Origin of the sequence: Pseudomonas sp. UBA6562 (assembly GCF_002434265.1) — a bacterium.
Taxonomy (GTDB): domain Bacteria; phylum Pseudomonadota; class Gammaproteobacteria; order Pseudomonadales; family Pseudomonadaceae; genus Aquipseudomonas.
The window spans coordinates 199,875-243,851 of the sequence record NZ_DJJS01000007.1; the positions used below are offsets into that span (position 1 = coordinate 199,875).

Annotated in this window: 42 protein-coding genes (1 of these 42 cut by a window edge); 30 read left to right on the forward strand and 12 right to left on the reverse strand. The window is 64.7% G+C overall.

Features of this window, described 5'->3' with window-relative positions:
* The 7 genes from B4M43_RS13125 to B4M43_RS13155 form a co-directional block, all read left to right on the forward strand.
* Positions 1 to 1,092 carry the end of an AAA domain-containing protein gene (locus B4M43_RS13125; protein WP_296267732.1) on the forward strand. 2,505 nt of this gene lie to the left of the window's left edge, so the window shows 1,092 of its 3,597 coding nt (coding positions 2,506-3,597); the start codon falls outside the window, past its left edge; its stop codon occupies positions 1,090 to 1,092.
* 264 nt (positions 1,093 to 1,356) lie between these two features.
* The gene (locus tag B4M43_RS13130; protein ID WP_296267734.1) at positions 1,357 to 3,612 is read left to right on the forward strand and encodes a TonB-dependent receptor; all 2,256 of its coding nucleotides are present in this window, start codon (positions 1,357 to 1,359) and stop codon (positions 3,610 to 3,612) included.
* 184 nt (positions 3,613 to 3,796) lie between these two features.
* Positions 3,797 to 5,395 carry a histidine kinase famiy protein gene (locus B4M43_RS13135; RefSeq protein WP_296268396.1) on the forward strand — a complete coding sequence of 533 codons (1,599 nt, stop codon included), beginning with the start codon at positions 3,797 to 3,799 and terminating at the stop codon, positions 5,393 to 5,395.
* Between the two features lie 179 nt (positions 5,396 to 5,574).
* Entirely contained in the window at positions 5,575 to 6,084 is a 510-nt protein-coding gene (locus B4M43_RS13140) for an acyloxyacyl hydrolase (protein WP_296267736.1), read from the forward strand.
* Between the two features lie 155 nt (positions 6,085 to 6,239).
* A complete protein-coding gene (locus B4M43_RS13145) occupies positions 6,240 to 6,605 on the forward strand; it encodes a hypothetical protein (protein WP_296267738.1) in 366 nt (121 codons plus the stop codon).
* 153 nt (positions 6,606 to 6,758) lie between these two features.
* Positions 6,759 to 7,145, forward strand: a complete 387-nt coding sequence (locus B4M43_RS13150; RefSeq protein WP_296267740.1) for a hypothetical protein — start codon at positions 6,759 to 6,761, stop codon at positions 7,143 to 7,145.
* A gap of 35 nt (positions 7,146 to 7,180) precedes the next feature.
* Positions 7,181 to 7,423, forward strand: a complete 243-nt coding sequence (locus B4M43_RS13155) for an Imm32 family immunity protein (protein WP_296267742.1) — start codon at positions 7,181 to 7,183, stop codon at positions 7,421 to 7,423.
* Between the two features lie 228 nt (positions 7,424 to 7,651).
* On the opposite strand, the gene B4M43_RS13160 is transcribed toward B4M43_RS13155, so the two are convergent.
* The gene (locus tag B4M43_RS13160) at positions 7,652 to 8,599 is read right to left on the reverse strand and encodes a 5'-nucleotidase (RefSeq protein ID WP_296267745.1); all 948 of its coding nucleotides are present in this window, start codon (positions 8,597 to 8,599) and stop codon (positions 7,652 to 7,654) included.
* A gap of 30 nt (positions 8,600 to 8,629) precedes the next feature.
* Entirely contained in the window at positions 8,630 to 9,127 is a 498-nt protein-coding gene (locus B4M43_RS13165) for a GNAT family N-acetyltransferase (RefSeq protein ID WP_296267746.1), read from the reverse strand.
* 131 nt (positions 9,128 to 9,258) lie between these two features.
* Between B4M43_RS13165 and B4M43_RS13170 the strand changes: the two genes are divergently transcribed.
* From B4M43_RS13170 to B4M43_RS13185, 4 genes are all read left to right on the forward strand, one after another.
* Positions 9,259 to 9,633, forward strand: coding sequence for a hypothetical protein (locus tag B4M43_RS13170; RefSeq protein ID WP_296267748.1), 375 nt, complete (start codon positions 9,259 to 9,261; stop codon positions 9,631 to 9,633).
* The gene (locus B4M43_RS13175) at positions 9,630 to 9,821 is read left to right on the forward strand and encodes a helix-turn-helix transcriptional regulator (RefSeq protein ID WP_296267750.1); all 192 of its coding nucleotides are present in this window, start codon (positions 9,630 to 9,632) and stop codon (positions 9,819 to 9,821) included. Before B4M43_RS13170 ends, B4M43_RS13175 begins: the two co-directional genes overlap by 4 nt.
* Before the next feature lie 109 nt (positions 9,822 to 9,930).
* Complete coding sequence (locus B4M43_RS13180) at positions 9,931 to 10,551, forward strand: LysE family translocator (RefSeq protein WP_296267752.1); 621 nt, start codon at positions 9,931 to 9,933, stop codon at positions 10,549 to 10,551.
* 19 nt (positions 10,552 to 10,570) lie between these two features.
* Positions 10,571 to 11,455, forward strand: a complete 885-nt coding sequence (locus B4M43_RS13185) for an alpha/beta fold hydrolase (RefSeq protein ID WP_296267754.1) — start codon at positions 10,571 to 10,573, stop codon at positions 11,453 to 11,455.
* 340 nt (positions 11,456 to 11,795) lie between these two features.
* Here the strand turns inward: B4M43_RS13185 and treS are convergent, their stop codons facing one another.
* A complete protein-coding gene (gene treS / locus B4M43_RS13190; RefSeq protein ID WP_296267756.1) occupies positions 11,796 to 13,862 on the reverse strand; it encodes a maltose alpha-D-glucosyltransferase in 2,067 nt (688 codons plus the stop codon).
* 207 nt (positions 13,863 to 14,069) lie between these two features.
* Here treS and B4M43_RS13195 point away from each other — a divergent pair, with 207 nt between their 5' ends.
* The 8 genes from B4M43_RS13195 (at position 14,070) to B4M43_RS13230 (ending at position 23,131) form a co-directional block, all read left to right on the forward strand.
* Positions 14,070 to 14,831: a hypothetical protein gene (locus B4M43_RS13195; protein WP_296267758.1), complete on the forward strand. Its 762-nt coding sequence runs from the start codon at positions 14,070 to 14,072 to the stop codon at positions 14,829 to 14,831.
* 100 nt (positions 14,832 to 14,931) lie between these two features.
* Complete coding sequence (locus tag B4M43_RS13200; protein ID WP_296267760.1) at positions 14,932 to 17,346, forward strand: TonB-dependent receptor; 2,415 nt, start codon at positions 14,932 to 14,934, stop codon at positions 17,344 to 17,346.
* Between the two features lie 370 nt (positions 17,347 to 17,716).
* Positions 17,717 to 18,559, forward strand: a complete 843-nt coding sequence (locus B4M43_RS13205; protein ID WP_296267762.1) for an STAS domain-containing protein — start codon at positions 17,717 to 17,719, stop codon at positions 18,557 to 18,559.
* Between the two features lie 3 nt (positions 18,560 to 18,562).
* Complete coding sequence (locus tag B4M43_RS13210) at positions 18,563 to 18,925, forward strand: STAS domain-containing protein (RefSeq protein ID WP_296267764.1); 363 nt, start codon at positions 18,563 to 18,565, stop codon at positions 18,923 to 18,925.
* Positions 18,922 to 19,326 (forward strand): anti-sigma regulatory factor, encoded by a 405-nt coding sequence (locus B4M43_RS13215; protein WP_296267766.1) that lies wholly within the window; start codon positions 18,922 to 18,924, stop codon positions 19,324 to 19,326. The genes B4M43_RS13210 and B4M43_RS13215 overlap by 4 nt, the downstream gene beginning before the upstream one ends.
* Complete coding sequence (locus B4M43_RS13220; protein WP_296268397.1) at positions 19,323 to 20,336, forward strand: ATP-binding protein; 1,014 nt, start codon at positions 19,323 to 19,325, stop codon at positions 20,334 to 20,336. Before B4M43_RS13215 ends, B4M43_RS13220 begins: the two co-directional genes overlap by 4 nt.
* On the forward strand, positions 20,329 to 21,204 hold the full coding sequence (locus B4M43_RS13225) for a sensor histidine kinase (RefSeq protein WP_296267768.1): 876 nt from the start codon (positions 20,329 to 20,331) through the stop codon (positions 21,202 to 21,204). Before B4M43_RS13220 ends, B4M43_RS13225 begins: the two co-directional genes overlap by 8 nt.
* Positions 21,194 to 23,131 carry a response regulator gene (locus B4M43_RS13230; protein WP_296267770.1) on the forward strand — a complete coding sequence of 646 codons (1,938 nt, stop codon included), beginning with the start codon at positions 21,194 to 21,196 and terminating at the stop codon, positions 23,129 to 23,131. Before B4M43_RS13225 ends, B4M43_RS13230 begins: the two co-directional genes overlap by 11 nt.
* Positions 23,132 to 23,232: 101 nt before the next feature.
* Here the strand turns inward: B4M43_RS13230 and B4M43_RS13235 are convergent, their stop codons facing one another.
* From B4M43_RS13235 to B4M43_RS13250, 4 genes are all read right to left on the reverse strand, one after another.
* Positions 23,233 to 24,627 carry a sensor histidine kinase gene (locus B4M43_RS13235; protein WP_296267772.1) on the reverse strand — a complete coding sequence of 465 codons (1,395 nt, stop codon included), beginning with the start codon at positions 24,625 to 24,627 and terminating at the stop codon, positions 23,233 to 23,235.
* Positions 24,605 to 25,285, reverse strand: a complete 681-nt coding sequence (locus tag B4M43_RS13240; RefSeq protein WP_296267773.1) for a response regulator transcription factor — start codon at positions 25,283 to 25,285, stop codon at positions 24,605 to 24,607. The genes B4M43_RS13235 and B4M43_RS13240 overlap by 23 nt, the downstream gene beginning before the upstream one ends.
* Positions 25,286 to 25,446: 161 nt before the next feature.
* A complete protein-coding gene (locus B4M43_RS13245; protein ID WP_296267775.1) occupies positions 25,447 to 26,466 on the reverse strand; it encodes a branched-chain amino acid aminotransferase in 1,020 nt (339 codons plus the stop codon).
* 111 nt (positions 26,467 to 26,577) lie between these two features.
* Positions 26,578 to 27,189 (reverse strand): nucleotidyltransferase family protein, encoded by a 612-nt coding sequence (locus B4M43_RS13250; protein ID WP_296267777.1) that lies wholly within the window; start codon positions 27,187 to 27,189, stop codon positions 26,578 to 26,580.
* A gap of 89 nt (positions 27,190 to 27,278) precedes the next feature.
* Here B4M43_RS13250 and B4M43_RS13255 point away from each other — a divergent pair, with 89 nt between their 5' ends.
* The 4 genes from B4M43_RS13255 (at position 27,279) to B4M43_RS13270 (ending at position 31,979) form a co-directional block, all read left to right on the forward strand.
* The gene (locus tag B4M43_RS13255) at positions 27,279 to 27,797 is read left to right on the forward strand and encodes a (2Fe-2S)-binding protein (protein WP_296267779.1); all 519 of its coding nucleotides are present in this window, start codon (positions 27,279 to 27,281) and stop codon (positions 27,795 to 27,797) included.
* Positions 27,794 to 28,786 (forward strand): FAD binding domain-containing protein, encoded by a 993-nt coding sequence (locus B4M43_RS13260; protein WP_296267781.1) that lies wholly within the window; start codon positions 27,794 to 27,796, stop codon positions 28,784 to 28,786. Before B4M43_RS13255 ends, B4M43_RS13260 begins: the two co-directional genes overlap by 4 nt.
* Positions 28,783 to 30,990: a xanthine dehydrogenase family protein molybdopterin-binding subunit gene (locus B4M43_RS13265; protein WP_296267783.1), complete on the forward strand. Its 2,208-nt coding sequence runs from the start codon at positions 28,783 to 28,785 to the stop codon at positions 30,988 to 30,990. The genes B4M43_RS13260 and B4M43_RS13265 overlap by 4 nt, the downstream gene beginning before the upstream one ends.
* A gap of 485 nt (positions 30,991 to 31,475) precedes the next feature.
* A complete protein-coding gene (locus B4M43_RS13270; RefSeq protein WP_296267785.1) occupies positions 31,476 to 31,979 on the forward strand; it encodes a methylated-DNA--[protein]-cysteine S-methyltransferase in 504 nt (167 codons plus the stop codon).
* A 440-nt stretch (positions 31,980 to 32,419) separates the two neighbouring features.
* On the opposite strand, the gene B4M43_RS13275 is transcribed toward B4M43_RS13270, so the two are convergent.
* The 3 genes from B4M43_RS13275 to B4M43_RS13285 all read right to left on the reverse strand — a co-directional run bounded on the left by B4M43_RS13275 (position 32,420) and on the right by B4M43_RS13285 (position 34,553).
* Positions 32,420 to 33,037 carry a LysE family translocator gene (locus tag B4M43_RS13275; RefSeq protein ID WP_296267787.1) on the reverse strand — a complete coding sequence of 206 codons (618 nt, stop codon included), beginning with the start codon at positions 33,035 to 33,037 and terminating at the stop codon, positions 32,420 to 32,422.
* A 256-nt stretch (positions 33,038 to 33,293) separates the two neighbouring features.
* Positions 33,294 to 34,106, reverse strand: coding sequence for an AraC family transcriptional regulator (locus tag B4M43_RS13280; protein ID WP_296267790.1), 813 nt, complete (start codon positions 34,104 to 34,106; stop codon positions 33,294 to 33,296).
* Positions 34,107 to 34,277: 171 nt separating this feature from the next.
* Positions 34,278 to 34,553, reverse strand: coding sequence for a peptidylprolyl isomerase (locus B4M43_RS13285; RefSeq protein ID WP_296267792.1), 276 nt, complete (start codon positions 34,551 to 34,553; stop codon positions 34,278 to 34,280).
* A 195-nt stretch (positions 34,554 to 34,748) separates the two neighbouring features.
* Between B4M43_RS13285 and B4M43_RS13290 the strand changes: the two genes are divergently transcribed.
* Positions 34,749 to 35,549, forward strand: coding sequence for a substrate-binding periplasmic protein (locus B4M43_RS13290; RefSeq protein WP_296267794.1), 801 nt, complete (start codon positions 34,749 to 34,751; stop codon positions 35,547 to 35,549).
* Between the two features lie 3 nt (positions 35,550 to 35,552).
* On the opposite strand, the gene B4M43_RS13295 is transcribed toward B4M43_RS13290, so the two are convergent.
* Positions 35,553 to 36,452 carry an AraC family transcriptional regulator gene (locus tag B4M43_RS13295; RefSeq protein WP_296267796.1) on the reverse strand — a complete coding sequence of 300 codons (900 nt, stop codon included), beginning with the start codon at positions 36,450 to 36,452 and terminating at the stop codon, positions 35,553 to 35,555.
* 209 nt (positions 36,453 to 36,661) lie between these two features.
* On the opposite strand from B4M43_RS13295, the gene B4M43_RS13300 reads away from it, so the two are divergent.
* Positions 36,662 to 37,714, forward strand: a complete 1,053-nt coding sequence (locus tag B4M43_RS13300) for an NAD(P)-dependent alcohol dehydrogenase (RefSeq protein ID WP_296267798.1) — start codon at positions 36,662 to 36,664, stop codon at positions 37,712 to 37,714.
* Between the two features lie 65 nt (positions 37,715 to 37,779).
* On the opposite strand, the gene B4M43_RS13305 is transcribed toward B4M43_RS13300, so the two are convergent.
* Positions 37,780 to 38,097 (reverse strand): DUF2388 domain-containing protein, encoded by a 318-nt coding sequence (locus B4M43_RS13305; RefSeq protein WP_296267801.1) that lies wholly within the window; start codon positions 38,095 to 38,097, stop codon positions 37,780 to 37,782.
* A gap of 142 nt (positions 38,098 to 38,239) precedes the next feature.
* Between B4M43_RS13305 and B4M43_RS13310 the strand changes: the two genes are divergently transcribed.
* From B4M43_RS13310 to B4M43_RS13330, 5 genes are all read left to right on the forward strand, one after another.
* A complete protein-coding gene (locus B4M43_RS13310) occupies positions 38,240 to 39,121 on the forward strand; it encodes a LysR substrate-binding domain-containing protein (RefSeq protein WP_296267803.1) in 882 nt (293 codons plus the stop codon).
* 228 nt (positions 39,122 to 39,349) lie between these two features.
* Entirely contained in the window at positions 39,350 to 40,018 is a 669-nt protein-coding gene (locus B4M43_RS13315) for an ABC transporter ATP-binding protein (RefSeq protein WP_296267805.1), read from the forward strand.
* A complete protein-coding gene (locus B4M43_RS13320; protein ID WP_296267807.1) occupies positions 40,015 to 42,486 on the forward strand; it encodes an ABC transporter permease in 2,472 nt (823 codons plus the stop codon). The genes B4M43_RS13315 and B4M43_RS13320 overlap by 4 nt, the downstream gene beginning before the upstream one ends.
* Positions 42,476 to 43,549, forward strand: coding sequence for a lipocalin-like domain-containing protein (locus tag B4M43_RS13325; RefSeq protein ID WP_296267809.1), 1,074 nt, complete (start codon positions 42,476 to 42,478; stop codon positions 43,547 to 43,549). The genes B4M43_RS13320 and B4M43_RS13325 overlap by 11 nt, the downstream gene beginning before the upstream one ends.
* Before the next feature lie 144 nt (positions 43,550 to 43,693).
* Positions 43,694 to 43,891: a hypothetical protein gene (locus B4M43_RS13330; RefSeq protein WP_296267810.1), complete on the forward strand. Its 198-nt coding sequence runs from the start codon at positions 43,694 to 43,696 to the stop codon at positions 43,889 to 43,891.
* Positions 43,892 to 43,977 lie beyond the last annotated feature (86 nt).

The following is a 43,977-nucleotide window of genomic DNA, read 5'->3' on the forward strand; positions in this document are numbered from 1 at the left end:
CGCTGCCAACCCGCCATTGCCGAGCTGTTCATGCGCATCGCCGAGTACCGCGGGGTGCAGGTGCGCACCGCAGCCCCCGACGCCAGAATCGCCGCCGCCTGCACCGGCATGGGAGGGTTCAACCTTATGTTCTATGGCGTGCCGGGGCGGCGTGGCGCGCTGCCCAATACCAACGAAGACGAAGTGGACGCCATCGGCCTGCTGCTGGACAAGCTGGAGGCGGCCGGTTACGACCTGACCCAGGACGTGGGCATCATCACGCCCTATGCCAATCAGAAGAACCTGTTGATCAAGCGCTATGGCGAGCGGCTCAAGCACCGCCAGGCCTTGAAGATCGGCTCGGTCCATCAGTTCCAGGGCGTCGGCTTCGAGGTGATCGTCTATTCGCCGGTCATCTTCCAGCGCACTGACCGCGACGCGTTCCAGAACGGCAAGCCGAACCTGCTCAACGTGGCCGTATCGCGGGCCAAGCAGCAGTTCATCGTGGTGGGCAACCAGCAGCGCCTGCTTGCGGCCGGCAAGTCCCTGGCGCGCATGGCCGAGCGGTGCGCCGCTTCGTTCTTCGTCGAGATGGAACATCAGAGCCCTTCCTTCGAAGGGGCCGACAGGCATGGGGTCAAGCACTATTTCGACTGTGACCATATCGCTGCCTTCGAAGCGCTCGCGGCCTCCAGCCAACGCTCGTTCACCGTGGTCGTGCCGTGGATTCGGCAAGGCTCGAGCCCCAACCACCCACCGCTGAAGATCCTGCGCGCGACCCAGCAGCGGGGCGTCGCGGTCACGGTCTATTACGGCCATGATCGCGTCGACAAGGCCGACGCGGACGACGGCGACGCCGGGCTGATCGAGGCTTACCGTCGCTACCTGGGGGAGGCCAATGTGGTGCGGATGCCGGAAGGCACCCATGAAAAGATTCTTCTGGTCGACGACTGCGCGGCGACCGTAGGCAGTTGGAACTGGTTGTCCCACGGTTATTACCGCTACTGCGAGTCGCCCGAGTGGCAAAGCTTGGCGTTGCGCCGAGAGACCAGTGTGGAGTTGCGGGATCCCGAGATCATCGCCCGCTTGAAAGCGCGTCTCATCGCAGGGTGAAACGCGCTTTGTGGAGGTGCCGAGGCGTTACCACGCCTGGCAGTGCCGGGGGCATTCGGGGACTTTGTGGCCTTGGCTACGTTCGGGATTCGCTGCGGATCGGTAGGTGGGGTGAGCGCTATACGGCATTGATGCGAATCAAATACGCAAGGTATTGGTAAACAATACACAACAAAGAATCATTCCTGTTTGCTATATTCCGGCCGCTTGTTCATCTGCCTTCTGGCTATTCGTATCCGGCCGTTTCGCTCAACAGGTCCATTCATGCCCGTCCCACACTTTCCCCGCAAGAACACGTTGACTTCCCTCTGGCTGCCTATGGGTTTGCTCGTCGGTTTTGCCTCACCCCAGGTACTGGCGCAGACCGCACTGGAACTGCCCGCAGTCGACGGGCCGGCTGCCCAGGCCACTGACGCCCAGGCGCCCGTGTTGGAGCTGGAGGAAACGGCCGTATCTGCCAGTGCCGATGCGTCGCGCGAAGGGCTGGTGCCCGAATACGAAGGCGGGCAGGTTGCCCGTGGTGGGCGAGTCGGGATCTTGGGCAACAAGGACTACATGGAGACGCCGTTCACCTCCACGTCCTACACCAACCAGCTGATTCAGGACCAGCAGGCGCACAGTGTCGCCGACATCCTGCAGAACGATCCGTCGGTGCGCATCGCCCGTGGTTTCGGCAACTTCCAGGAACTGTACATGGTGCGCGGCTTCCCGCTGTACTCCGATGACATCGCCTACAACGGCCTGTACGGGCTGCTGCCCCGGCAGTACGTGGCGTCGGAGTTCATCGAGCGGGTCGAGGTGTTCCGCGGGGCCAGCGCGTTTCTCAACGGGGCGGCGCCGGGTGGCACGGGGATCGGCGGCGCGATCAACATCCTGCCCAAGCGCGCGCCGAACGCGCCGCTGACCCGGCTCACCGCCGGTGTGGAGAACCGTGGCTTCGGCACGGTGGCGGCCGATGTGGCACGGCGCTTCGGCGAGGGCGACCAGTTCGGGGTGCGGGTGAACGTCGCCAAGCGGGCAGGGGAGACGGCCGTCGAGGATCAGGACCGCAGCTTGGACATGTTCGCGCTGGGGCTGGATTACCAGGGGGAGCGGCTGCGGTTGTCGTCGGATATTGGGCATCAGTATCACTTCATCGATAATCCGTTGCCGAGCGTGAGGTTTGGCAACGAGGTGCCCAGCCCACCGAGCGCAGACAAGAACTTCGGTCAGTCTTGGACCTATGCAAAAGAGAAACAGACGTTTGGTACTTTCCGCGCCGAATATGACCTGACCGATGCCGTGACTACTTGGGCAGCTGTCGGCATGCGTAAAGGCGAGGAAAAGAACGTATTGGCCAACCCGATCTATAGAGGGGCAGGCGTTATCTCGGCCAGTCGCTTCGACAACTACCGCGAAGAGACCGTGACTACCGGCGAAGTGGGTGCGCGCATGAGTTTGCAGACAGGGCCGGTGTCGCATCAGTGGGTCATATCGGGGGCGATGTTCGATACTAAGGATCGCAATGCTTTCGCCACAGGCGGGGTCTTGAGCAGCGGTCTGTACGACCCTGTCGACGTCGCGAGGCCGGAAGATCCGAAAGTTACAGGCTCCATGTCCAGCCCGCACATCACAGCGCGTACTCATACACAAAGCTTGGCAATCGCTGATACGCTGGGGTTCTTCGATGATCAGCTACAAGTCACGCTCGGCGCTCGTCGCCAAGGGTTGGACGTCACGGGCTACGACTACACAACCGGCGACAAGACGTCGAAATACAATCGGTATGAAACGACGCCTGTTGCCGGGGTGGTGTATCAGCTCAACGAGCAATTTTCGATATACGCCAACTACATTGAAGGTTTGACCAAAGGCGACACGGCTGGCACCACGACGACATTACCGGATGGGTCGTCGGTGCCGATCATCAATGCTGGCGAGTCGTTGGCTCCATACGTGGCTAAGCAAACCGAACTGGGCGTGAAGTACGACGGCGGTGGCCTGGGAGGGAGCGTCGCCGTTTTCGAAACACGCAAGCCGGTCGGCATCATTGAGAATCAGGTATTCAAAGACGGTGGCGAGCAGCGCAACAGAGGCATTGAACTGTCTATGTTCGGCGAGCCTATGCAGGGCGTTCGGCTACTGGGGGGCGTGACACTGCTAGATGCCGAGCTGAGCAAAACCCAAAACGGTACGGATGATGGCAATGACGCCATCGGCGTGCCTAAAACCCAGGCCAACATTGGCGGCGAATGGGATGTGCCCGGGTTGCAGGGCGTCACGCTCACCAGCCGGGTCACCTATACCAGTCGCCAATACGTCAATACGGGCAACACGATGGAAATTCCATCTTGGACCCGCCTGGACCTCGGCGCCCGCTACGGCTTCAAGGTCGACGACAAGGACGTGACGCTCCGCGCTCGCCTTGACAACGTCGCCGGCCGTGACTATTGGGCATCGACCGGGGGCTACCCGGGTTCGAATTACCTGGTGCTGGGCGCCCCACGTACCTTCTCGGTCAGCGCCTCGGTCGACTTCTAACCCACCATCTTACCCAACCCCACCTGTGGTGGGGTTGATCCAACCCAGCCCCATCGCATTCACTTGTACGGCGCTTCCAAAGTTGTACAACCCGCGCGGAACGATTGCCATCGCCGCCACTCCGAACTCTATCTGCGGAGCGATACCGCCACTGCGACGCAGTGAATCAACAGGAGTTTGGGCAGTGTCCAACAGTGATCTTCGTGTCGACAACCGCTTCACTGCCGACGTGCTGGGGCACCCGAAAGACATCTTCTTCGCCGCCGTGGAAAGTACGCGGATGCCGATGATCGTCACCGACCCGAATCGGGCCGACAATCCGATCATTTTCGCCAACCAGGCGTTTTTGGAAATGACCGGCTATGAAGCTGCCGAAATCATCGGGCGCAATTGCCGTTTTTTGCAGGGCGAAGACACCGATCCCGAAGTGATCAACTCGATTCGCCAAGCCGTGGAGCAACGCCACGACTTTTCCACCGAAGTGCTGAACTACAAAAAAGACGGCAGCTCGTTCTGGAATGCGCTGTTCATCTCGCCGATCTACAACGAAGCCGGCAAGCTGACCTACTTCTTCGCCTCGCAATTGGACGTCAGCCGTCGCCGCGACGCGGAAGAGGCCTTGCGCCAATCGCAGAAGATGGAAGCGCTGGGGCAATTGACCGGTGGCATCGCCCATGACTTCAACAACCTGTTGCAGGTCATCGGTGGCTACATTTCCTTGTCCAAAGCCGTCGCCGGCAAGTCGTCACCAGATCTGGCGAAGATTCTCGGGAATCTCACTTACGCCAATGATGCGGTGGACAAGGCCAATACCCTGACCAAGCAGCTACTGGCGTTCTCGCGCAAGCAAAAACTCCAGGGACGGGTCATCAGCCTCAATCAGCTGGTCAAGGATGCGCAAGTGCTGATGAATCGCACCCTGGGGGAAGGCATCGAGATCCAGCTCGACCTTGACCCGCACCTGGCCAACTGCCGCATCGATCCGGCGCAAGCGGAAATCGCCTTGTTGAACGTCGTGATCAATGCCCGCGATGCCATGATCGGCAGCGTCCGCCAGGAGCTCCACATCGAAACCCGCAATGTGGTCATCACCGAAGAAGTGCGGGCGGCCTACGAAGGTCTGCTACCGGGCACCTACGCCTGCGTGGCGATCACCGACACCGGCGAGGGCATGTCCGAAGAGGTGCTGGCGCGTGCCATGGATCCGTTCTTCACCACCAAAGAGGAAGGCAAGGGCACCGGCCTCGGGTTGTCCATGGTCTACGGTTTCGCCAAACAATCCCGTGGCGGCGCGCGCATCTACTCCGAACAAGGCGTCGGGACCACATTGCGGTTGTATTTCCCGTCCGATGAAAGCGACGTACAGGCCGTCGACAAACGCCAAGCCCATTTGCCCAAGCCCGGCGATGAGCGTGTGCTGGTCGTGGAAGACCGAGACGATGTCGCGCAACTTGCCTGTACCATTCTCGAAGAGTACGGCTATGTCACTACGGTCGCGGCTGATGCGCGGCAGGCGCTGGCGCTGATTAATGACGGGCATGAATTCGATTTATTGTTCACCGACCTGATCATGCCTGGCGGCATGAACGGCGTGACCCTGGCGCGCAAGGTACAGGCGCTAAAGTCCGAGACCAAAGTGTTATTGACGACAGGCTATGCGGAGAACTCCATCGAACGCACCGATGTGGGCGGTTCGGAGTTCGAAGTCATTTCCAAACCCTATCTGCCGCATGACTTGGCGCGTAAAGTACGCCAAGTGCTGGACTCGCCGGGCGGTGTCTAAGGGCGACTCTTTCACACCCCATACAGCGAACAGCCTGTTTGGTCTGGAAAATGGCCGGATAGCCGTTAACCTGATCACGAATTTTCCAACGCTTCGAGCATCTACTTGCATTGACCGACCAGTGTGATATCACTGTGCTCAGATAGCTTGCTAAGTAATAACTCAGGAAAACCGTGATCATGAAAACAGTCATCGCCGCTGCGGTGCTTTCTCTCTTTGCCGTCTCTGCTCAGGCGACCGAATTGTCAGGTGCTATTGGTGCCACTAGCCAAGGTGGCCTCACTGCTCGCGTAGGCGTGGGCTTCGCTTGGGACAAGTCGTGGCTGGAGTCCGACGTTGGCCGTCTGACCGGCTACTGGGACGCAGGCTACACCTATTGGGAAGCCGGCAAAGCTGCAGGCGGCACGCACTCGCTGTCGTTCGCGCCCGTGTTCGTCTACGAGTTCGGCAATGGCGACATCAAGCCTTTCATCGAGGCAGGCATCGGTGTGGCGGTGTTCTCGGGTACTTCGGCCGGCGACCAGGAATTCGGTAGCGCCTTCAACTTCGAAGACCGTATCGGTGCGGGCCTGAAGTTTGGCGACAACCAGCGCGTGGGCATCCGTGCCACGCATTATTCCAACGCCAGCATCAAACAACCCAACGACGGCATCGAATCCTACGCGCTGTTCTACAGCCATCCGATCTGATCGAACCCTACGAAACGAGCCCGCGCATGCGGGCTTTTTTCGTCGTGGGCGCAGCGCAGGGCGGCTGCATTTCGAACGCCGTGCTATTGCCCGCTTGTCCTGAGCGAGGGCACTCAGGATAAAATGCGGCCTTTCCCACGTTCGAGATGGATCTTATGCGGCAAGTTCTTGCGATGACTTTTGGTGGCCTGACCCCTAGCTACTATGCGCGGCAGCTCTTCTTTGGCGTATTGTTCGCCGCGTTCTTCATCTACTTGAAGGCCAACGCGCCGAGCGGAATCAGCGCAGGCAGCATCGTCATGGCCATCGCCTGTGCCTTGCTCTATCCTTACTCGCGTTTCGTCTATGAGCGCATCATCGGCTTCATCATGGGCAACAATGTGTTCTTCGTGAACGCATTGCTGATGCTGTTCGTGAAGTTCATCACCATGTTGATGTGCTGGTTCCTGGCGATTTTCATCGCGCCGTTGGGCTTGGCGTACCTGTATTGGTACAACAGTCGGCAACTGACCGATCGATAATCACTGCGTCCGTTGCAATGCGTTAGTTGCACGGCCCAAGCCCCGGTCATTCATCTGCCGGGGCTTTGATCTTTACGGTACCCCGATTCACAACGACGCCTCGCGCCTCACCTTCGATACTCCCTGTCCCTGCCATACTCCGGAGACCTCGCCATGGCTGATGCCGACACACCGTCCAGCCCTTTGCCCACCACCACCCTACAAGCGGTCTGTGCCGAGCTGGGCTTGCCTTCGGATACTTGGCTAATGGATTTTTGGCGGCAACATGCCGGTGCATGGCTCGTGGACCAGGTTGTGGTCTACGCGATCGACGATGTCCAGGAGCGTAACCACACGTTCGAAGTCGCCCAGTATTTTCCGCGACAGATTGCCGTAGGCGACGACTCGGGTGGGCGCCTGATTCTGGTCGACCGCCTGGCCGATTCCGGGCTGTGGCTGGTAGACGCAGGTTCGCCTTCGCTGGAGGGTGCCGAGCACTTCGATACCTTGGAGCAACTGGCTGCCGCCGTCGGACGCGAACATCGAGAACCGACACAGTAGTGTGCGAAATGTCCTGACGACTGCGGAGTGATCCCATGAAAATATATGGATATGGGCGTGAGCATGCTGAACTCTTAGAGCTGTCGGAAGCCTCGATTGTTGCAAGTGCCGGAGAGTTGCGTGCCCTGGCAGCATTCTTCAATCACGTGGCCGATGAAAAAGAGGGCGTGATTGAAAACACTTCAGATCATGTTCATTTCAGAGACCACTGGCCAAGTTGGAAATCCGAGTCGGCGGATGTGGTTTTAATGACGGTCGACATTGAAACGTCTTCCTGATCGGCTGTGCTGAACGCCCTACAGCGCTACTGCCATCTCAGGACAGCTATAGCATTTTGCTCTCATGCGCTGTGCCTTCAGCTTTCATGGTCTACGGGCCAGTCACGGACGCCGCGGTCGATGTCTCCCTTATTTTTAGGACGTATCAACCTCACCCTTGGGCGGTTCGGGCCTTTCAGATTCGCGATCTGACCACAGTGGCGCCCAGCGCCTAGCGCTGCGGAAGGCTCAACCCTGCGCTAACGGCAATGCCCGGTTGGCTATACCAAAGGGCACATGCACCATGGGCAGGTCCCTGGCGGCCGAGTCCAAGTGGCTGCGCTGGTCGTCGAAGAACATGTGCGGCTTAAGGATCGACAAGACCCGCCGTTTTTCCATCCCCCCAAGGAAGAACGATTCGTCCGGCGACACGCCCCAGTCCTTGAGCGTGGTGACTACCCGCTCGTGGGACGGCGCATTGCGCGCCGTGACGATGGCGATGCGCAGAATGCGTTGGTAGTCGGGGCACTCGGCCAGCCTCCGATCTTCCAAGGTGCGAATCGACGACAGTTTGCGAAACAGATCAGCCAGCGGCCCAGGCCGGTGCGGGATCGCCTTGCGGGTCGATTCATAGGCCTGGAAGGCATTCAGGTCCAGTGCCTGCTTGTAGACGCTTTCGGCTTCGTCGTCGGCGATCACGCCGTCGAAGTCGAAGGCCACCCGCAGTTCGTTGTCGATCTCGTCGTCGTAGACCTTGCTCGGCAGCACCAACCCGGCCGGGTAGTCGGCATCGATGGCCCGCTGCACATCGCTTTCGTTGGCGCTGAGAAACAGGGAGGCGTTGAAGGCGGGAATATACTCATACGGCGAGCGACCCGACATGAACGCCGCGCGGCTGATGTCCAGCCCGTAGTGCTCGATGGAGCGAAACACCCGCAGGCCGGTTTCCGGCGAATTGCGCGACAGCAGCACCACTTCCACCGGCAGTTGCTCGGGAAAGGCCTGGTTGATGCGCAGGAAGCGCCGGATGAAGGGAAAAGCCACGCCGCGGGCGAAGGGCTGGTCGATGTTGCGCTCGTGATGTGAGCGATAGGCCTCGACGCCTTCACTTTCGTAGATGTGGTCCGATTCAGTGAGGTCGAACAGGGCACTGGAGGCAACGCCCACTACCAGCTTGTCATCGATGGGGAAGGGCATGGCCTGCCTCCTGAGCAACGAATGGGGTGATCAGCGGTCCTGAGTCATCCGGCCTTCGGCGAAGTGCTGCAGCCGCTCGCCTTCGAGCCGGTACTTGATCCACTCGTCTTGGGCCTGGGCGCCCACCGCTTCGTAGAAACCGATGGCGGGGGCGTTCCAGTCCAGCACGCTCCACTCCAGACGACCGCAGCCGGTGCGCACCGCTTCGCGGGCAATATGTTGCAGCAACGCCCGACCGGCACCGCCGCCGCGCTGCTCGGGGGTGATGTACAGGTCTTCTAGGTAGAGGCCATGCCGGCCCAGCCAGGTGGAATAGCTGGTGAAGTACACAGCAAAGCCGATGGCCACGCCGTCGCGCTCGCAGATCAGGCTGCTGACGCTGCCGGGTGCGTCGAACAGGCTGCGCTCGATGTCGGCGGTGCAGGCGATGACTTCATGCCGGGCGCGCTCGTACTCGGCCAGCTCAGTGATGAAGGCGAGGATCTGCGCTGCGTCGTTGCGCTGGGCAGGGCGGATGGAGAGAGACATGGCAGGGCTTCCTTGGTAGCGGGGTGCGTATTCTAGCCGCAGGAACACCCACTAAAGCAATGTAAAGTCTGCTTGACATCCTCGGGGTGGTGCTTGCAATGTAAAGCCTCCTTTACATGGAGGTCGCAGCTATGTCGCTCACCCGTTTTGCCCCAGCGTTCGCGCTGACCATGGCGCTGTATGCCCTGGCCGTGCTGGTCAGCAGCCATTACCTGCCGCTGTTGTCGGCGCCTTTGACCAAGGCTGCGGTGGCCCTGACACCGGTTCCGGCGATGGTCGCCATGGCCTGGGTGGTGATCCGCCAACTGCGCAGCCTCGACGAGCTGCACCGGCGCATCCAGCTCGAAGCCTTGGGCATGGCGTTCGTGGCCACGGTGCTGATCACGTTCAGTTATGGATTCCTGGAAACGGCAGGTTTGCCGCGTTTGTCGATGTTCATGGTCTGGCCGCTGATGGGCACACTGTGGGCGTTGGGTACGGTGTTCGGCGTCAGGCGCTACCGATGAACAACCGTGTGCGCGAGCTGCGCGCCGCACAGGGGTGGTCGCAAGCGGAGCTGGCGACGCGCCTGGGCGTGTCGCGGCAAACCGTCAATGCCATCGAGACCGGACGTTACGACCCTAGCCTGCCTTTGGCTTTCAGCTTGGCGCGACTGTTCGAGCAGCCGATCGAGGCGATCTTCCAGCCGAATTGAGCGATACAGTCAGGTGTATTGGTAAAATATACCGTAACTGTACATGTCTGCCCTAGCCGGCCTTTCGCTACTTTAGATCGGCCTTGCCACCCTATTCGGACACCAGACCATGCTCGGTTCCTACGATCTGCTCAGCGCCTTCGTGCTTTTCGCTTTCGTCTCCTCCATCACCCCAGGCCCCAACAACACCATGCTGCTCGCCTCGGGCGTGAATTTCGGCGTGCGCCGCAGCGTGCCCCATGCGCTGGGCGTGAGCATCGGCTTCATGGTGATGGTGATCGCAGTAGGGCTGGGGCTGGGCAAGGTGTTCGAAACCTGGCCGATGCTCTACACCCTGCTGCGTTATGCCGGCGCTGCGTACTTGCTGTATCTGGCCTGGAAAATCGCCACTTCAGGCCCGATGGCCGAAGGCACTGACGGTGAGCGCAAACCGCTGACCTTTCTGGGTGCGGCGGCGTTTCAGTGGGTCAACCCCAAGGCCTGGGTCATGGCAGTGGGTGCCATCACCACCTACGCTCCGGCCCAGGGCTATCTGTACAACGTCCTGGTGATCGGCCTGGTCTTCGCGCTGGTGAACCTGCCCAGTGTCGGGATCTGGATCATGTTCGGCAGCGCCTTGCGTAACCTGCTGCGCAATCCGCGCTGGTTGATGCTGTTCAATGTCCTGATGGCCTTGCTCCTGGTGATTTCCCTGTACCCGCTGCTGTTCGTAGAATCGACGTTCTCCTGACAGCGGTAGCGAGTCGACGATGCACCTGATCCCCTGGTCTTACCCCACTGTCGAAGGCTTCACCTTACGGGGCTGGCGCTCGCCGCCCAGCGGCAAGCCACTGTTGCATGTGCTGCACGGCAACGGTTTTTGCGCCTTGGTCTATCGACCCATGCTGCTCACACTGAGCGAGCGCTTCGACCTATGGCTCAGCGACGTGCAGGGGCATGGCGAGAGTGACCACGGCGGTGCGTTCTGCGGCTGGAACCGCAGCGCGGAATTGGCGCTCGAGGCTTTCGAAGCCGGTCGCGCAGTCTATGGCCAGGTGCCGCGCTATGCGCTGGGGCACAGTTTTGGCGGGGTGCTCACGGCCCTGGTCCTGGCGCAGCGTCCGGCGCTGTTCGAACGGGCGGTGTTGCTCGACCCAGTCCTTTTCAGCAGGCGCATGATCGCAACGTTCTGGGTGGCGCGCCGGTTGGGCTTGCACAGGCGCCATGGCCTGGCGCGCAAGGCGGCGGGCCGGCGCAGCCAGTGGCCGGACCGGCAGACCGCCCGAGCGGCTTTGCAGGGAAGGGGGATCTTCAAGGGATGGACGCCGCAGGCGTTGGAGGCCTATTTGGAGCATGCGTTGATGGCATGCCCGGAAGGGGTTCAACTCAGGTGCCGACCTGCGCGGGAGGCGGAAATATTCAGCTCCATGCCTAAGCACTTGTGGCCGAGTCTAAAGCGGATCGCGGTTCCGACGCTGATCCTGCATGGGAAGGGCAGCTACCCATTCGTAGGGCCGTCGGCGCGGGCAGCAGCGTCTTCCAACCGAATGGTTACCCAACGACAGGTATCGGGAGGTCACTGTTTCATGCAGGAAGAACCCGGTCTGGCGGCAGAACGGGTGATCGCTTTTTTAAACGCAGCCCCACTAAGCTGACGCAGCAGCCTGAAGGGGTGGGCAGTCGCATTTCTCGAAAGCAGCCCGAACCCTTCAGGCCACACCATGGCCGCCCTCAGGCGGCCACATTGCTCAATACCAGCTTATGGTGACGCATCGGTTTAGGCCGTACGCTCGCTTCCCCATGGTGACGACGCGCAACGCGCAGCACCCCCCACAAGAACGCCAACGCTACCACTGCCCAAGCACTCATCAAGCTAAAAAGGGTCATCGCCAGGTTCATAGAAAGCTCCTTTGCTTTGCGGTCCTCTCTAGATAAATGACTGCCTGGATAGCGGGTCATTCCAATGGATCGGTCAAAGCTCCCGACCAACGGCCATCACACATGGCCGCTGCTGTTGACGATGCGCAGGCACAGCGCTTCATAAGGGTCGAGATTGATCATCAAGCGCCCGTCCTCGGTCAAATCGCCTTCTACCGTTTCGTTGATCATGTCCACCACTGGGCCTGGGGTGAAGCCGGTCAGTTGCAGTTCTTCGGCGATCACCGTCTGGCCGAAGTTCAGCGCACTGATCTGGATGCCGCGTCCGGCCGGCAGTTCGTGCACCATCACCAGCAGCCCAGGGCTGATGACGTCGGGCACCAGGATCTGTCGAGCGGTGGCGATGCCGTAGGCCTGGCGCACGGCCAGCAGCTTCTTCACCTTGCAGGCGAAGGAGTCGCCGCGTTCCAGCTGGGCATCGAGGCTGCCATACAGCGCGCGCGCGCGCGGCATGCCGCGTACCGACGTCTCGTTTTCGGGTGCCAGCCCGGCCAGATCGTAGCCGCCGCGATGGATCCAGCGTGTATCGCCGTCCAGCATACGCTCGGCCACTGCTTCGGCCGGCAGCGGCAGGGCGCCCACCATGTCCCAACCCGACAGCGCCACCACGCCCGGTTGCATCGCGTTGTACATGACCAGCAGCAGGTGCACCTTCTGGATCTGCTCGATGTCGGCTTCGCTGATGTCGGCCAGATCGCGGATGCCCAACGCTGCGGTGATCAGGCTGGCCGTGGTGCAGGAGATGCCGTTGGTGACGAAGCGCAGGTTGTACGGCGCATGCTCGCCCGACAGGCGCTCGTAGATCTCTTCGCGAATGTGCTCGCGCAAGATGCTGCCGGGCAGCGTCTGGCCCTTGTAGTGGTACATGTCGTGGGCGTGCAGGGTCCAGAAGTGCACCAGCTCCACCGTCAGCTCGTCGTGGTTCTGCAGCGCATGGATGAGCGAGGCAGGGTCGATCTCGAAGGCCTGCATCTCTTTGAACATCAAGCGCAGGAACTCGGTGTCGCCGGTCAACAGCGCATGCTGGTAGGCCGGGCGGGTGATGAAGTCGTAGGACAGGTCGGCGCCGCCTTTGGACATCCCGGCGATGTCGTCCAGGGTCAGGTTCAGTTCCTGGAAGCTGAAACCGCCGGCTTTACGGATCATGCCGCCAATGATCTGGTTGCCCACCAGCGACAGCGGGTGGCTTTCCGACCAGGCGGTGCCTTCGGCGCGGGTTTCCACGCCGAGGAAGCCGTTGGCGTCCAGGCGCAGGCCGCGCGCGCCCAGGCAGTCGAGCGCGTGCAGGGCATCGCCGATGATCATCTGCTGGGCAGTGAAGCTCGGGTCGAGCCAGTTCAGCGACGGTTGGCCTTCCTTGAAGTAGTGCAGGTAGACCCAGCGGCGGGTCACGCCATCCACGCCGGTGACGGGTGGGGTGGCGCTCCAGTCGGTTTCCTTGACGCCGGGCTCGAAGAAGATCACCCGCTGCAACTGGCCGACGATGTAGTGGCGCGCCTTGAGTTCGTCGCACTGCGCCGGCAGCAGATTCACCGCGTCGCGGCCCGCCGGTACGTCGGGCAGCAGGTTCCAGTCTTCTTCGCGGATCTCGACCATGTGGTAGAGCCCCGGATAGGCGCCATGGCCCATCTCGGCCAGGCGGAAGTCGGCGCCCTTGCCGGTGTGGGAAGGGATCAGGTCGTCGATGGTCACGGCGTTGTGCGCGGCGGCCAGGCGGCTCATCTGCACCAGTTCCTGCTCGGTGCCGTAGAGCGGGTCGATGTCGAAGCTGATGCGGTCGAAGTTGCCGTCCACGCTGGGCGTGAAGCCGCGTTCGCGCACGCCACCGGACTGCTTGATCGGGCCGGTGTGGATGCCTTGCACGCCCATGTCGGACAGGCGCTTCCACAGCGCCTCATGGCCGAGCGCGCCCAGCACCGAACACCCCTCCGGGGCGATGATGGCGTCGGGGTAGACCGTCAGCCACACCGAAGCGATTTGCGTGGCGCGGCGCGGCTGGGCCTCGGCGAAGGGGTTGAGCCACAGGCGCGATTGGCCGGAATAGAGCCGTGCTCGGTCCTGGGAGGCTTTGAGCATCGACTGGTCTTCGAGCCATTTCACATACGACGGGTCGGGGTGCGACATCGGGCGTCCTCTTTGTGCGCAGTTCCTGGGTATGTGTGTATGACGATGCCGCGCGCGGTACGTTCGTCCGGGATCGCCAGTCGGCCGATCGCGCACGCGCGTGTTGCACCGGCCCACCGAAGTTGGCACGCTTGCTCGCGCCTTGGCACGCAAGCCGGGTGCCATCGACCACGCCACATCCATGCTAAGACACAAGGAACCACCAGGTTGAACTGGGAAAAAGTCGGTAAGTCCCTTGCGGGCGTCTTGGTCGCGCTGGTCTGCGCGGCTGCGCTGTACCTGGTGTTCAGGCACGATCCGCGGCTCGAAGCCGAGCTGACCTACCAGTCCCTGACCTATCCCAGCCAGTTCAGCGAGCGCATCAGCCAGACCAACGATGCGCTCAAGTACGAGCAGCTGTACGACCATGCCCGCAGCATCGCCGGCGCGGCGCTCAGCCACGATCAGCTCGACAAGTTCGTCGACCTGGCCCAGGCGCCGTATCGTACGCTGTTCGCCAAACCGTTCGAGGCCGGCTTGGTGGACCACCGCACAGGCCTGTTCATCACCTTGCGCAACACCGGCGAAGCGCCGATCCGCAACGTGCGCATCCGCCTGCCGGTCAAAGGGCTGGTGCAGGTGCGCGACGAGGCGGGCAACGACAACCTGCTGGAAACCGCGACCAGCACGGTGGAAATCCCTGCCATCGGCGCCGAGGCCCAGGCCCGGGTGTGGATCTATTTCGACGGCGACTACTCGCAGATTGCCCAGGCCGGGGTGCGCATCAGCCATGACGGCGGCGAAGCGCGGATCAGGGTATTCGAATCGTTCGCCGGGATTCAGGCCAGCGTGGCGCGTTATGCCACCGAGCTGATCGTGGCGCTGGCCTGGCTGCTGCTGACCTTGCTGGGCCTGGGCTATATCTGCCTGCTGCAGCACCGCGCGTTGGCGGTCAAGGCCAAGCATGGGCACGGATCGACCGAGCGCTGAGCGTCGGTCGGCCGACTGGGTGAAAATAGTCGCGGCTGCCTGTCCCCTTTTTCAGCCCGGGCTGTCATCTAGGGCAAATGAGCCCTACGAGAGCCGTACCATGCCCGCATTTCCACGCCACCGCCCGCGCCTGGCGTCTTCGATATCCGCGCCCACCTTGTGTCTGGTTCTGGGGTGGGGCGCCATGCCCGCGCAGGCTTTGGCCGAAACCACCCCACGTAGTTTCCAGATTCCGGCGGGCAGTTTGGGCGCCGCATTGACCCGTTTCGCCGGGCAGGCCGGTGTCAGCCTGGCGCTGGAGCCGGCCCTGGTGGCCGGTCGGCAAAGCCCCGCGCTGTCGGGCCGCTACAGCGTGCAGGAAGGTTTCGCCCGCCTGCTGCAAGGCAGCGGCCTGCAACTGCAAGCGGTGGGCACCGACAGCTATACCCTGGTGCCCAGCCCTGGCTCGGCCGAGGTGCTGGAGATCGCCCCGACCACCATCCAGAGCGCGCAGAACAGTGGCGCGGTGGACGCCGAACGCTACGCCGGCGGTCAGGTCACCCGCCGCGGTTCCCAGGGCCTGCTGGGCGCACGCGACTTCATGGACACGCCCTTCAGCATGACCAGCTACAGCAGCGAAGGCATCCAGGCCCAGCAAGCGCGCACCCTGGGCGACATGGTCGCCAGCGACCCTTCGGTGCGGGTCACCAACCCGGCGGGTGGGCGCTTCGAGCAGTTCACCGTCCGCGGCCTCAGCCTGTTCAACAGCGACGTGTCCTATGGCGGCTTGTACGGCATCTTGCCGACCTACAGCATCGACATGGAAATGGCCGACCGCGTCGATATCATCAAAGGCCCCAGCCAGCTGATCAACGGCATTTCCCCGCGCGGCAGCGTCGGCGGCGGCATCAACGTCGTGCCCAAGCATGCCGGTGATGACCCGTTGACCGCGTTTACCGCCAGCTACGCCTCCGACAGCCAGCTGGGCGGCGCGGTGGACGTCGCGCGGCGTTTCGGCGAGGGCGATCAGTTCGGCGTGCGCTTCAATGGCGTCAAGCAATCGGGCGACACGCCCTGGGACCACCAGAGCGTCGACCGGCAGATGGCCGTGCTCGGCCTGGACTTTCGTGGCGAGCGCCTGCGTCTGTCGGCCGACATGGGCCACACCGAGCGCGACACCGACGCACCGCAGGAGCGGGTGATCGTCGGCGCGCGGGCCAAGGTGCCCGATGCCGGCAAGGTCCGCGACAACTACGCGCAACCCTGGAGCAAGGCCCGCACCGACGACACCTTCGGCATGCTCAACGCCGAATACGATATCAACGACTCGCTGCTGGCCTATGGTGCGGTCGGGGCGCGCAAAAGCGACCACGACTTCCTGCGCCACAACGTGCCGGTGTCCAACGATGCCGGCGACTTCAGCGTGCAGCCGCGCGACTTCACCCGTGACGAGAACGTGCGCACGGGCCTGGCCGGCTTGCGCAACTGGTTCCACACCGGGCCGGTCAGCCATGAGCTGAACCTGGCCGCCAGCTATTTCTACATGGACTTCGAAAACGGCGGCGGGCGCTACGCCGCAGCGCCCAGCAACCTCTACGATCCGGTGCCGACGCCCACCCCAGGCCGGCCTACACGGCTGGACGACAAGGTCTACACGGAAAACCGTTTCACCGGCGTCGCACTGTCCGACACGCTGGGCTTTTTCGACGACCGTCTGTTGCTGACCCTGGGCGCGCGCTGGCAACGCGTGCAAGTCGACGACTGGAGCAACGGCGTCAAGGGCGACACCGCCTACGACGAAGAAAAGCTGTCGCCTTCGGCCGGTGTGGTGTTCAAGGCCACCGAGCAGTTGTCGCTGTATGCCAACTACATGGAAGGCCTGAGCCAAGGCAAGATCGCCCCCAGCACGTCGATCAACGAAGACGAAATCTTCCCGCCGTTCATCAGTCGCCAGGTAGAGGTCGGCGCCAAGTACGATTTCGGCCGTTACGCCGTAACCGCCAGTGCCTTCCGCATCAAGCAGCCGGCCTATGAAACCAATGCCGGCACCCGTGTGTTCGGCCCCAACGGCAAACGCGAGAACACCGGCCTTGAGTTGAACCTGTTCGGTGAGCCGCTCGAAGGCGTGCGCTTGCTGGGTGGGGTGATGTACATCCACAGCGAACTGCGCGACACCCTCGACGGGCAATTCGACGGCAACCGTGCGCCGGCGACGCCGCGCTACAACGTCAACCTGGGCGCCGAGTGGGACGTGCCGCAACTGAGCGGCCTGACCCTGACCGCGCGTGGCATCCACTCCAGCTCGCAGTACCTGGACCAGTCCAACGTCAAGCAGATCGACGGTTGGGAACGCTTCGACCTGGGCGCGCGCTACGCCTTCAAGGTCGAAGGGCGCGACGTGACCCTGCGCGCCAATGTCGAGAACGTGCTCAACGACCGCTACTGGGCTTCGGCAGGGGCCTCGGACGACAGCGAGGCCGGCTTGACACTGTCTTCGCCACGCACCTGGCTGCTGTCCACGACCGTAGCGTTCTAAGGCAAGCGCCGGCCTGGATTGGCCGATCCAGGCCGGCGTTCCTTCATCCCCACTCATCGCCACCAAGCCCTTGATCGCCAACTTTCCGGCGCCGTGTTCATGGCGCCCATGGGCCTTTGGCCCTCTACTTTGCTTTACGCGCCGACCTCCTCTTGGCAGGCGCATCGGAACGCTGCACACTCCGCGCGCGCCGCGGCCGGTCCGGCCTCAAGCTAAGGCATCGGCCTGCCGATAGGTTGGGAATTGCCGTCCTGGCGCGATAGCACAATGCAATCTTCTCACGTATCCGACACAAACTATTCAGGCCCGCCACGGTCAGTCACAGCAGGCCGGCCATTTCGGCTTTCTTCCCTTTTGGAGCACACGGCACATGGCAGCATTGCAGGGCAGTACGTTGGACGCGATCAACAACAATCAGAGCCAACTACTGGATGGGTGGATCGCCAGCCTCGAAGCCAATGGCGCCACGCGCAACCTCAAGGAACAGGAGCTGCGCCAGCAGACCAGTGGCTTCCTCAACCTGCTGCTGGCAAGCTTGAAAGACGGCACCGTGACAGGCGCCGGCTCCGAGGAGCTGCGTCGCTTCCTGGAAAAACTGTCCGCCTCGCGCGCGCAACTCGGCCACGATTCGCACCAGACCGCGTTCTTCATCTTTGCCCTCAAAGGCCCGCTGTTCCAGCTCCTGCAACAGCACTACCGCGACCAGCCTGCGGTGCTGGCCGAACAGCTGCTGGTGGTCTCCGAGCTGCTCGACGGCCTGGGCATGCACACCGTACGCGCGTACCAGACCACCCGTGAAGCGGTGATCCGCCGCCAGCAGGACGAACTGCTCGAACTGTCCACCCCGGTGGTCAAGCTGTGGGACGGCGTCCTTGCGCTGCCGCTGATCGGCACCCTCGATTCGCAACGCAGCCAGACGGTGATGGAATCGCTGTTGCAACGCATCGTCGACACCGGCTCGGAAATCGCCATCATCGACATCACCGGCGTGCCCACCGTCGACACCCTGGTCGCCCAGCACCTGCTCAAGACCGTCACCGCCATCCGCCTGATGGGCGCCGACTGCATCATCAGCGGCATCCGTCCACAAATCGCCCAGACCATCGTCCACCTGGGCCTCGACCTGAGCACCATCACCACCAAAGCCAACCTGGCCGACGCGCTGAAGCTGGCGATCAAGCGCCTGGACGCCGGCGCAGACCAGCGGGGTTGAGGCATGGAGCGTATTCCGATCCTGCAGATGGGCGAGTTTCTGTTGGTCACCATTCAGGTGGACATGCATGACCAACTCGCACTGAACCTGCAGGAAGACCTCACCGAGCGCATCAGCCGCACTTCGGCGCGCGGCGTACTGATCGACATTTCCGCACTGGACATGGTCGACTCCTTCATTGGCCGCATGATCGCCAGCATCTCCGGTCTGTCGCGGATCATGGACGCGCAGACCATGCTGGTCGGCATGCAACCGGCCGTGGCCATCACCTTGGTCGAGCTGGGCCTGACCCTGCCGGGTGTGAGCACCGCGCTCAACGTCGAGCGCGGCATGCAGATCCTGCGGCAACGGGTGGCGCAGCGATGAACGTCCTGCAAAGCGGTAGCCTGCCGGTGCGTATCGAGCAGGACGTGGTGCTGGCGCGCCAGTTCGTACGCAAGCTGGCGGCCGACCATGGCATGCGCCTGGTCGACCTGACCAAGCTGGTCACGGCCGTCAGCGAGCTGGCACGCAACACCGTGGTCTATGGCGGCGGCGGCGACATGGACTGGTCGGTGCTCGACCGCATGGGCCGCGTGGGGTTGAGCATGCTGTTCCGCGACGAAGGTCCGGGCATCGCCGACACACGCCTGGCCCTCACCGATGGCTGGACCTCGGGCAGCGGCATGGGCCTGGGGCTGACCGGCGCACGCCGCCTGGTCGACGAGTTCGAGCTGGACACCGCTCCTGGGGAAGGCACACGGATCACGATCACACGATGGATATGACGCTTACCGCCAGCCTCACCACGGTGCTGGCCATCGACGATCCCAGCCAGGTCGGCCATGCCCGTCGCACCGCGCAGAAACTGGCGCAGACGCTGGGTTTCGACGAAAGCGACGCGGGCCGTGTGGCCCTGGTGGCCACCGAACTGGCGAGCAACCTGCTCAAGCACGCCGGGCAGGGCGTGCTGCACCTGCGCCGCTTGGTGAGCGCGCGGGGCAGGGCGGGCGTGGAGCTGCTCAGCATCGACCATGGCCAAGGTTTCGATCCCGTGCACTGCATGACCGACGGCTTCTCCTCGAGCGGCACCCAAGGTATCGGGCTGGGCAGCGTAGGGCGCGGTGCCCAGGTGTTCGACGTGCATACCGACAGCCATGGCTCGGTGGTGCTCGCGCGTTTGTATGCGGGAGACGGCGTCGACGACGACCTGCGCATTGGCGTCAGCCAGCATTCGTTGCATGACGATCCGGCCTGTGGCGACACCTGGCAAGTGGCCCTGCGCGAAGGCGGTCTGCACGCGCTGGTGATCGACGGCCTCGGCCATGGCGAGGAAGCCGAACGCGCCGCCCAGGCTGGCGCGCAGGCGTTCGGCCAAGCGCCGTTCGAGGCGCCGCAACATGTCCTCGAGCGTATGCATGCGGCCATGTGCGGCAGCCGCGGTGGCGCCGTGGGCATGGCCCAATACGATGCCGGCGAACACAAGTTGCGCTACCTGGGCGTCGGCAACATCGGCGCTACCCTGGTCAAGGGCGACGGCAGCCGCGGGCTGGCTTCGATGCCCGGCATCGTCGGCGGGCAGTACCGCAAGGCGCAGGTGTTCGAGCAATCCGAGATCGAGGGTCACTTGCTGATCCTCTACAGCGACGGCTTGCAGTCGCGCTGGAACCTGAACCACTACCCTGGCCTGGTCCATCGTCATCCGGCAGTGATCGCTGCCGTGCTGCATCGCGACTTCTGTCGCGGCCGCGACGACGTGACGGTGCTGGTCATCGACCTGGAACTCAGCCATGCCTGATTCGACCCCCCTCGACGCTGCCCAGCAGGCGGCGCTGATCACACGATTGCAGGCCGAGACCCTGGCCCTGCGCGCCGAGCTGGACGAGACCAACCAGGGCGTACTGGCGCTGTATGCCGAGCTGGACAACCAGGCCGAGCAACTGCGCCAGGCCTCGGAGCTCAAGAGCCGCTTTCTGGCCTACATGAGCCACGAGTTCCGCACGCCCTTGGGGTCGATCCTCAGCATCACAGGGCTGCTGGCCGACGAACTGGACGGCCCGCTCTCGAGCGAGCAGCACAAGCAGGTGGCCTTCGTCAGCGCCGCCACCCGCGAACTGTCGGATATGGTCGACGACCTGCTGGACCTGGCCAAGATCGAGGCCGGACGCATCACCATCTCGCCGGGCTGGTTCGACATGCTCGACCTGTTCTCGGCCTTGCGCGGCATGTTCCGCCCCATCGTCGACAGCAGCTCCGTGGACCTGATCTTCGAAGAGTCCCAAGGTTTGCCACGGCTCTACACCGACGACAAGAAACTCACGCAGATCCTGCGCAACTTCATCTCCAACGCCTTGAAGTTCACCACCCGTGGCGAAGTGCGCGTGTCGGCGCAGCTGCTGGGCGAAGACCGTGTGCGCTTCGCCGTCAGCGACACGGGCATCGGCATCGCCCCGGAACTGCTCGGTGCCTTGTTCGAAGACTTCAGCCAGGTCGACTCGCCGCTGCAAAAGCGCCTGCGCGGCACGGGCCTTGGTTTGTCGCTGTGCAAGCGCTTCGCTGAACTGCTGGGCGGCGAGGTCGGTGTGCTCAGCGAGCCGAGCCAGGGCTCGACGTTCTACGTGGTGATTCCCCTGGCGCTGACCCGGGAGCGTGCCGATGCGCAATGACGAACGCCTGCTGATCGTCGACGACAACCTGGTGACCCGCTACGCCCTGCGTCGGCGCCTGGCCATGCACGGCTTCGAAGTGCTCGAGGCCGGCACTGGCGGCGAAGGTCTGGCCCTACTGGGCGAAACGGCGGTCGATGCGTTGATCCTCGACGTCAACCTGCCGGACATGAGCGGCTTCGACGTGGTGCGGCGGCTGCGCCAGGACAGCCGTACCGCGCTGTTGCCGATCATCCACGTCTCGGCGGCGGCGATCCAGACCGGCGACATCATCACCGGCCTGGACAACGGCGCCGACGCCTACCTGATTCATCCGGTCGATCCGGACGTGCTGCTGGCGACCCTGCGCACCTTGCTGCGGGTGCGCGATACCGAACGTGCCCTGCGCGAAAGCGAGGCGCGCTTCCGCGAAATCTTCAACAACGTTTCGGCGCCGATCGCCGTGCTCGACGCCGAGCTCAAGGTGCACGAGTGCAACCACGCCTTCGCCACCCTGATGCAGGACAACCGCACCCCCGGCTACCTGCGCGAGTGCTTCGCCGAAGGCCAGGACGCGGTGTTGCAGGCGCTGCGTCTGCACTTGGCCGAAGGTGCGCGCTGGCGTGGCATGCTGGGCATGAACCAGCACGGCCAGTTGCGCGAAACCGAATGGCAGTTGTCGCCGTACCGCTCGCCGGGCCTGTGCCTGGTGTTCGTCGAGGACGTCACCGAGCACCGCCATCGCGAACGTTCGCACCTGGCGCGCCTGGACGATGCCAACAGCCAATTGGCCAAAGAAGTGGCCGAACGCGCGCGCACCGAAGCGCAGCTGCTGCAGATGCAGAAGATGGACGGCCTGGGCCGCCTGACCGGGGGCATCGCCCACGACTTCAACAACTTGCTGACTGGCATCATCACCAGCTTGGAGCTGATGCGTAAGCGCATCGGCGAGGGCCGTCTGGAGCGCATCCCGACCTACGCCGACGCCGCGTTGAGCTCGGCCATGAGCGCTGCCTCGCTGACCCACCGCCTGCTCGCGTTCGCGCGTCAGCAGCCGCTGGACACGCGCCCGGTGGACGTCAACCGTAACGTGTTGTCGCTGCAAGACCTGCTGACCCGCACCATCGGCGAGCGCATCCGCCTGGTGCTGTCGCTGTCGAACCGCCCGGCCATCGCGTCGGTGGACCCGGTGCAGTTGGAAAGTGCCGTGCTCAACCTGATCATCAATGCCCGGGACGCCTTGCCCAAAGGCGGCACCATCGAAGTCACGACCTCGCCGGTGTGGTCCAGCGGCGACCCCAACCTCAAGGATGGGCCGTACGTCTCGCTGACGGTGCGCGACGACGGTGCCGGCATCGAGCCGGCCGTGCTCGACAAGGTCTTCGACCCGTTCTTCACCACCAAGCCGCTGGGGCAGGGTACCGGGCTGGGCCTGTCGACCATCTACGGCTTTGCCCGCCAGTCCGGCGGCAACGTGCTGCTGCGCAGCGGCGTGGGGCACGGCACCGAAGTGACGCTGATGCTGCCCGCCAGCGGCGAGGCTGCGGACATCGCCACGCCACCGCCGCGGCTGGAACAACCGGGCAAGGGCGAGCATGTGCTGGTGGTGGAAGACATGGCGTCGGTGCGTGTGTCGGTGGTCGAAGTGTTGCTCGATGCCGGCTACCGCTGCAGCCAGGCCGACTCCGTGGAACAGGCCCTCGATTGCATTCGTCACGACGCCAGCGTCGATCTGCTGCTCAGCGATGTCGGCCTGCCGGCGATGAGCGGCCGTGAACTGGTGGACATGGCGCGCACCTACCGCCCCGGCTTGCCGGCGTTGCTCATGACTGGCTATGCCGAGACAGCCTTGGACAAACAGGCGTTTCTGGGGGAAGACATGGACATGCTGACCAAGCCGTTCCACATTGCGGATCTGCTGGAGAAGGTGCGTCAGGCCTTGGGTTGACGACCGGCTGGGGGCCGTTGGTTAGGGTGCTGTGGGAGCGGCCGGTTCGGCCCCCGACCCTTTGCGATGACCGGCATTCCAGTTTGGATCTCTCCAGGGCTTCAGGCCGACCGCGCGCCCTGAGCCGGACACTTCAAGACCAACTTGGCACCGCCCAGATCGCTTTCCCCGATCTCCAGCTCATATCCATGCAGGTCGACGATGGCCGCTACGATCGACAGCCCCAACCCGAACCCCGCATGGCGATGGCCTTCCTCGCTGCGGTAAAAGCGCTTGAGCACGGCCTGGCGCTCATCGATGGGAATGCCTGGCCCGCTGTCTTCCACCGCCACCCGCAGCGCTTTGTCCTCGGTACTGGCGACGATGCGCACCTGGCCGCCTTGCGGGGTGAACTTGATGGCATTGCCCACCAGGTTGGCCAGCGCCTCGAACAGCAGCTCGCGGTCGCCATTGAGCGGTGGCAACTGCGGCGGCTGCTGCAGGCTCAAGCGAATGGCCCCGTCTTCGGCCAGTGGCAGGTAGAAATCGTGCAGTTCCAGCAACAAGCCATGGGGGTCGAGTTCGAGGAAACCGGCACGGCGACGGCGGTCTTCCAGTTCGCTGATGCGCAGCAGCCCACGGAAGCGCGCCATCAGCGTGTCGGTTTCGCCGATGGCTTGGTCCAGGGCCTCGGCCAGCGGATCGTGCTCGCCGCTTTGCTGGCGGATGCGGTACAGCTGGGCGCGCAGCCGGGTCAGTGGCGTGCGCAGGTCGTGGGCGATGTTGTCGCACACGCCCTTGACCTCATGCATCAGCCGCTCGATGCGGTCGAGCATGGCGTTGACGATGGCCGCCAGCATGTCCAGTTCGTCGCGCCGCGACGACAACGGCAAACGATGGGTCAGATCGCCCGCGACGATCAGCTCGGCACTGGCCTGCACCGCACGGATACGCTTGAGCGGGCGCCGGCGCAACCAGTACCAGCCGGCGAAACCCGGAATCAGGGTCAGGGAAATGCCCCATAGCAAGGCATCGAGAATGATCCGCGTGACCACGAACAACGAGCCGTTGTCGCGCAGCAGCACCAGCCAGCGTCCATCCTTGATCTGGATGGCGACGGCATCGCAGCTGTCCTGCGGCAAATGCGGGTTGCCCACGTCCAGGCACTGCTTGAGCTCGTGGATGGTGCCGTCGAGCGCCAAGCCCGGCGGGAACGCACGAACGCGCCCACCCAGCGGATTGAGCTTGGCGTCGAACAGCCCGTAGGCATCGAAGGCACGCTGCTCGAACGCTTCGCTCGCGACCAGGGCGTCGTCGAGCTGCTTGCCGCTCATGTGCGCGAACAGGTGCTGGCGTTGCAGCATGGAGTGGCGGGTGAGCTTGTTCAGGTAGCTCGACACCTCGAAGTACAACACCCCCATGAGGATGCTGCTCCAGGCGACGAACAGGAAGCTGTACAGCGCTAGCAGACGGCTGGTGGACGAACTCCAGCCCTTAGACGGGTTCGGCAATGGCATAGCCCGAGCCCCGTACGGTGCGGATCAGCGGCGTCTGGCCGGGCGAGTCGATCTTCTTGCGCAGGCGGCCGATGTGCACGTCGATCAGGTTGGTGCCCGGATCGAAATGGTAGCCCCAGACTTCCTCGAAGATCATCATCCGCGTGATCACCTGGCCGGCGTGGCGCATCAGGTATTCGAGCAGCTTGTACTCGGTGGGCAGCAGGTTGAGGGTGTGTGCGCCGCGCCGGGCTTCGTGGCTGATCAGGTCGAGCTCCAGGTCGCAGACCTGCAGGCGGGTCTGGGTCACCGGCACGCTGTTGCGGCGCAACAGCACTTCCACGCGCGCGGCCATCTCGTCGGAGGCGAACGGCTTGGTCAGGTAGTCGTCGCCACCGGCGCGCAGGCCACGGACACGTTCGTCGACGTCCGACAGCGCGCTGATCATCAGGATCGGCGTGGCGATCTTGAGGTTGCGCAGGGTGGTGACGATGGTCAGGCCGTCGACCTCGGGCAGCATGCGGTCGAGGGTGATCAGGTCGTAGCCGCCGCCGATGGCCTTGGACAACCCCTCGCGACCATTGTCCGCCCAGTCCACCTCGAGGCCATGGCTGGTCAGCTCGGCGACGATTTCCTGGGCGGTGACGGCGTCATCTTCGATGGTCAGTACGCGGGGCATGCTTATACCTGGGCAGCGGGTTGAGTCCGGATTGTGCCAAAGAATAGCCGTTGGCCGATTTAAGAAAAATTCATCTGCCGCAAATGCGCGCGGGGTGCGACCGCCGGCGCCTACACCCGGTAGGTCGCGGCGGGCGCACCCCGCGCTGCAAGCCGGAAAAGTCAGTCGACCTTGACGATCCAGCCGGCCGGCGCTTCGACGTCACCGCTCTGGATGCCGGTCAGTTCGGCATAGAGCTTCTGGGTGACCGGGCCGACTTTTTCCAGGTCATGGAAGACGTGCAGCTTGCCGTTGTACTCAATGCCGCCAATGGGCGTGATCACCGCAGCGGTACCGCAGGCGCCCGCTTCGATGAAGCGGTCCAGCGCGTCGATCTCGACATCGCCCTCGACCACTTTCAAGCCCAGACGCGAAGCGGCCAGCTCCATCAGCGAGAGGCGGGTGATGCCCGGCAGCACCGAGGCCGACTTGGGCGTGACGAATTCGTCGTTGGCGGTGATGCCGAAGAAGTTCGCCGAGCCGACTTCCTCGATTTTGGTGTGGGTCAGCGGGTCGAGGTAGATGGCGTCGGCGAAGTTGGCCTTCTTCGCTTCGGCGCCCGGCTGCAGGCTGGCGGCGTAGTTGCCACCGACCTTGGCCGCACCGGTGCCTTGCGGGGCGGCGCGGTCGAAGCTGGAGATCTGGAAGTTGTGCGGCTTCATGCCACCTTTGAAGTACGAACCCACTGGAATGGCGAAGACCGAGAAGATGAACTCGGGCGCGGTGCGCACGCCGATGTTGTCACCGGTGCCGATGACGAAGGGGCGCAGGTACAGCGCGCCTTTGCCGTGCGGCGGCACGAATTTTTCGTTGGCCTTGACCACCTGCTTGCAGGCGTCGATGAACACCTCGGCCGGCACCTGCGGCATCAACAAGCGGGCGCAGCTGCGGGCCATGCGTGCGGCGTTCTGGTCGGGGCGGAACAGGTTGATCGAACCGTCCTTGCAGCGGTAGGCCTTGAGGCCTTCGAAGCACTGCTGGCCGTAGTGCAGGGCGGTGGAGCCTTCGCTGATGTGCAGGACGTTGTCGTCGGTCAGGGTGCCGTTGTCCCACTCGCCGTTGCGCCACACGGACAGGTAGCGCTTGTCGGTCTTGATGTAGTCAAAGCCCAGCTTGTCCCAGTTAATGCTTTCGTTGCTCATGACACCCTCGATTGTCTTGTCCGTGCTGTTGATGCGCACACGCCACGATAATACAAACCGCATCGGTTCGGAAACGCTCACCCGGCAAATGCGCGCTGGTCGAGGTGCCCCCTAGCGGCCTGCAAGGTCGCCAGGCGTGTCGATGTCGAGCCAGATGCCGGGGTCGGCCACCTCGACGTCGAGACAGGCCTGCGGATGGGCTTGCAACACGGCTCGGCCGCCCTGATCGCCACCGACCTGTTCCAGCTCGGGCCAGAATCGCCGGCCGAACAGGACCGGATGGCCGCGGCGGCCATCGCGGCAGGGCAGGACGATGCAGTCGGCCGTCGCCGCTTCGCGCAAGCGCAATGGGGTGTCGTCCGCCAGCCAGGGCATGTCGCCCAACAATACCGCAAGCACGCAGGCCTGGCTTTCCCGCATCGCCGTCACGCCCGCCGCCAGGCTCGCGCCCATGCCTTGCTCGGCGTTCTGAGCGCGCACCACCCGCACGCCGTGCGGCAAGCCCAACGCCTGCGCGTCGTCATGCCCGGCGAGGACCACCCAGACCTCATCGAATTGCGCCTGTGCGCGGCGCACGGTGGTCGCCAGCACGGTCTGCCCGTCGCCCAGCCGCGCCAGGCGTTTGTCGCTGCCGAAACGGCGCCCGCGGCCCGCCGCCAGGACCAATGCGGCGCAGGTCGCGGCGCCTTCTGGGCAGACGGTACTCAGTTGCTTTGAACGCATGCCAGTGGCTCCCGGTCGGACTCTGATAAGCAGAATAAGCAGCCTGCGGCTGCACATAACGACAGCATACCGACCGTGAGGCTTGAGAGATGAGCGATTCCGACTGTACTACGGCCAGCCAGCCGCTTGAGCTGACCATCAACGGCAAGCGCCAGACGCTGCAGGTGCAGCCCTGGCTGACCTTGTTAGACCTGTTGCGCGAGCGCCTGGACCTGACCGGCAGCAAGAAAGGCTGCGACCACGGCCAGTGCGGCGCCTGCACCGTGCTGCGCAACGGCCAGCGGGTCAACGCCTGCCTGACCCTGGCGATCATGTGCCAGGGCGACAGCATCACCACCATCGAAGGCCTGGCCGAAGACGGCCGCCTGCACCCCTTGCAGGAAGCCTTCATCCGCCACGACGCCTTCCAGTGCGGCTACTGCACCCCAGGGCAGATCTGCTCGGCCGTGGCCCTGGCCAGCGAAGGCAAGGCCCTGAGCCGCGCCGAGATCCAGGAAGGCATGAGCGGCAACCTGTGCCGCTGCGGCGCCTACGGCAATATCGTCGCGGCCGTGGAAGAAGCGCTGCCGCAGATGATCGCCAGCGATCAGGGAGGGGCACGGCCATGATTCCGTTCGCCTACAGCAAACCCACCGACATCGCCAGCGCTTTAGAGCTGGCCGGCCCCAATGCGCGCTTCATCGCCGGCGGCACCAACCTGCTCGACCTGATGAAAGAGAACGTCGCCCAGCCCGAACAACTGATCGACATCACCGGCCTGCCACTGCGCGAGGTGAGTGCCAGCGCCACCGGCGGCCTGCTCATCGGTGCCCTGGTGGGCAATGCCGAATTGGCCCAGCACCCCCGTGTGCAGGCCGACTACCCGCTGCTCGCCGAGGCCATCCTCGCCGGCGCTTCGCCGCAGTTGCGCAACATGGCCAGCACCGGCGGCAACCTGCTGCAACGCACGCGCTGCCCGTACTTCTACGACACCGGCACCCCGTGCAACAAACGCGAGCCCGGCACCGGCTGCCCGGCGCGCACCGGCCTCAATCGCAACCACGCGATCCTCGGTGCCAGCGATCAGTGCGTCGCGACCCATCCCTCCGACATGTGCGTGGCACTCGCAGCGCTGGAGGCGACCGTGCATGTGCAGGGCAAACAGGGCACCCGACACATTCCATTCGCCGAGTTCCATCGTCTGCCGGGCGACCAGCCCCAGCGCGACAACTGCCTGGCCGAAGACGAGCTCATCACCGCCGTCGAGCTGCCGGCCCCGCGCTTCGCCAAGCACGCGCGCTACCTGAAGATCCGTGACCGCGCGTCCTACGCCTTCGCCCTGGTATCGGTGGCTGCGGCGCTGACCCTGGACGGCGACCGCATCGGTGAGTTGCGCCTGGCCCTGGGCGGCGTGGCGCACAAACCCTGGCGCGACGCCGAACTCGAAGCGCGCTTCAAAGGCCAGCCGGCCACCGCCGCCACCTACGCCGACATCGCCAAAGCCATGCTGCAAGGCGCGCAACCTTTGGAACACAACGCTTTCAAGGTCACGCTCGCGCACAACGCCATCATCCGTGCCCTGGGCCAGGCCCAGCAGCGCCAAGGAGCCACCTCATGAATGCGCATGTAAAGCCCGTCAGCGGGCAGCCGCTGGACCGCACCGACGGCCCGGCCAAGGTCACGGGCAAGGCTCGCTACGCCGGTGAGTACCCGGACGAAGGCTTGCTGTACGGCAGCGTGGTCTGCGGCAACGTCGCCAAAGGGCGCATCCGCTCCATCGATTGCAGCGCAGCCTTGGCGCTGGAAGGCGTTGTCGAGGTCATTCACCACCAGAACCGCCCCCCCATGGCGGGCGACGACGAGCCGTACCAGGACGACGACGCTGCCGACGGTCACCCGTTCCGCCCGCTGTTCAACGACCGCGTGCTGTACAGCGGCCAACCCCTGGCCTTGGTGATCGCCGAGAACCTGGAGCTGGCGCGCTACGCCGGCAGCCTGGTGCGCTTCGAGTTCGACACCCAGCCCCATGAGACCGACCTGCGCGCTGTGATCGACAAGGCCTACGACGCCCCGGCCGAACTGCCCAAGCCCCGTGGCGACTTCGCCAAGGCGTACGCGGCCGCACCCTTCACGATCGACGCCGAATACAGCACGCCCAACGAACACCACAACCCCATGGAGCCGCATGCCTCCACGGCGATCTACCAGGACGACGGCAGCCTGCTGATCCATGACAAGACCCAGGGCACGCAAAACAGCCAGGACTACGTGACCAGCGTGTTCGAGCTGCCCAAGGAAAAGGTGCGCATCTGCGCCGCGTTCGTCGGTGGGGCCTTCGGCTCGGGCCTGCGCCCGCAGTACCAGTTGGCCTTGGCGGTCATGGGCGCGCTCAAGCTCAAGCGCTCGGTGCGCGTCACCCTGACCCGGCAGCAGATGTTCACCTTCGGCTACCGTCCGCGTACGTTGCAGAAGCTGGAACTGGGCGCCGACAGCGAAGGCCGCCTGCTGGCCATCCACCACACCGCGACCGGCCAGACCTCGCGTTTCGAAGACTTCAGCGAGCACGTGGTGGAATGGAGCGGCATGCTCTACCGCTGCGACAACGTCGCCATGACCTACAAGCTGGCGGCCTTGGACGTGTACACCCCGCTGGACATGCGCGCGCCAGGCGCGGCTCTGGGCCTGATCGGCCTGGAGTGCGCCATGGACGAGTTGGCGGAAAAAGTCGGCATCGATCCGGTGGCCCTGCGCCGCATCAACTTCGCCGACAGCAACGGCAACGAAGGCAAGCCGTATTCGAGTAAGGCCCTGCTGGCCTGCTATGAAGAGGGCGCCCGCCGCTTCGGCTGGGAGCAGCGCAACCCTGCGCCGCGCAGCCAGCAAGAAGGCGACGAGCTGATCGGCTGGGGCATGGCCGGTGGCGTCTGGGAATCGATGCAGATGAAAGCCAGCGCCAAGGCACGCCTCGATGCCAACGGCAAACTATGGGTCAGCAGCGCCACTACCGACATCGGCACCGGCACCTACACCGTCATGACCCAGATCGCAGCCGACGCAGCCGGCATGGCCATGCACGACGTGACCTTCCAGCTCGGCGACAGCTCGCTGCCCACAGCGCCCCTGCAAGGCGGCTCCTTCACCGTGTCGTCGGTGGGCTCGGCCGTGCGCCAGGCCTGTCAGTTGCTGCGCGGCAAACTGGTGGAGCTTGCCAAGTCGCGCTTCCCCGAGCTGGCCAAGGCTGCGGCGGAAGACTTCCAGGTGCATGAAGGGCGGCTGCACGTGGGCGAGCAGGCGTTCGATCTCGACGCGCTGCTCCAGGGCGCCGACGACGACGCCTTGGAAGTGCAGATCACTGCCGAACCGGGCTCCAAGCGCCAGGGCTTCGCCTGCGCCACCCATTCGGCGGTGTTCGTCGAGGTGCGTGTCGACGAGGCGCTGGGCACCGTGCGTGTGAGCCGAGTGGTCAGCGCCGTGGCGGCAGGCCGGGTCATCAACCCCAAGACCGCGCGCAGCCAGATTCTCGGTGGCGTGGTGTGGGGCGTGGGCATGGCGCTGCATGAGCAGGCCGAGGTCGACCATAACCTGGGTCGCACCATGAACCACAACCTGGCCGAGTACCACATCCCGGTGAACGCCGACATGGGTGAGGTGGACGTGGTCTTCGTCGATGAGCCGGACGACATCGTCAACGAACTGGGCTCCAAAGGTGTGGGCGAGATCGGTGTGGTGGGAGTGGCTGCGGCCATCTCCAACGCGCTGTACCACGCGACCGGGCGCCGGATTCGTGATTATCCGCTGACTGTGGACAAGGTGCTGGGTTAAGCGATCAGGCGCAGCATTGCGCCGCACTGGCGATGGGCCGCCCTGTGGCCCTCGTTCGAATGCTTGATTGAAACTTCGATGGGCCGCAGCGCGGCCCTCGCTTTAATCTCCGAGCGCAACTGCAACAGTGCGTACTGCGGTTTTTGTCCTAACCCTTGATTGAGCTACGCGCCTCGCTTGAACCTTCTTTCGCAACTGCAAATGGACCGTACTGCAACCTTGGCCCTCAAGGCCTGATCGACACCACGTTGGTCGCATTCGGCCTCTCGCTAGGTGCTTGGCGAGTGAACCGAAGCGCCGCGCCGGTTGGCCCTTTCTGCATACGTCTCCAGTTAGGTCGGGGTGGCTCCAGAACGCGCAAGCGCTCGCTGGCCGTTAGTCGCAAACCTCACGCCGACCTGATAGCTTGGTGCACCCTTCGAAAAACGGGCCGCCCGCGGCGGCTGCCTTTGCTCTGGTATGTGTTCAATTGGCGGAGTTCTCCCATGTCCTGCATCTACACCCTGATGGCCTCGCCCGTAGGCGTGCTCACGCTGGTGGCACGCAACGAACATCTCGCTGCCGTGCTCTGGGAGAACGAGCGTGAGAACCGCGTGCGTCTGGGTGCTTTGCAGCGCGACGACGAGCACCCGCTGTTGCAGGAAACGGCGCGCCAACTGGGCGAATATTTCGCAGGCTCGCGCCAGCGTTTCGACCTGCTGCTGGACTTCACCGGCACCGATTTCCAGCGCGAAGTCTGGTCGGCGTTGTTGACCATCCCGTTCGGCGAAACCCGCAGCTACGGCGAAATCGCCCGCCAGATCGGCAAACCCCAGGCTGTGCGCGCCGTCGGTGCCGCCAACGGTCGCAACCCCATTTCCATCGTCGCGCCATGCCACCGCGTGATCGGCGCTTCCGGGCGCCTGACCGGCTTCGCCGGCGGCCTGCCGGCCAAGCAATTACTGCTCAAGCTCGAAGGCGGCCAGGCTGTGCAGAGCGGGGCGCTCTGATCCGGTCGGACACTGTGGACGGTGCCTGTAATGCCCACGACACGAGCACTGCAGCCGACATCTGCAGCCATGCGGGAGCCAGCTGGGCTGCAGCCATCGCCCAACAGCGGGTCCTGCTCAGGCGATGCGTTGATGCCAGGTCGATGGTGTCATGGCCATTGGGCCGGCGGTGCCGGCCATCGCGGCTGAAGCCGCTCCAACAGGAGGTCGGTGCCATGTTGCAGCAGCTTCAGCCGCAGGAGTTTGGTGCCATGTCGGAGCGGTCTCAGCCGCAGGAGGTCTGTGCCATGTGGGAGCGGCTTCAGCCGCGATGGGCGGCATCGCCGCCCTAGTCCATGCGCCGCGCAGAATCCGGCAAACGCACTTACAGGCTTAGGGCCGCTTTGCGGCCCATAGCGGCTGATCGGAGCGCCGAGCCGACAGCGCCTGCCAGTTTGCGCTCAAGCCGCAGCCAAATGTGCCAGTACCCCCAACGCAAGCGCGACCAGCATCGCCCCCGATACCCGTTGCAGCGTCGGCAAGGCGCGGTCGAAGCGCCAGCGCACGGCGTCCCGGCCAAACGCCGCCGCCACCAGCAAATCCCACAGCAGCACGATGCCGAACATCCATCCCGCATACACCAGCTTCCAACCCAGACTGCTGGCGCTGACCATGCTCGCCAGGCTTGCATAGAACAACGCGTTCTTCGGGTTGAGGATGGCGCAGACGAAGCCCGCGCCCAGATTGCGCCACCAGCCGCGCCGCGCGCCGGTTGTCGGGTCGGCCGCCAACGGCGATTGCTTGCCGGCATGGCGCAGGAACAGGCCACCGATGTACAGCAGATAGGCACAGCCGGCCAGTTGCAGGGCGACGAACAACGCGCTGCCCTCACGCAGCAGCGACAGCCCGGCGAAGGCCATGCCGATGAACACGCCATTGGCCAGGGCGATCCCCAAGCAGGCGCCGCTGGCGACGCGCCAGCCGGACGTTGCGGCATTGCGCACCACCAGGAAGAAGTCCGGGCCGGGGGACAGCAGCGCGAGGAAGTGGGCAAGGGCGATGAGTAGGAACTGTTCCATTGGGGCGGACTCGTGAACGGGTGAGGCCGCAGGGTGGCGCAGGGCGGGAGGGGTTGTATTGAACAATAGTGCGAGCGGGAGGGCGCAGCCCGACCCGAAGCGGAAGCTAGGAGTCCAGCGGCTCGACCGTGCAAGCCCGCGCGTCCAGGCAAAGCGCCAACCGACCAGTGTGGAGGACCGCAGGACTTATCGTACTCGTCGGTAATTGCCACGCTGGGCATCGATTCCGCGCAGCCCGACGCCCCACCGAAACCGTTCAGCGCCCGGCGCGGTATGCCCCCGGCGTAGCTCCGGCATGGGCCTTGAACACCCGCTGGAAGTGGCTCTGGTCGGCAAATCCCAAACGGTAGGCGACCTCCGCCAGATCGCCGCCCTGGCGCAGCAGCACCCGTGCCCGGTTGATACGCGCGTTCAACAGCCAGGCATGGGGTGTCATTCCAGTCGCGCGGCGACAGGCGCGGATCAAGGCATAGCGACCCAGCCCGGCCCAGCGCGCCAGATCTTCCAGGTTCAAATGCGCCAATCGCTCGTCGGCCAAGCCCTGTAAGCCTTCTTCCAGGTTCAGCGCGGCGGCATCTTCGGCGGGTGCCATGGGCAGGGGGGCGAAGGCCTGTTCGTCATGCTCGCCAATGAAACCGACCAGAGCGGTTTCCTTCTCCAAGGCACTGGCTTCGGAAAACAACACAGCGGTCAATTGGCAGAACTGCCGGTACAGGGCTGCATCCCGCGTGATCAGCGCCGCCGTGCCGGCCCCTTGCACGGCGATGCCACGCTCGTGCCGCAGTCGCAGCAGCCACTCGGCGTCCAGATGCAGCATCTGGTAACTCCATGCGCCGCCCGGCTCGGGATTGCAGGCATGCACCCGCTGCGCCGGCACCAGCACCAGCGTGCCGGCCGTCAGGCGTTGGCTGCCGGGCCCGGCACCGCGAAAATGGCTGACCCCGGCATCCACTGCGCCTATCGAGAAGGTCGGGTGGCTGTGCGCTTTGTAGCAGGCGCGGCTATCGCAGGCGCGACGGGCCTCGACGAAGGGCAGGGCAGGGTCGTGCCAGTGTTGGCTGCTGGGCATGGGTAGCGCTGGGCGTGTTGAAAGAAGAAAAGTCTACTCCCTGAAGACTGTTCAGGTCACTCACGCGACGCCATGCCTCGATCGATACAGCCGCTGTTGAGGGGCATCGCGTCGTAGGCGCCGCAGCGCTGGGTATGCGCGCTTTGCAGCGTCACACTCGAGCGCTCTGCTTCAATCCCGATAGAACACCTGCACCAAGTGATACCCGAACTTGCTCTTGATCGGCCCATGCACCACCCGCAGCGGCTTCTTGAAGATCACCTGGTCGATGGCCCCGACCATCTGCCCCGGCCGGATCTCGCCCAGATCGCCTCCTCGCTTGCCCGAAGGGCAGGTCGAGAACTTGCGGGCCAGCACGTCGAAGGCTTCGCCCTTGTCGATGCGCTGCTTGAGCTGTTCGGCCTCGGCGGCGGTCTTGACCAGGATGTGGCGGGCTTGGGCTTTCATGGATGTCCTGCGCGGCGTACGGAAAATGGCGGCCATTATGCCCAATGTGGCCTGGGCGTGCCTGGCCGGCTGTCCCGACGGCCAGCGCCAGGCAAATGAGACATCGCTCACAGCCCGGTTTCGACGCGACCTATGGGCTAGTCACTCTGTACTAGCATCAATGCTGTCCGCAGACCTTTGCCAAGGAAGTCGTCGATGCTCGAGCGCCGCGCGTGTTGGTTGGTGGTTTGGCTGATGGGCTTGGCGTGCGCGCAGGCGCAGGAGCACTGCAGCGAACTCGTCGTGACCGGTAACCCGGAATACCCACCCTATCTATGGCGCGACCCGAACGTGCCCGGGCACTTGATCGGCGCCAATGCCGACCTGATGCACTACTTGGGCAGCAAGCTCGGGCTGACCGTACAGGTACGCGATGCGGGACCTTGGCCGCGGGCCCAGGAAGAGGTGCGGTTGGGCCGTATCGATGGCATCGCCGGTTATTTCCGCACCGACGAGCGCGAGCAGGACGTGGACTTCATCCAGCCAGCCTTTCTTTCCACACCGAGCATGGTCTGGGTGCGCCGTGACGAGGTTTTCGCCTACCGGCAGTGGTCCGACCTCAAAGGCCACACCGGGGGCACTTTGGTCGACAACAGCTATGGGCAGGCTTTCGATGAATATGCCCAGGCCAACCTCGACCTGGAGCCCGTCCCCAGCGCCAACCAGGCCTTCGAGAAACTCCTGCACAAGCGCAACGACTACCTGATCTACGAACGTTATCCCGGCGCCGCGCTGGCCCGACGTCTGGGGATCGACCAAGCGTTGCGCGTGCTGGAGCCGCCCATCTCCAGCGAAGGCCTGTACCTGGCGTTGTCCAAGGCCTCAGCGTGCAACACCCAGGCCTTGCGCGAAAAACTGTCGGCCCTGATGCAAGGGCTGGTGGATGGCGAACTGGCCGAGCAGTGGGTCACGCACAACCTCGAACGCTGGAACAGCCAGCCGCCCGCCCAACCCTAAGGCTCACACCGGCAGGCTTTGATAGGGCTGCTCTTCGCCGGGGCTGCGGGCGAACTGGCGCTTATACTCACGGCTGAACTGCGATGTGCTCTGGTAGCCCACCCGGTGCGCCGCCTGGGCCACGCCGACGCCTTCGCCCAGCAGCATCTGCTGCGCCTTGAGCAGGCGCAGGCGCTTGAGGTACTGCATCGGCGCCAGCTCCGTGCAGCGTTTGAAGTGTTCGTGGAAGGTCGACACGCTCATGTTGGCGCGCTCGGCCAGGGCTTCGACGCCGAGCGGTTCTGGGTAGTGCTCGCGCAAAAAGCTCAACGCCGCGCCGATCCTGGCGAAATGCCCCTGTTGCTCCACCAGCGCGCGCAGCACGCCCGCCTGGGGGCCGCGCAGGGCGGTGTAGAGCACTTCGCGCACCCGGCCCGGGCCAAGCACCTGGGCGTCCAACGGGTCTTGCAGGCAGGTCAGCAGCCGTTCGACGCTGGCGCGCATCGGCGCGTCCAGGGCCGCCGAGGTCATCGACTGCGGCGTCTGCGCCTGCACGCGATCGCTAGGCGGCAGTTGCTGCACCAGTTCGGCCAGCACGTTGCGGTCGATGTCCACGGCCACGCCCAACAGCGGCGCATCGGGGGTGGCGAAGGTCTCGCACATGAACGGAACCGACAGCGCCTGCACCAGGTAATGCCCGGCACCGTACTCCAAGGTGCGCGGCCCCAGGCGCGCCAGCTTGCTGCCCTGGGCGAGGATCATCAGGCTCGGCTCGTAGATCTGCGGACTGCTGGCCACGTAGTGGTCCCAACTCAGTACCTGCACCTGCGGCAGGTGCGTGGGCACGAAGCCGGGCCGTGTGGTGAGGGCGCCGATCAGTTCGCACAGCCGCGCGTTGGCATCGACATGACGGGTAAGCTGCATGGAAAACCCAGGTAGAGAATCAGACAGGCGGATCATCGCAGATTGAACCTATTGCGCCAGTGGCAGAAGAAAATTTTCGGAGAATCAGGCAAGCCTCCCGGAGAATCTGCAATGGGCTGCCGTGGTCCGAATGGGCACAATGCTTCACCTGAAATGATTTACTTCGTTTGTAACGATTTCCGTCTGCCACTTTGTCCGCGAGGTCCAGCATGTACACCGCCATCGGTTACGCCGCCCAAACCCCCACCAGCCCTCTGGCGCCCATGAAGTTCGAGCGCCGCAGCCCACGCCCGGACGATGTCGCCCTCGACATCCTCTACTGCGGCGTGTGCCACTCCGACATCCACCAGGCTCGCAACGAGTGGGGCATCGCCGTCTACCCGCTGATGCCCGGCCACGAGATCATCGGCCGCGTGACCGCAGTCGGTAGCGACGTCACTGCCTACCAGGTCGGCGACATGGTAGGCGTCGGCTGCATGGTCGATTCCTGCCGTAGCTGCAAGGCCTGCCAGGCGGACCTCGAGCAGTACTGCGAGCAAGGCCCGACCATGACCTACGCCACCCCCGACCGGGTCGACGGCAGCAACACCATGGGCGGCTACTCCAGCAGCATCGTGGTCAGCGAGCACTTCGTGGTGCGCATTCCCGAAGGCCTGGACCCGGCCGCTGCGGCGCCGATCCTGTGCGCCGGCATCACCACCTACTCGCCGCTCAAGCACCACGGCGTGGGCCCTGGGCACAAGGTCGGCATCCTCGGCATGGGCGGCCTGGGCCACATGGGCATCAAGCTGGCCAAGGCCCTGGGCGCCGAAGTGACGCTGTTCACCCGTTCCCAGGCCAAAGCCGACGAAGCCCGTCGCCAGGGCGCCGACCATGTGATCGTGTCCACCGACGACGCGCAGATGCGCGCCGCCGCCGGCCGCTTCGACTTCCTGCTCGACACCATCCCGGTCCAGCACGACCTCAACCCCTACCTGGAAACCCTGACCTTCGACGGCGTGCACATCCTGGTCGGCCTGATCGAACCGATCGAGCCACCGGTACATGCCGCCAACCTGGTGCTCAAGCGTCGGGTGATCGCCGGTTCCTTGATCGGCGGCATCGCCGAAACCCAGGAAGTGCTGGACTTCTGCGCGAAGCACAACGTCAGCTGCGACATCGAGATGCTCGACATCCGCAACATCAATCAAGCCTACGAACGCATGATCGCGGGCGACGTGAAGTATCGCTTCGTGATCGACATGGCTACCTTGAAAGCCTGATCGCGCAGGCATGAAAAAGCCCGGGGCCATTACGGTGGCACCGGGCTTTTTTCGTTTTGCCCGACTCAGTTGGCGGCGAGCGGATCGTCCTGCGACAGAATGGCCTGGGCCAGTTCTTCGTCACCGATCTGCAGGCCCGGGTTGGCCTGGCGCACTTGCTGCAGGGCCGACTCGACGTAGGCACCACGGATCGCGCCACCGCTGGCGACGAAGGCCGACAGGTCGTCACGGGCTGGCAGGATGCGCTTGTCGTCTTTGAAGGTGGAGTAGAGCGACGCGGATACACCGGCCGAGGTGGCGACATCACGGCCATCGACACGGGCAAAGGCTGCGCCGGCAGGCAACAGGAGCATGAGAGCAGGAACGAGAATGAGCTGACGCATGGCGAAACCTCCGGAAGGAATAGGGGTGCCGAGAATGGACACGCCTTTTTGAGCCCCGAACGGGGGGTGAGTTCAACCGCCGTTGCCGTCCCAGGGTTGGCGTGCTAGAACCCCACCTGCCATTTGCCAGCGCGATGCCCCCATGCCTGCCATCACCCAAGCCAATAGAGCCTTGTTCGATCTCGACTTGCTGCGCGCTGTAGTGGTAGTCGCCGACTGCGGCAGCTTCACCACCGCCGCCGCGCGCCTGCATTCCACCCAATCGACCATCAGCCAGAAAGTCCGCCGCCTGGAAGACATGGTCGGCCACCGCTTGCTGGTGCGCGGCAACCGCGACGTGCTGCCCACCGACGCCGGGCAGACCTTGCTCGGTTACGCCCGGCACATGCTCGCGCTCAACGACCAGATGCTCGAAGCCCTGGCCGGCGCGCGGGTCGGGGTGACCGTGCGCCTGGGTGTGCCGGAAGACTTCGTCGGCGGCCCCACGACCACCGCCCTGGCGGCGTTCGCCCGGCAGCATGCGCAGGTCAAGCTCGAAGTCACCAGCGGCCTGTGCCGCGACCTCAGCCAGGCCTACGACAACGGCGAGCTCGACCTGGTCCTGCTCAAGCAGCGGCGCAACGCCCGCGACAGCGTGGCGCGCTGGCCCGAGCGCCTGCAATGGGTCGACAGCGCCCACGCACCGGCCTTCGGCCTCGATCCTGTGCCCCTGGTGACCTTTCCGCCGCGCGGGTTGTACCGCGACGACATGATCAACGCGCTGGAAGCCATGGGCCGTGCGTGGCGCATCAGCTTCACCAGTTCCAGCCTCAGCGGCTTGCAGGCGGCGGTAGCCGACGGCATGGGCATCAGCCTGCTGCCGCCGCGCGCGGCGACAACCATGCACCGCGTGCTGGGCGCCGGGGAAGGGCTGCCCGAGGTGGACAGCTATGAGATCGTCCTGGTCCATCGTCCTACCGCCGACGTCATGGTCAAGGCCCTGGCCGAGGTGCTCGGCGATCTGCTGCACGGCGCCGCCGGCTGATCCCGACCGCACCCCTCGGCCTGCGCAGAGTCCATCTGGAAGGTGCCTACGGCCAGCGCCCCGAATCGGCCTCGCGGGTCTGCACAAAAGGCGTGATCGGCAATGCCGTTCGTTGAACCGAAGGTCAATGACCGGGGCCGCTTTGCAGCCCATCGCGGCCCAGCGCTGCGCAATTGTCATCGGGCGAGCCGACCGCTCGCCTCGCCCGTTCACTCCCAAGGACGCCCCATGCTGCTCATCGAAAAGCTGCACAAAACCTATCCCACGGCGCAGGGCCCGTTGCCGGTGCTGCAAGGCGTCGATCTGCACCTCGACGCCCACAGCAGCCTGGCCTTGATGGGCGAATCGGGGAGCGGCAAGAGCACCTTGCTGCACCTGATCGCTGGCCTGGACCGGGCCGACAGCGGGCGCATCCTCATCCACGGCCAAGCCCTCGATGCGCGCAGCGAGGCGGGGCTTGCGCAGTGGCGGCGCGAATCCATCGGCCTGGTGTTCCAGCAGTACAACCTCATCCCCAGCCTGGACGTGGCCAGCAACCTCAGCTTCCAGGCGCGCCTGGCCGAACGTCACGACCCCACCTGGGCCACCTATCTGGCCGAACGCCTGGGCTTGAATATGCTGTTGCGGCGCTACCCCGAGCAGCTCTCGGGCGGGCAGCAGCAGCGCGTGGCCATCGCCCGCGCGCTGGCTGGGCGCCCGGCGCTGTTGTTGGCCGACGAACCCACCGGCAGCCTCGACGAAGGCAGCAGCGAAGAAGTGCTGGCGCTGATGCTGCAATTGATCGAGGAGGCTGGCAGCAGCGTGCTGATGGTCACCCACAGCGAACGTCTGGCCGAGCGCTTGCAACTGCGTTGCCGCTTGCAGGCCGGACGGGTACTGCCCGAGCCGTGCCGATGAACGCCTTGCGCATCGCCCTGCACACGCTGCTCAGCCATTGGCGCCGGCACCGCCTGCAAGGGGTGAGCATTTTTCTCGGCCTGTGCCTGGCCACTACCTTGTGGACCGGCGTGCAGGCGCTCAACAGCCAGGCGCGCAGCGACTACGCGCGGGCCAGCGCGGTGCTGCGCACGGCCAGCCAGGTGCAACTGCTGGGGCGTACCCACGAGCATTTCGACCAGAGCCTGTACGTGCGCCTGCGCCTGCTCGGCTGGCCGGTCAGTCCGGTGCTGGAAGGGCGCGTCGCCCTGGCCGGCGACGCGCAACTGAGCGTACGCCTGATCGGCATCGAGCCTCTGAGCCTGCCCAGCGGCTTCAGCGTGGCCGGCACCCGCGCCGAAGGCTTCGACCTGCCGGCCTTCATCGGTGCTGACGGGCAGACCTGGATCGGCCCGGACACCTTGCGCCGACTGGGACTGCGCGAAGGCGACAGCGCCAGCACCGCCGAGGGCATCCGCTTGCCGCCCCTGCACGTGCAGGCGGGCCTGGCGCCGGGCGTGGTCATCGTCGACATCGGCCAGGCGCAGCGCGTCTTGCAGGCGCCGGGGCAGGTGTCGCGGTTGTTGTTGGACGGTGCTGCACGGCCTTTGCCGAGCGAGTTCGACGCGCAACTTCGCGTGGCGCCCGCCGAGGACGACGGCGACTTGCAGCGGCTGACCGAAAGCTTCCACCTGAACCTCACGGCGCTGGGCCTGCTGGCGTTCGTGGTGGGCCTGTTCATCGCCCATGCGGCCATCGGCCTGGCCTTGGAACAGCGTCGCGGCCTGATCCGCACCTTGCGCGCCTGCGGCGTCAACCTGCGCACGGTACTGGCCGCGCTGGCGCTCGAACTCGGCCTGTTCGCCGTGCTCGGCGGGCTGGCCGGTGTGGCGGGCGGCTACCTGTTGGCGGCCGCCTTGCTGCCTGACGTAGCCGCTAGCATGCGCGGCCTGTACGGCGCGCAAGTGGCCGGGCAATTGAGCCTGTCGCCGGCCTGGTGGGCCAGTGGTCTGCTGGTCAGCGTGGCCGGCGCCTTGCTGGCCGGCATCAGCGCGGTCTGGCGTGCCGCCCGACTGCCGCTGCTGGCCTTGGCCCAGGCGCAAGCCTGGCGCCGGGCCCAGGGGCCATGGCTGCGTCGCCAGGCCTTGGCCTCGCTAGGACTGGCACTGGTCGCCGTCGGTTGCTGGGCCTGGGGGCAGGGGCTGCCCAGCGCTTTCACGTTGATGGCCTGCCTGATGCTGTCGGCGGCGCTGCTGTTGCCGCTGCTGCTCGATCTTCTGTTGGCGGGGCTGGCGCGCTTGTGCCGACGGCCGCTGGCGCAGTGGTTCGTCGCCGACAGCCGGCAGCAGTTGCCCGCGCTGAGCCTGGCGCTGATGGCGTTGCTGCTGGCCCTGGCCGCCAGCGTCGGCGTGGGCAGCATGACCGAAGGCTTTCGCCGCACCTTCACCGGGTGGCTCGATCAGCGCCTGTCCGCCGACCTGTACCTGACGCCGCGCGACAGCGAGCAGGCCGAGGCCATCGACCGCTGGCTGGCCGAGCAGCCCGGCGTGACCGCGCGCCTGCCCACCTGGCGCACCGAACTGCGCTTGCAACAGTGGCCGGCGCAGGTGCAGGGAATCGTCGATGCACCCTGGTACAGCCGGCATTGGCCGCTTCTGGCGCAACGGGACGATGCTTGGACGCAGTTGGCCGCCGGCACTGGGCTGATGCTCAGCGAGCAATTGGCGCGCCGTCTGCGCGTGGAGCTGGGCGACAGCGTCGAGCTGCCCGTCGCGAACGGCGCCGCCCCACGACCGCTGACCGTGGTCGGGCTGTACGCCGACTACGGCAACCCAAAAGGCCATGTGCTGGTCGGCGCGCCCTGGCTGCGCGCCCATGTGCCGCAAGCCAGCCTCAGCGGCATCGCCGTGGCCGTGGCGCCTGGGCAGCTGACCCCGTTGCAGCAACAGCTGCAACAGCGCTTCGAGCTGGGGCCGAGCCGTCTGGTGCAGCAGGCTACTTTGAAGGCGTGGTCGACTGAGGTGTTCAGCCGTACCTTCGCCGCCACCGCGGCGCTCAATACCCTGACCCTCGGCGTGGCTGGCCTGGCTTTGTTCATCAGCCTGCTGACCCTCGGTCAGAGCCGCCTCGGGCAATTGGCGCCGCTATGGGCATTGGGGGTAGGGCGCTTGCGTCTGATCGGCCTGTCCCTTGGGCAAACGCTGCTGCTGGCCAGCCTCACCGTACTCCTGGCCATGCCCTTGGGGCTGTTGCTGGCCTGGTGTCTGGTGGCAGTGGTCAACGTGCAGGCCTTCGGCTGGCGCCTGCCGTTGATGATCTTCCCCGGGCAACTGCTGCAACTGGCAGGCCTTGGCCTGTTTACCAGCCTGGCGGCCAGCGCCTGGCCGCTCTGGCAACTGGCGCGTCGCCAGCCGGCCGACCTGTTGAGGACCTTCACCCATGAAGCGTGAATGCTGCCTGCTGCTCGGCCTGCTCCTGGCCGGATGCGACGCGCCTGAATCGACCCCGCGCAGCTACGCCGGCCTCGGCCAGGAAGCGGCCGCCTATACCCAAGTGCAGCGCGGGGTGCCTCTAGTGTTCCCACGCGACCACGGCGCGCACGACGGCTTTCGCATCGAATGGTGGTACGTCACCGCCAACCTGCGCGACGCCCAGGGCCGCGACTGGGGCGTGCAATGGACGCTGTTCCGTTCGGCGCTGCGCCCAGGTGCGGTCGAGCCTGGTTGGAGCAGCGCCAACGTGTGGATGGCCCACGCCGCGCTGACCGGGCCTGGCGGGCACCAGTCCAGCGAGCGCCTGGCCCGCGGCGGCATCGGCCAGGCCGGCGTGCAGGACGCGCCGCTGCGCGCCTGGATCGACGACTGGGCGCTGACCGGCGACGCGCAGATCCGCGACCTGAACATGCGCGCTCAGGGCCAAGGGTTCGCCTACGACCTCAACCTCGCCAGCCAAAAGCCGCTGGTGCTGCACGGCGACCAAGGCTACAGCGAGAAGTCCGGCCAGGGCCAGGCGTCGTACTACTACAGCCAGCCCTTCTACCAGGTCAGCGGGGTCGTGGAGCGTGACGGCCAGCGCATCCCGGTCACCGGCGACGCCTGGCTCGACCGCGAGTGGAGCAGCCAGCCCCTGGCGGCCGGGCAGTCGGGGTGGGACTGGTTCTCCCTGCACCTGGACGGCGGCGCCAAACTGATGCTGTTCCAGGTGCGCCAGGACCGCGGCAAACCCTACCGCGCCGGCACCTGGATCGGTGCCGACGGCCGGAGCGAGCCTTTGCAGGGCGAGCAGATCCAGCTAACGCCACAAGCCTCCACGCGTCAACGTGAAGGCCAGGTGGTACCAACCCAATGGCGCGTGCAGGTACCGGGCAAACGACTGGACATTCAAGTCAAGGCGTTGGAACCGCAGGCCTGGATGCACACGCGGTTCCCCTACTGGGAAGGCCCGGTGCGCATTGAGGGGAGTAGCGGCGGGCGCGGGTATCTGGAGATGACCGGCTACGCGCCGCCAGGATGATGCTTTTGGCATCTCCCGTTGCGCAACGAACATGGAAGCGTGGCAAAGCGCACTTGGATTGACGCCGCCTGTCGGCTTACTATGAGTGAGCTTGAAGGCTACCAATGGTCAGGCTAATAGTTAGGCATTGCCAGGGGGGCGCTTATGCAACAACGTTTCGTCATCGTACCGGCATTGCCCGTCGAAAAAGACATCCACAAACGTCGGGCTCGGGCGTGGGCCAGTCTGTGCAATCCGCGATTCGACCTGTACGACACACTTGAGAAACAACGTCTGCCGCTGAGCCTGAAGGACCGGCCGGAAGCCGAGGCCGAATGCAGCCGGCGCAATTGCCTGGGCTGAGTTCGAGAGATGCGAGGGGGTCACAACGCTCGATGGCGCGTTACCGCGAGGCAGACGGTCAACGCGTTGGAACCCCATAGAAGAAC

Coding starts and splice junctions, on each gene's coding strand:
- B4M43_RS13130 (WP_296267734.1), top strand. CDS start 1,357: ATGCCCGTCCCACACTTTCCCCGCAAGAACACGTTGACTTCCCTCTGG.
- B4M43_RS13140 (WP_296267736.1), top strand. CDS start 5,575: ATGAAAACAGTCATCGCCGCTGCGGTGCTTTCTCTCTTTGCCGTCTCT.
- B4M43_RS13145 (WP_296267738.1), top strand. CDS start 6,240: ATGCGGCAAGTTCTTGCGATGACTTTTGGTGGCCTGACCCCTAGCTAC.
- B4M43_RS13150 (WP_296267740.1), top strand. CDS start 6,759: ATGGCTGATGCCGACACACCGTCCAGCCCTTTGCCCACCACCACCCTA.
- B4M43_RS13155 (WP_296267742.1), top strand. CDS start 7,181: ATGAAAATATATGGATATGGGCGTGAGCATGCTGAACTCTTAGAGCTG.
- B4M43_RS13160 (WP_296267745.1), bottom strand. CDS start 8,599: ATGCCCTTCCCCATCGATGACAAGCTGGTAGTGGGCGTTGCCTCCAGT.
- B4M43_RS13165 (WP_296267746.1), bottom strand. CDS start 9,127: ATGTCTCTCTCCATCCGCCCTGCCCAGCGCAACGACGCAGCGCAGATC.
- B4M43_RS13170 (WP_296267748.1), top strand. CDS start 9,259: ATGTCGCTCACCCGTTTTGCCCCAGCGTTCGCGCTGACCATGGCGCTG.
- B4M43_RS13175 (WP_296267750.1), top strand. CDS start 9,630: ATGAACAACCGTGTGCGCGAGCTGCGCGCCGCACAGGGGTGGTCGCAA.
- B4M43_RS13180 (WP_296267752.1), top strand. CDS start 9,931: ATGCTCGGTTCCTACGATCTGCTCAGCGCCTTCGTGCTTTTCGCTTTC.
- B4M43_RS13185 (WP_296267754.1), top strand. CDS start 10,571: ATGCACCTGATCCCCTGGTCTTACCCCACTGTCGAAGGCTTCACCTTA.
- treS (WP_296267756.1), bottom strand. CDS start 13,862: ATGTCGCACCCCGACCCGTCGTATGTGAAATGGCTCGAAGACCAGTCG.
- B4M43_RS13200 (WP_296267760.1), top strand. CDS start 14,932: ATGCCCGCATTTCCACGCCACCGCCCGCGCCTGGCGTCTTCGATATCC.
- B4M43_RS13205 (WP_296267762.1), top strand. CDS start 17,717: ATGGCAGCATTGCAGGGCAGTACGTTGGACGCGATCAACAACAATCAG.
- B4M43_RS13210 (WP_296267764.1), top strand. CDS start 18,563: ATGGAGCGTATTCCGATCCTGCAGATGGGCGAGTTTCTGTTGGTCACC.
- B4M43_RS13215 (WP_296267766.1), top strand. CDS start 18,922: ATGAACGTCCTGCAAAGCGGTAGCCTGCCGGTGCGTATCGAGCAGGAC.
- B4M43_RS13220 (WP_296268397.1), top strand. CDS start 19,323: ATGACGCTTACCGCCAGCCTCACCACGGTGCTGGCCATCGACGATCCC.
- B4M43_RS13225 (WP_296267768.1), top strand. CDS start 20,329: ATGCCTGATTCGACCCCCCTCGACGCTGCCCAGCAGGCGGCGCTGATC.
- B4M43_RS13230 (WP_296267770.1), top strand. CDS start 21,194: ATGCGCAATGACGAACGCCTGCTGATCGTCGACGACAACCTGGTGACC.
- B4M43_RS13235 (WP_296267772.1), bottom strand. CDS start 24,627: ATGCCATTGCCGAACCCGTCTAAGGGCTGGAGTTCGTCCACCAGCCGT.
- B4M43_RS13240 (WP_296267773.1), bottom strand. CDS start 25,285: ATGCCCCGCGTACTGACCATCGAAGATGACGCCGTCACCGCCCAGGAA.
- B4M43_RS13245 (WP_296267775.1), bottom strand. CDS start 26,466: ATGAGCAACGAAAGCATTAACTGGGACAAGCTGGGCTTTGACTACATC.
- B4M43_RS13250 (WP_296267777.1), bottom strand. CDS start 27,189: ATGCGTTCAAAGCAACTGAGTACCGTCTGCCCAGAAGGCGCCGCGACC.
- B4M43_RS13255 (WP_296267779.1), top strand. CDS start 27,279: ATGAGCGATTCCGACTGTACTACGGCCAGCCAGCCGCTTGAGCTGACC.
- B4M43_RS13260 (WP_296267781.1), top strand. CDS start 27,794: ATGATTCCGTTCGCCTACAGCAAACCCACCGACATCGCCAGCGCTTTA.
- B4M43_RS13265 (WP_296267783.1), top strand. CDS start 28,783: ATGAATGCGCATGTAAAGCCCGTCAGCGGGCAGCCGCTGGACCGCACC.
- B4M43_RS13270 (WP_296267785.1), top strand. CDS start 31,476: ATGTCCTGCATCTACACCCTGATGGCCTCGCCCGTAGGCGTGCTCACG.
- B4M43_RS13275 (WP_296267787.1), bottom strand. CDS start 33,037: ATGGAACAGTTCCTACTCATCGCCCTTGCCCACTTCCTCGCGCTGCTG.
- B4M43_RS13280 (WP_296267790.1), bottom strand. CDS start 34,106: ATGCCCAGCAGCCAACACTGGCACGACCCTGCCCTGCCCTTCGTCGAG.
- B4M43_RS13285 (WP_296267792.1), bottom strand. CDS start 34,553: ATGAAAGCCCAAGCCCGCCACATCCTGGTCAAGACCGCCGCCGAGGCC.
- B4M43_RS13290 (WP_296267794.1), top strand. CDS start 34,749: ATGCTCGAGCGCCGCGCGTGTTGGTTGGTGGTTTGGCTGATGGGCTTG.
- B4M43_RS13295 (WP_296267796.1), bottom strand. CDS start 36,452: ATGCAGCTTACCCGTCATGTCGATGCCAACGCGCGGCTGTGCGAACTG.
- B4M43_RS13300 (WP_296267798.1), top strand. CDS start 36,662: ATGTACACCGCCATCGGTTACGCCGCCCAAACCCCCACCAGCCCTCTG.
- B4M43_RS13305 (WP_296267801.1), bottom strand. CDS start 38,097: ATGCGTCAGCTCATTCTCGTTCCTGCTCTCATGCTCCTGTTGCCTGCC.
- B4M43_RS13310 (WP_296267803.1), top strand. CDS start 38,240: ATGCCTGCCATCACCCAAGCCAATAGAGCCTTGTTCGATCTCGACTTG.
- B4M43_RS13315 (WP_296267805.1), top strand. CDS start 39,350: ATGCTGCTCATCGAAAAGCTGCACAAAACCTATCCCACGGCGCAGGGC.
- B4M43_RS13320 (WP_296267807.1), top strand. CDS start 40,015: ATGAACGCCTTGCGCATCGCCCTGCACACGCTGCTCAGCCATTGGCGC.
- B4M43_RS13325 (WP_296267809.1), top strand. CDS start 42,476: ATGAAGCGTGAATGCTGCCTGCTGCTCGGCCTGCTCCTGGCCGGATGC.
- B4M43_RS13330 (WP_296267810.1), top strand. CDS start 43,694: ATGCAACAACGTTTCGTCATCGTACCGGCATTGCCCGTCGAAAAAGAC.